The following is a 57671-nucleotide window of genomic DNA, read 5'->3' as shown; positions in this document are numbered from 1 at the left end:
TCTCAGGTTGGACACTATTCATCAGCCAATCAGTTAGTTTTGCTGAACAGATGGTCGCCGTACAGGATAGAAGCAGGATCAATCCTAGAATAGCCCAAACATTGAAAAATTGCATGCTGATAAATAAGCTGATTGCAATGAGAGAGAAGGCAGAAACAAGGGTATCTAAAGAGATGTTTTTACTAAGTCATACATCAAAGAGTCCACCGGAGAAAACACCAGCCGCAAGGAAAGTACCAACTAATGTGATTGTGAAAGGATAAGAGTAGATTAGTTGCGTTGGATGTTGGACAAGAATGATTTCTAGCGTAGGTGCTAAACAAGCAAGGATTCCTTTGATCAAGGCAATTTGAAAAATCATCGTGAATAAATGGGGTTGTTGTTTGATTTGTGAAGTGGCTTCTTTGATTGTTTGGTGAAAGTTTAGTTCAAGCTGTTCTGGTACCTCATCTGGTTCGACATTGATTTGTGGATGATTTTTCATTGAAAGGAAAATCAATCCGGCTAAACCAAAACTTATCGCATTTAATAAAGTTAAACCGCTGCTTGCGCCCAATGCTTCGTCTAATTGTTCAGGATCAACAATTCGCTGCAGGATAAGAGAGACTAATCCGCTGCTATAATCACTAATCAAATCTGATATGAAATTGATCAAAAACAGAGACCAGCCTTCATTCCCTTGTGTGAAGAGAAAACCAACTAATCCGTATAAGAACATCCTTAGAAAAGCAGAAAGAATGATCTTAGGGAATTTATGTTTGGTAAGGCTTGCAAGATAACCGAAAACAACACCTAGTAGAACAGGAATCGTTTCTGAAATAGCAATCAATGAAATTGCAAGGGCATAATTGTTTACTTGACTAGCGTACGTAATCAAGGCGAGATAAAAGAGATTGTCCCTCATTATCGATAGCAGATTTGCACAACTCAGTTTTCTAAATAAGGGATTTTTTAGCATGATATTCATAACAGGACTTCCTTTCCATTTGGTTACAAGTTTACTCTAAGAAAGAAAGAACCGTTGGATAGAAAAAATGTCGTAAACGAAATTTTTTCATGCTATTCTTAACAGACGCCTGATTTAAATAAAACGGATCTATGTCTAAATGTGGTGTATAATGAAAGAATCAATTTTATAGGTAACGACAGAGAGGAGGACGTTCATGAAGATAGGCGAGACATTAAAAGAATATCGATTAGGCATGGGGCTGACATAAAAAGAAATGTGCGGCGATACTGTGACACCATCCTTTTATTCAAAAGTAGAAAAAAATGAGCATCGGATTTCTGCCGAAGACCTATTTACGATTTTAGAGAATCACTCGATTAACTTCGCTTCTTTCATAAGTCAGGCAATGGACCGATCAGAAGCAAATCGAATGGATTTGATCAATGAAAGTATCGTTCGTGCTGTTTACGACAACGATTTCTTAGCCTTGGATAAAATCAAATTTGATATCCAGTCAGACAAAACGGTGATAGCAGCGAATAAGGAGGTATCCTCAGCGTTGATTGAAGTGTCAAGACTATAGTCTCGTCTCGAGTGAAAGTAGAGATCTTTTAAAAGATAACATCTTTGCTATTCCTAACTGGACTGATTTTAAGTTGACATTATATGCGAATGTGACCGACTTTTATTCGATTGAAGTGAATAATACGATTATCAGTTCATTAGTTTCGAAAGGGTTGCATTCCTTTTCTTCGGAGCAGCATGTCGAAATCATGACGATTTTAACTAATTTCATCGGATCATGTATTGAAGAAAACCAAGATGAATTAGCTAAGTATTATTGGCGAATCATCAAAGCAGAACCAACGACTACAGAACACTTCATCCATAAGTATTTTGCAAAATATTATGAACTACTGTTGAATTATCGAGAAAACGCCAGTGAATCAATGGAACGAAAAATTTACGATTTAATAGAATTCTTGTCCTTTGTACACGCTTCTTTCTTCGAGAATATGTAGATAGAAGATTTTAATGCTAACAAAGTGCGTGTTTGACTAATTATGTAGAATACGCACTTTGTTCTTTGTTTACGAAGAATTTGTCTAAGATAAAAGCGTAATCAATAGGAACAAGGGGGGATAATAATCACTTTTGTCGAGTTGGAATTAAAAGTACAATAAAAGCTCAAAAAAGTGCAAAAGACTAAATTAAAAATTTTTAGTCGGAAAAATGTAGTTGAGTAGAAACGAAAGTAGCTAGTAAAATGAGTATGAAGAATGGTTGGTATGTCACAATTATTATTGAAGACTAAGCAAATCCATTTAAATAAAAAATCCGTATCTCCTAGATTAGTTTTCTAGGTGATATGGATTTTTTTGCATGTAATCAACTACAGCTTAAGAACGATATTCCTTAGGATTTCGTATTTGAAGATTTTAGGCAAATGCTTCATTACGTTCATTTTCTGTCTAAACAATTTGTAAGATAGGTTCATAAATAAGATAACGAAGGGGGAACTGGACATGAATCAAGCAATGGGGATTAGTATCAAGATTATTATCAAGATTGGTTAATGTTAAATGGTTACGTGCAAAAAAAGTATCTCAAGCTAAATTTACTTAGCTGAGATACTTTTTGCACCACTTTTTTAGTATCTGTAAATGCTATTTGTTTTCTCTAATACATCCCTAAAATTTTCAACCTTGCTATGAACTATATGATTATATAGACAAAGGATCCGTTCAAAATCTCTTGCTGTTGGATTTGTTTGGATAGAGACGATCGGTGGATCACAAATCTCTAAGGTCGATAGATTTGTAATGATCATATCATAATCTTGGCAAAAACCAGTAAAATCGGTGATCGTCTTCGAGTTTGGTATATCGATTATCAATCGGTTTTTCAAATGATATTGTAAGTCATCACGTAAGAATATGGTATGTTCATAGCTTGTATTCACAAACAAAGCAGCTTTCACTATAGGTACATTGTTTTCCAACTGTAAAGATAAACCGTCCCAAGCCGTAACCAACATAAATAATAATTGATCAAGAACTGTTTCATCATAATAGATTGGTAATTCATTATCTATTATGGCTGAATGCAGCTTTTTTTTTATTCTCTGGGTAAAAGCATCGTAGTAGTTGTTTAGATTCACAAAGTGATCTTACTTCTGACTTCTTAGAAGAATTGACGTTCATGCTGAAGGATTGTGGCGTTGATGGTCAATTGATTGGCTATGCTAAAAATACTTTGCAATCCTTTAGGCAAACACTCAATATAATTTTTAATTATTGTGTTCGAAGGAATATCCTGAATCGAAATCCATTGAAGGATATCAAGCTTCCAAAGTATCAAAAAAGTGTCGGTGATCTTAAGCAATCACTGAATTCTTTAGATCAAAAATATTTGACTAAAGATGAGCTGCATAAATTATTGAACTATGCTAGTGTCAATGAAGAGCTTCCGTTAGCGACTTTATTTTATGTACTATTCTATGCTAGTTGTCGAATTAGTGGAGCATTAGCGCGCCAACCTGAGGATATCGATTTTGAATGTAATGAGATCCTTTTTTATAAGCAAACTTCTGTGCGAGGAAAGCAAGTCAATTTTTCAATTGAAACGACAAAAACGGTCAGTTCTGCAAGACGTGTGGTTATGACTCCATTAGTCATGGATAAGTTGCAACAATTGATCAACGTCCTAGATGAGATGCGCTCAACCGTCAGTTTTAAAGTGGAAGAATACTATCTATTCATTTACTTAGAGCCGCGTAAAAGAGGTATTCCATTCAGACGTGAATTCGTGAATGATCATGTAAAACGTTGTATGCATCGTTGCAGAATCACTAAAGCATTTCATACCCATTTAGCGAGACATACGATGGCAAGTCTAGTTGCTCAACACTGTAGCTGGGATGTTTTAAAAGCTCGCTTAGGACACGCTGACAAATCGACTTCTGAGTTTTATCGTCACCTGACTTCCGAAGAAAAAATGACACCTTTAGATGCTTTTGATGATTTAGAGAATTAGTTTTGTCGTCAACTCTATCATAGATGTCTCTATATCAATATATCCAGAGCTTTTCACACTTATCAAAGAAATCCGTCGTTAATCTATCGTTACCAGATAGTAGGAGAACCCTTGATTTTCAAGGGTTCTTTTTTGTGTGTTTTGAAAGCTTTCTGCTATGCAGGTGGTTTTCGAAACACACAAAAAAATCGATAGCTGGAATACTGGCAAGCTGCCGATATGATTTCAATACTATAAAAGAATTTTTGAATGAAGAGACTAGTTTTAGATTTATCCCAATAATAGCTGATAAAAGTATCTTAAGGTTATGAAAGTAATAGTACAAATGAAACATTGCTCTTTTATACCTGATTTAATCAAAAGATTAATGCACAACGATAGAGCAAGTAAGGCACAATTTATCAAACTTAATTTAAAATAGAACATTCCTAAAAACACGTAATTAATAATGAGATTAATGATGACATAAAAAAGAAAAGCTTTTAGTAATTGCTTAATGAGTAAAAATAGATAGTGCGACTGATCCAATCGTATGGCAATAAAATTTTTCATTAACGACAGTTCATAGAAAAAATAAAAAATAAAATACATTTGTGAAAACGAGATTAGAATAGTAAATAAAAAACCGATTGGCAAATTTAAGTACATAGTATACTGGGTGAATCCAGGGAATAGACCGATAGCAATTATTAGATAAAAAATGATATCAATAAACAGTTGGTTAGAATAGAAATATAAAAAATGTAGAGGCGACGTAGTGTGTAGTGAAGAAAAGCTCAGATTGACTGGTAGAAGTGTCTTGAGATCTACGATAGCTTACTAATGAGAGGCTGTTCAGTAGCAATCGGTGCATCCTGTTTCCGACGTAAATGAAAACGACGGAACGTCAATTTTTCCTTTAGATGCCCAAACATTACCCATTCTATTTTTTCACGAATTGCTAAAGCAAGGCTTGAATAATGAAGAGTGGAGAGTTTCATTTAGCTATATGAACAACTGCAGATTATTTTGTAAAGAGAAGATTCAACGAGTAAACTAACGAGCTAGTACATCATAGTACAACCAGTAATCAAAAGTCTAGAATAAAAATATTAGGCATCCGTGAGTCAGAAGTTTTTTTGATCTAACGGATCGGGAGGGAAATTCCGAAAGCTTTTTATATGGTGAGTCATTTTTTTTTTAACAAAACAGCTTACGCTAGTTTTAGTGAGGTAATTTAGTGATGGAATAAGATAATTATTTTTTTGATGTTATTTTAAATAACGTTTTTAATAGAATGGTGTATCTTGCTTGTTTTGTGAATTTTTATTCTTTTTATTGCTATTGCAGTTTTTTTGTTGTAGTATTTTTTTGTAATAACAGCCTATTTGTTTTTATTATAACTAATTTATCTTATTATAAACATTTATTATTTTTATTTTATAAATGAATTTACTGAATATATTATGAGGTGAGCGTTCATGTTATATATGAAAGGGCAGGGAAGGAAAAGGGGTCATAGGATGACATAAAACGGCTTTATACTCAGTTCAAGAGGGAGGGAGTGTCCAATAAGATTGTAGATTAAATAGTAACATATTGTTTTATTCGGGTAATAAAAGAGGAATTATACATATCATGTAAAAAATCTGTATGGCATCATGAACTATTCTCTCATTCATTTATAGGAGGAATCATTATGGCTATTGATCATAAACAAGTGACTCGACTGGGAAAATTAGCATTAAACATTCAATTAGATATGTTGATAAGTATCAAACAAAGAGGAGAAGAATCAATGGCTTGTTCTTTTTCTATGATCAAATTGTTCGCTGTTTTATACGGTAAACAGATGAAGATTGATCCAAAAAACCCAGAATGGGAAAACCGTGATCAATTAGTTTTAGCTAAAAGTCATGCGGTATTGGAATTATATTGTACTTTATCTAATGTAGGCTACTTTGACAAGGAATGGTTATGGTCGATTAGCCATCAAGGAGATAGACTGCCTAAAAAATTAGATCGCTCAAAGACCCCTGGAATTGATGTGACAATCGGGGCTTTAAATAACGGCGTAGCAATAGCTGCCGGACTTGCGATGGGGTTAAAAATAGCAAATAAAGAAAATGACATCTATTTAGTGATAGATGAAGATGAATTAAAGGATGAACATTTTTGGCAAGTGATTCAGTATATTGCCCGGTTTAATTTGCATCATTGTTTAGTAATTGTTGATAGAGGGAATAAAAGAGATCGGGAGAGCCAGCTGTATGAGGATCTTTGCAGCTTGAAACAAAGAGTAGAAGTAGCTGGCTTTTATACGTTGGTCATTGATGGAATGAATATCAAAGCGATCAATGAAGCAATCGAGAAATGTAAAACCAGAACTTCACAAGTTAGCTGTATCGTTCTAGACAGTCAACAAGAGCAAGTCAATACGTTATCAAGTGAATTTTATAGTAAAAAAACGTCTGAAATGTTCCATCAAAAAGTAGAAAAAACCATTTTAAAATTACAAGAAAAAATTGAGAGGATGAGCTAGATGGTTCAGTTAAGTAACTCGTTATCTGTAAGAAAAGAACTTCACACCTGTATAGTTGATACACTCAATGAGTTAATGAAAAAAAATCATCACATCATCGCTTTAGAAAATACGTTGGATTCATTATGTCGTTGGAGTGTTTTGAAAAAAGACAATCCAAAGCAATATTTTAATCTAACAGTAGATGAAGAAGACATTATGGGGATTGCGGCTGGTTTTAGTTTAGCTGGCTATAAGCCGTTCATCCATCTTTTTGATTCTCATGCTATGCGAAAAATTTTTGATCAACTATTTATTTCTGAAGGATACAGGGGAGATACGATCAATATTTTTGGTGGATATTTAACATCGAGAAGTGAATCTGACAAAATCAGTCAAGCAGGAGAAGATTTGGCACTAATGGCCATGATTCCTCATTCGATTATCTGTGAGGCAACAGACGAGGTACAAATGACGTGGCTCATTAAAGAATTTAGCCGAATGGACGGTATTCATTATGTGCGTGGCGAAAATAAAAAGTTACCCAATATCTATAAAAAAGAGACAGCTTTTCAGTTAGGTAGAGGAAACATTATTTTGCAGGGAACAGATATTTTGATCATTGTTGCGGGGAGACCTGTCTATGAAGCACTTAACGTTGCTAAATATTTAAAAGCTCGTCAAATTAGTTGTGAAGTCATTGATATGTTTACGATCAAGCCAATTGATAAACAGCTGATTCTTAAAGAAATAAAAGGAAAAAAGCAAGTAATTACCATAGAAAATTATGCAGTGATTGGCGGCTTGAGCAGTGCTGTTGCCAGCTCTCTCTCAGAAAGTAACACAGCTATTCCATTAAAAAAAATAGAGCTCCTGAAGCTGAAACAACAAGCAGGCGTTCCAATTAAAACTGATCCTATTGATTTAATGATCCAGTTAATTGTCAAAACGATTTTAACAAATTATTTGGAAGAATAAGTTAACGAATTAGTCAAAATACATAACGGTCATTGATCGATTAAGTTAAGCGAATGAAAAGAAAGAGTCCGAATTGTCCCTATGATCGGGGTATTTTGGCTCTTTCTTTATTGATCTGTGGTTTCTTTTCGCTAGCAACTGCTTGACAGTTTAGACTTTAATTCATCAACAATTGAACATGTTTGCCAAAAGTTTCTTTTTGACTATCGGATATAGCAGAATCGGTAATCAAATAGTCGACTTCTTGGAGTGGATAAAAGCCATAGAAATCTTTTTTATCAAGTTTATGATGATCTGCTACGATATATCGCGTTTCAGCACTGTTCAATGCGTAACGTTGAGTCAATCCTTCATCTTCATTTGAAGTGAAAACGGATGTTTTATCTAATCCATTTACCCCGATGAAACTTTTTTTTACATGGATATTTGCAATAAAATCATTGGCGATCGTCCCAACGAAAGCGCCGGTCTTATTTCGATAGGAGCCGCCGATCAGGATGATCTCAAATCGAGGATCACTTTTGAATTTGTTAAACACATGGATCGAATTGGTAATGATTTTAGCGTGGTTAATCGTCAAGAAATCATAAGCTAATTCAATCGTTGTTCCAGGTCCTAAAAAGACAGTATCGCCTTCGTGGATATGATTCGCAATGATTGTGGCAATTTCTATTTTTTCTGACAAATGAAGATCCTTTTTTTCCCGATGACTTAGTTCGATCACGGAAGTTTTAGGATTTAATAGTTTGGCACCGCCATGAATGCGAATGATTAACCCCTTATCCTCCAATTCCTGCAAATCTCTACGAACAGTCATATCAGCTACTTTCAATTCTTGAACAATATCGGCCACTTTCACGATGCCGTTCTTCTCTAGTTGTGCTAATAAGTATTTTTGTCGTTCTTCTTTTAACATGATATAAACTCCCTGATATTTCGTGGTTCTTATTTTTTTGTTTGAAATAAACATAAAACATTCAGAGGAGGTTGTCAAATATTAAAGGTTTGTATAAGAAAATAGATTGACATGTTAAAAACATTCGGTTACTATTTGTTTGTAAAGGACAAAAACGAACACAAACAAACATAAACTGGAACAAATATAATGTTCTTGTAAGAGAATGGAGGAAGAAAAATGGATAAAGAAACAGTAGCAATGATTGGATTTGAAGTGGTAGCTTTTGCTGGTGAAGCAAGATCGAAATTGATCGAAGCGTTAGCTAAAGCAGAGAAGGGGGAATTTGAAGAAGCCAATGGATTAGTTGAAGAAGCAAATCAGAGTTTGGTTGAAGCACACAATTCTCAAACTAAAATGTTAGCTGCTGAAGCGAGTGGTGAAACAATTGAAGTAGGGTTTATTATGGTTCACGCCCAAGATCATCTAATGACCACGTTGCTATTGAAAGATGTCATTCAACATCTCTTTAATATTTATAAAAAATCATAGAGGAGCCTGGGTATGAATGCAATGATCAAACGTATCGAAAAAATGAAACCGTTTTTTGAGAAAATTTCTAATAATTCTTATTTAAGAGCAATTAGGGATGGTTTTATCAGTCTTATCCCTGTCATTCTTTTTTCAAGCTTTTTTTTATTGGTAGCATATGTTCCCAACGCATTCAATTTTCATTGGGGAGAAGAAATAGAGTCCATTCTAATGAAAGCGTATAACGGGTCCATGGGGATATTAGGGATCTTAATGGCTGCTACAGTGACCAAGAGTTTGACAGAAAACTTTAATACTAAATTGCCAAAAACGAATCAAATCAATAGTACTTCAACCATGATCGCTGCTTTTATTGGTTTCTTGATTGTTGGGGTTGATTCGTTAGAAGGTGGATTTGCTTCTGATTACATGGGGACCAAAGGATTGATGACAGCGTTCATTGTTGGTTTTATTGTTCCCAATATCTATCGATTCTGTGTTAGCAAGAATTTGACAGTGAAAATGCCAGAGGAAGTTCCTGGTAATATCTCACAGACATTTAAGGATTTGATCCCGATTACACTGTCGACCGTCTTTTTTTGGGGATTTGATTTGGGTTTTCGTAACCTTGTCGGTAGTGGGTTTTCAGAAAAATTGATTGAGCTGTTCCAACCAATTTTCTCAGCGGCCGATGGCTATTTTGGGTTAGCACTCATTTTTGGGGCAATGGCGTTTTTCTGGTTTGTCGGTATCCACGGTCCCTCTATTGTTGAGCCAGCTGTTGCTGCCATCTACATAACAAATGTAGAGATGAATTTTCAACTGTATCAAAGTGGTGAACATGCACCGAAAATTTTATCTCAAGGCTTACAATACTTTGTTGCCACACTAGGTGGGACGGGTGCGACATTGGTCATTACGTTGATGTTTGCTTTTCTAGCAAAGTCAAAGCAGTTAAAAACAATGGGACGTGCCTCAGCGATTCCCGTTTTGTTTGGTGTGAATGAACCCATGCTGTTTGGTGCACCAATCGTATTGAATCCTATCTTTTTTATTCCTTTTATTCTTGCACCGATCCTCAATGTCTGGATCTTTAAATTTTTTGTTGAGGTGTTAGATATGAATGGATTCATCTACAATCTGCCATGGACAACTCCTGGACCAGTAGGGTTGATCTTAGGGACAGGCTTTGCTGGACTATCGATCGTTTTGATGATTGTTTTATTAACCGTTGATTTTGCGATTTACTATCCATTTTTCAAAGCCTATGACAATGAATTATTAGTGAAAGAAAAAGAAATAGGGCACGGGGATCAGTTGGAAAGTACAACTGTCAAACCAGCAGTCGTTTCACCGGCATTTGCTAAACAAAAGAATGATCAGACTAATGTTCTTGTACTTTGTGCCAATGGAGCAACTAGTTCGATGTTAGCCAATGCAATTAAAAAGGGTGCGAAGGAATTGAGTATCGGTGTGGATGCGACGGCAATGGCTTATGGGCAACATAAAGATCAGATTGGCGAGTTTGACTTGATTATCTTAGCTCCGCAAATGGCTTCGATGCTTGAGGAACTGAGAGAAAGTGCGAAGGACCATAAAACACAAACTGTTTCTACTACGGGAATCGAGTACGTCAAACTTGCAAAAGCACCTACTGATGCGGTCAACTTTGTTTTTGAAAATCTAACATGATGTGGAGGATGCGATGAATAAATTTCCAGAACATTTTATTTTTGGAGCGGCAACGGCCGCTTATCAAGCTGAGGGTGCCCTTTCAGTAGGAAACCGTGGGAAAAATTATTGGGATGATTACCTTAAAAAGACAGGGACATTTGACCCTAGTCAAGCAAGTGATTTCTATAATCGTTATGCAGAAGACTTACAAGCATGTCATCAGTTTGGCATCAATGGCATTCGGATTTCGATTGCCTGGTCTAGGATCTTTCCTAGTGGGAGAGAGAAGGTCGATCCGATCGGTGTCCAATTTTATCATCGTTTGATCGATTCTTGTATCAAAAATGGAGTCACGCCGTTTGTGACTTTGCACCATTTTGATACACCAGAGAAGCAATTTAAAGATGGTGATTGGTTGTCTGCAAATATGGTGGATGAATATGTTGACTTTGCGCAATTTTGTTTCGAAGAATACGGGGACAAAGTGAAACATTGGATCACGATCAATGAACCTTGGTCAGTGGTTGCCGGTCAATACATCATCGGTCATTTTCCGCCGAACAATCAATATGAGCTGGGTAAAGCGATCCAATCGATGCACAACATGATGGTTGCCCACGCTCGCGTAGTCAAAAAATACAAGGAAGCTAATTACCAAGGTGAGATCGGGATCGTTCATATTTTAGAATCAAAGTACGGTATAACTGATCAGAGAGAAGATAGCCTGTCAGCGAAGAAAGAACATATCTTGGCGAATCAATTTCTATTGGATGCGACGTTTAAAGGGGAATACTCAGCAGAAACGATGCGTGTGATCAATGAGATCTTATCTGCAAATGGGGCGCAGCTTGAACTCAAAATAGAAGATTTTGATCATCTAAAAGAAGCAGCAAAAATGATTGATTTTTTAGGAGTTAATTATTATGCGAGTCATTTTTTAAAAGGCTATACAGGAACATCAAAAATCCAACATAACGGAACTGGTGAAAAAGGAAGTAGTATCTTTGCCTTGCAAGGTGTAGGAGAAAGGGTAACAAATCCTGTAATCCCAACGACTGACTGGGATTGGCCGATCTATCCACAAGGGTTGGAAGATATGCTTCTCTTGATCAAACAGAATTATCCGAACTATGGAAAAATCTATGTAACAGAAAATGGTTTAGGGAGTAAGGATCATTTTGAAGCGGGACAAATCAATGATGAGGAGCGGATCGATTATGTTCGTCTTCATCTAGCCGCTATTTTACGGGCGATCGACCAAGGTGTGAGAATTGAGGGATACTTTATTTGGTCGTTGATGGATATGTTTTCTTGGACGAATGGTTACAATAAACGTTATGGATTATTTTACGTAGATTTTGATACGCAGCAACGATTTCCTAAAAAGAGTGCTTATTGGTACCAAAAAATCAGCAAAGAAAAAGTATTGGATCAACCGATTAAAAATGAAACTAGCGAGAAATGAGAAAACTAAACAGGAGGAAAAATGAGTATGCGAGTAGTCATTGGTGCGGATAGCGACGGAATGGAATTAAAAGAATGGTTAAAAGATAAGCTCGTGCAAGAGGGATTTGAAGTAGAAGATAAAAGTATTCAACCAGCAGAAGATTTTATTGCATCTACATTAGCTATCACAACAGATTTAAAAGAACACCCGGAAAGTCTAGGGATCGCTATTGATGGTTATGGTGCAGGGAGCTTTATGGTCGCAACAAAAATAAAAGGAATCGTGGCAGCTGAAGTGTCGGATGAAAGAAGTGCTTATATGACTAGAGATCATAATGATGCCCGAATGATTACCTTAGGCGCAGCGATTGTTGGTAAAGAGCTTGCGTTAAATATCGTTAAGGGATTTTTGACCGCATCTTATAGTGGTGGTCGTCATCAGATTCGTGTAGATATGTTAAATGAAATGGGTTAAGAAAGGAGCAGATAATGAGAATAGCAATTGGATGTGACCACATCGTAACAGATACAAAAATAGCAGTTGCGGATTTTTTGAAATCAAAAGGGCATGAAGTAGTGGATGTAGGGACCTATGATTTTACCCGCACACATTACCCGATATATGGGAAAAAAATTGGAGAAGCAGTAGTTAAAAAAGAAGTTGATTTAGGCGTATGTTTATGTGGAACAGGTGTCGGGATTACCAATGCAGTCAATAAAGTACCTGGAGTAAGAGGTGCGTTGGTTCGTGATATGACCAGTGCCATCTATGCAAAAGAGCAACTAAATGCGAACGTCATTGGTTTTGGTGCCAGAATCACAGGAGAATTTTTGATTTGTGATGTCATCGAAGCCTTTATTCAGGCAGAATATCAAGAAACAGATAAAAACAAACAGTTGATCGAAAAAATCAACCAGTGTGAAAGCACAAATGCTTCGCAAGAGAAGCCGGAATTTTTTGCAAAATTTCTTAAAAAATGGGAAATGGGCGAATACGAAGACTAAAAGGAGCGTGACATAGAAGCAATGGATGGAAAAATGAAACATTTAAAAAAACTCTGGAATAAAGAACAAATCTTTGCTGCTTTAGCAATTGATCAACGAGGTGCATTACGTAAAATGCTTACCAAAGCAAAAGGAGAAGAAGCAAGTGCTAAAGAGCTGGAAGAATTTAAGATGATCGTGTCTTCGCAACTAACAAAAGATGCGTCAGCGATTTTGTTAGACCCGGAGTATGGCTTGCCTGCAGCGAAAGCGAAAGCGCAAGAAGCTGGCTTACTTCTTGCCTATGAAAAAACGGGATATGATAGTACCGTGCCTGGAAGACTTCCTGATCTTTTACCTACTTGTTCAGTTAAGAATCTAAAAGAGGCAGGTGCAGATGCTTGTAAATTCTTACTTTATTATGATGTTGATGAAAGTGACGAAATCAATGAGCGAAAACAGGTATTTATTGAACGGATCGGCTCAGAATGTCAGGCAGAAAATTTACCATTCTTTTTAGAATTAGTTTCATATGATCAAAACATTTCTGATAGTCAATCAAAAGAATATGCGATGAAAAAACCTGGCAAAGTCATAAAAATGATGGAGAAGTTTTCTGAAGAGCGATTCAATGTCGATGTCTTGAAAGTGGAAGTTCCTGTCAACATGCACTATGTAGAAGGATATGGTCAAACGGATTTCGTACATACGAAAGAAGAAGCAGCGAAATTTTTCCAAGAACAAGCTGCTGCTACCCATTTGCCTTATATCTTTTTAAGTGCCGGTGTCGAAGCAGAATTATTTTATGAAACACTACGCTTTGCCAAGGCAGCAGGATCGACCTTCAATGGGGTTCTTTGTGGTCGGGCAACGTGGAGTGCTGGGGTAGAAACTTTTGTCAAACACGGAAAAGAAGCGGCAATGACGTGGATGAACGAAGAAGGAAGTAAAAAAATCCAACAACTCAACCAAGTGCTGCAAGAAACTGCAACACCAGTAGCGTTATAAAAAAGGCTATGAATGCCATTTGTTCAGAGGGTAACAACGGGTATAAACGTAGCGGTAAGCTTTATAATAGGATGAACATTTTTTGAAACGCTTCTTCTATTTTTATAATGGAGAAAAATAGACAAGAATAAATAATCAAGAGATATAAAGATAGTGTAAAGAAACGATTTAAAGTTTCACACTATCTTTATATCTTTTTTTGTATGATCAAATCATAAAGGAGAGAGGAAAAATGATGATTATATTTGGTTTGATTAGTGCTTTATTAATGATTTATCTTTTCTGGTTTTTATTTAAGGGGGAAGAGTTATGAGTAGTATCATTTATCAAGGATTGTTTTTTTTATTTGTGTTACTCATTCTAGCGTTACCTCTTGGGTGGTATATTAAACAAATCATGCAAAATAACATACCTAAAGGCGTACGATTTTTGCAACCCGTTGAAAAACTATTTTATAAAATAATCGGACCAGTAAGTCAGAAAGAAATGACGGCGAAACGCTACATTTTTAGTGTATTGTCATTAAGCCTTTTTTCGCTCATTTTACTGATTGGTCTGTTAATGACACAAGAATGGTTGCCGGGAGGGAATACAGTTAAAAATCTTTCTTTCCCATTAGCCCTCAATACGGCAGTTAGCTTTGTAACGAATACTAATTGGCAAGCCTATGCTGGGGAAACTACCTTATCGAATTTTTCGCAAATGTTTGGCTTAACAGTTCAAAATTTTGTATCTGCAGGTGTAGGCTTAGCAGTTTTGATTGCCTTATTAAGAGGTTTGACTCAAGTGAAAAATAAACGACTAGGGAATTTTTGGCAAGATTTAACCAGAGGTCTAGTCTATATCTTATTGCCGCTTTCCATCGTTTTAGCCATCTTATTGATCTCTCAAGGAACGATCCAAACGTTGCAATCAGGGCTAGCTTATCAAGGATTAGAAGGAAAAGATTTGTGGTTGTATCTAGGACCAGTAGCAAGCCAAGTAGCTATCAAGCAGTTAGGAACGAACGGTGGTGGTTTTTTTGGAGCAAATTCAGCTTATCCTTTTGAGAATCCAACGATTTTAGCGAATTTTTTGGAAAATATTGCCATTTTGCTCATTCCTGCTGCATTGATTTTTACACTAGGTTTTTGGGTAAAAGAATGGAAACAAGGGCGGACGATCTTGATCGTTGCAACCACCTTTGTTCTATTAGCGTTTATCGGAGTAGCAGTTAGTGAATATTATGGACCAAACTTTACTCAAGTGTTAGGTTCGGCCAACATGGAAGGAAAAGAAGTTCGTTTCGGTGTGGGATGGTCAAGTTTATGGGCTGTCAGCACGACTGCTGCTTCTAATGGTTCGGTCAATGCGATGTTAGATAGTTTTACGCCCTTAGGTGGAGCGATCCCACTCTTTTTGATGCAATTAGGAGAGATTATTTTTGGTGGGATTGGTAGTGGACTATACGGCATGCTTGCTTTTCTTTTGTTAGCCGTTTTTATTGCTGGTTTATTAGTTGGTCGTACGCCCGAATATTTAGGGAAAAAAATTGAAGCGTTTGACATCAAGATGGCTAGTTTAGTTATTTTGACTCCTTTAATGTTGACCCTCTTTGGAGCTATGGCCTTGATCAGCCACAGTGAAGTCTTCACTTGGTTAACTAATGAAGGTCCTCATGGATTTAGTGAATTATTATATGGTGCAACTTCCTTAGCGAATAATAATGGGAGTTCATTTGGCGGTCTATTAGCAGATACGCCGTTTATTAACTATTTAGGCAGTTTCTTGATGCTGCTTTCCAGATATCTACCGATCGTTGCGATTTTATTCCTAGCAGAAAACATGGGGAATAAGAAAAAAGCAGCGTTGAGTCCAGGGACATTATCAACCGTCAGTCCAACGTTTGTTACGATGTTGATTATTGTCATTTTAGTGATCGGCGCCTTGAGTTTCTTACCAGCATTAGCCTTAGGACCAATTGCTGATTATTTTACAGTAAAGTGAGTGAGAAAAATGAAAAAAATCTATTTATGGGCTGTGGGTCAATCGTTCAAGAAGTTGGACCCACGACAGCAATTAAGAAATCCAGTCATGTTTGTTGTCTATTTAGGCGCGATTTTGACAACCATTTTGTGTTTTTACCCGATGGATGTACCGTTATGGTTTAGTCTTGCGATTACGGTTTTCTTATGGTTGACTCTATTATTTGCCAATTTTGCTGAAGCTGTTGCTGAAGGTCGTGGGAAGGCACAAGCGGATAGTTTGAAGCAAGCGAAAAAAGAAGTAATGACCTATAAGATCACCTGTTTAGAAGATGTGCAAGAAAAAAACTTTATTGAGATCCGTTCTTCTGATTTGAAAAAAGGCGATCTGGTTTATGTCCAGGCAGGTGAACAAATCCCAGCAGACGGGGACGTTATTGAGGGGGCTGCCTCCGTCGATGAAAGTGCCATTACTGGAGAATCAGCACCAGTCATTCGGGAATCCGGAGGGGATCGAAGCGCTGTGACAGGAGGAACGACAGTCGTCTCTGATTATTTAGTGATACGGGTCACTTCCGAAAACGGGCAATCATTTTTAGATAAAATGATTGCGATGGTGGAAGGCACCCAACGAAAAAAAACACCCAATGAAATCGGACTGCAAATCTTTTTGATCACTTTGACGATCATTTTCTTAACAGTTTCGATTACGCTGATCCCGTTTACTCACTTTAGTAGTCTGCTGGCAGGAAAAGGTGGCCCGCTTTCTTTAATCATTGTGATTGCGTTATTGATTTGTTTAGCACCCACGACAATTGGTGCGTTGATCTCTTCGATCGGTATTGCTGGTATGAGTCGATTGACAAAAGAAAATGTCATTGCCATGAGTGGTCGAGCAATCGAAGCGGCAGGAGACGTCGATGTCTTATTATTGGATAAAACTGGAACGATTACGCTGGGCAATCGACGTGCAAGTGAATTTTTACCAGTTCATCAAGTGAGTGAACGAGAACTGGCGGATGCTGCCCAACTTTCCTCTTTGGCAGATGAAACAGCGGAAGGCAGAAGCATTGTGATTTTAGCCAAAGAACGATTCAATCTACGGGAACGTGAATTTCAGCAATCTGAGGTGAAATTTATTGATTTTAGTGCCAAAACAAGAATGAGCGGGATCAATTATCGCGGGGACGAAATTCGTAAAGGTGCGGCTGACACTATGAAAAAATACGTGGAAGCAAATGGACATACCTATCCTGAAGAATGCGATCAATTAGTGGCTCAAATCGCACGTGCAGGGGGAACTCCATTAGTAGTTGTCAAAAATTACCAAGTTTTAGGTGTCGTTTATCTCAAAGACATTGTAAAAAATGGTGTGAAAGAAAAATTTGCAGATATGCGGAAAATGGGGATCAAAACGATCATGATCACAGGGGATAATCCTTTGACGGCGGCAGCGATTGCAGCAGAAGCGGGCGTTGATGACTTTTTGGCAGAAGCAACACCAGAAAACAAAATGGAATTAATCCGTGAGTACCAAGAAAAAGGTCACCTTGTAGCAATGACGGGTGATGGAACGAATGATGCTCCGGCATTAGCACAAGCTGATGTAGCGATGGCAATGAATACAGGAACCCAGGCTGCCAAAGAAGCAGGGAACATGATCGACTTAGATTCAAGTCCTACGAAACTCCTGCAAGTAGTTCAAATCGGCAAACAACTATTGATGACTCGGGGAGCGTTAACGACCTTTAGTATTGCCAATGATGTTGCTAAATATTTTGCGGTGATCCCAGTCTTGTTCTATAGCATCTATCCACAATTAGATCAATTGAACATCATGGGACTTAGTACGCCTTTAACAGCTATTTTATCTGCGGTCATTTATAACGCGGTGGTGATTGTGGCATTGATCCCGTTAGCGTTGAAAGGTGTTGCTTACCAGGAAAAACCAGCTAGTCAAATCCTGCGACATAATCTACTTGTCTATGGATTAGGAGGAGTCATTGCACCATTTATTTTTATCAAACTGATTGATGTCATTTTATCATTCGTGATTTTGTAAAGGAGAAAAGTGATGCGAAAAACAGTTATGGGAAGTATTCGTTTTTTATTGTTAAGTTTACTTGTTTTCGGAGGGGGTTATACATTACTAGTTACCGGGGTCGGTCAACTATTTTTCAATGAACAAGCTAATGGTAGCCAAGTTACCAATGATGGGAAAGTCATAGGTTCGAAGTTGATTGGGCAACCTTTTGAATCAACTCGCTATTTTTCTGGACGGAATGAAAAAGTTAGCCAACTGTCGCCGGTATCCAAAGAACAAGCTTCACGTGTGGAACAGAGAACGAAAAAACAACTTCAAGAAAACCCAGCGCAAAAAGAAGTTCCGGTGGATCTAGTGACTGCTTCGGCAAGTGGTGTAGACCCGGATATCAGTGTGGAAGCAGCCAATTTTCAAGTGTCAAAAATCGCTCAAGAGCGAGGTCTTAAAGAAGCGGATATCTATGCTATAATAGAAAAAAACAGCCATAAGGATTGGTTTTCAGATCGCAAATACGTTAATGTATTACAATTGAATCTTTCGTTAGATCAGATGTCTGATTCATAATCGGTTCTAGCCATTTTCTTGATTGGTTTTAGCCAATCGGAAAATGGCTCAGACTTACATAAAGGATAAGTTGGAGGGGGAAAGGATGTCGTTATCGAGTGTATCAGAAGATTTTATGCAAAGACAGCAAGGGAAGAAGGGCAAACTAAGAGTATTCTTTGGTTTTGCGGCTGGTGTCGGTAAAACGTATGCGATGCTCTTAGAAGCTAGAGAATTATTTGCCTTAGGTAAAGATGTCGTGATTGGCTATATTGAGCCTCATGATCGACCAGAAACGAATCAACTACTCGAAGGTATGCCTCAGATCCCACCCAAAGAAATCAATTACAAATCAATCACTTTATTTGAACCTGATATTGATCGCTTGATCAAGCGAAAGCCCGAAGTAGTTTTGATCGATGAATTAGCACACACCAACGCGCATGGTTCAAGAAATAAGAAACGTTACCAAGACGTGGCAGAGTTACTGAATGCTGGAATCAACGTTTTTACAACGATTAATGTGCAACATATCGAAAGTTTGAATGATGTTGTTGTTAATGTAACAGGTGTGGAAGTAAAAGAAACCGTGCCAGACACTTTCTTTCAACAAGCATCTTTGAAAGTGATCGATGTTGAGCCGGAAGAATTGATCTTACGGTTAGAAGAAGGAAAGATCTATACCAACGAAAATGCAAAACGAGCCTTAAAAAATTTTTTTACCCCACAAAAGTTGAACCATCTGAGAGGTTTAGCGATCCAAAGAGCTTCCGATCATATCAATCAAGTCAGTAGTCAAACCAATCGAATCCAAAGCAAGTTGTTGACTATTGTTAATGACGATTTTCCTAAAATGGCAGAAAAGTGTATTCGTTGGACTGCAAGATTAGCGCAGGGCTTAGGTGCGCAATGGGTCGTTATTCAGATTCGTTCACATGAAGACACGCCAACAAATTTACCTCTTGCCGACAAACTTGGTGGAGAAGTGATCAGTATGGAAGAAGAAGGAAGCTTTGAAACGATCGTTGAATACGCTAAAATGACTGGTATTACAGATATTATCATGGGAAAGAATCTACGACAACCATGGTATGAACGATTATTTTTAGAATCGTTTGAAAACCGATTGCTGAAGCGATTGAATGATACAGAGATCCATTTGATTCCATTTCAAGAAACTAGACCATCTTTTTTATTTCATACAAGAAAAATCATTGAAGGCGGCGGGAAAGATCTAGGGTATGCATTAGGTGCTGTTTTTTGTGCCACTTTAATTACTGAGTTGATGCAGTATTTGAACGTCGGTGATCAAAATCTGATGTTGATCTATCTCTTTTTTGTCTTATTAGTCGCTCGGATGACTTCCGGTTATTTTTGGAGCGCTTTAGCATCAATCCTTAGTGTACTATCGTTCAATTGGTTTTTTGTTGAACCGCTTTATTCATTGACAGTCTATAAACAAGGCTATCCGTTCACTCTTTTGATCATGTTTTTAGTTGCTCTGATGATTAGTAACTTAATGGTGCGGTTAAAAAAACAAGCAGTTTATTCTATGGAAAAAGAGCATCAAATGGAAATTCTTTATGAATTGAATAAACAATATGTGTTGGCACAAGATCAACAACAAATTTTTGATATTACTGCGACGTATCTTTCACGTTTGTTAGATCGGGAAGTGGTTCTCTTTGATTCTGAAGGACAAGTGAAAAGTGTGCATCGTGTCGATCGGAAAAAATCAAGACTTAATATCAGTGAAGAAATTGCAGTAGCTGTTTGGACAGCAAAAAATCAACAGGAAGCAGGAAATGGAACCGATACCCTCGGAGGAGCAAAAGGATTCTATTTGCCGATCCTTACTAATGGAAAAGTCGTAGCTGTTTTAGGAATGGAACGAAGTCATTCCCACGACCTACAAAACGATCAACTAAACTATTTAAAGTTGCTCATTACACAACTGGCAACGATTCTGGAACAAAATCAATTGAAAAATGAGAAAGAGCAAATCGAACTTGAGAATGAACGAGAAAGAGTCCGCAGCAATTTGCTCCGAGCGGTCTCGCATGATTTGCGGACACCATTAACGGCAATTTCAGGGATTGCGGAGACGTTAAACAATGAAAAAAGTGTGTCGAAAGAAACCCAACAAAAATTATTGCAAGATATTCAAGATGAGTCCCAATGGTTGATTCGGATGGTGGAAAATTTATTATCGATTACACGGATCAATATGAATACAATGAAAGTGAATAAATCAGCGGAACCGATTGAAGAAATTATCGAAGCTGTGTATAGTCATTTGAAAAAAGTGTATCCAGATAGCCAATTAGATGTCGTATTACCAGAAAACATGCTATTTATCCAAGCAGATCCTATTTTAATTGAACAAGCTTTGTTCAATTTGATTGAGAATGCTTTGAGACACGGTGAAAAACAGCAACCTGTACGATTGACTGTGAGCCAAAATGGAGAAGAAACGAGGATTGAGATTAGAAATAAGGGTGAGATTCCTGTCGAACAATTTCAAAAAATCCAAAATAATCTGACTCAACCAAATGAGGTGCCTGTTGATTCTAAAAACGGATTGGGAATTGGGTTAAGTATTGTCAACACGATCATTCGTGCTCATAACGGACAAATGGAGATGATTGCCGATAATGGGGAAACGATTGTCCGAATCTATTTAAAGTAAGGAGTTTTTTATGAATAAGATGATCTTATTGATTGAAGATGATCCCAATATTACCGACTTCATGGAAGTGGTTTTTGAGCGAGAACAATATAGATTAACGGTAGCAGCAAATGGGATGGAAGCTTTAACTGCTTTACAGGCAGAAACATTTGATGTCATTTTACTTGATCTAGGTTTACCTGATATTGATGGAATGGATCTCTTGAAAATATTGAGGAAACGGATGGATCTTCCGATCGTGGTGATCTCTGCACGAAAGGACGAAAATGAAAAAGTAGCCGCCCTTGATTTAGGAGCAGATGATTACGTCACCAAACCTTTCGGGACTAACGAACTTCTAGCTCGTATAAGAACAGCTTTACGCCATAAGAAAACCAAAGAAGAACAGACGCTGATCGTAGTAAATAATGCATTGAAAATCGATTTTGATAAGCAGTTGGTTTATAAAAATGACCAAGAAATCCATTTAACAAAAAATGAATATCGATTACTTAAATGTTTATTTGAGCAGATTGGCAAAGTAGTCACTTATCAAACCTTAATGACTCAAGTATGGGGACCATACAGCGAAGATTCCCAAATTTTGCGAGTCAATATGTCGAATATCCGCAAAAAAATTGAAACAAATACGTTGAAGCCTGAATATATCATTACTGAAATTGGTGTTGGTTATCGCTTACGTGATTACCGCTCGTAAACATAAAGATGAAACAGTGAAGTCTGTTTAATAAGTATTAGATCCGAGAAAGATAATTAAAAAAGGTCATGAAAGAAGCAAATAGCTCCGAGCAAAGCAGAGCTAGCTGTATCTTTCATGACCTTTTTATGGTGTTCATCGTATTTCTTCTAGGGAATTAAACCTAGGTTATTCACTTACTCTTTTATAATTAGTCCTAACAATGTTGAGAATTTTAAGGCCTGGTAGGTTGAGACCTGGCAACCTTTTAATTCATTGATCGTAATGCCTAATGTTTCAAAATTAGAGGAGCTTAAATCAACGCCTTTTAAAGAGGTTTGCTGAAAATTCGCTTCGTTCAATTCACAATTGTCAAAAATGATTCCTTTGAAGTGACAATGATAAAGATCGGCGTTTTCCAATGAACAATGGCAAAATTGATTATTCTCCATTTTAGCATAGCCAAAAGCAGCTAGATTGATTAGACAATCTTTAAAAGTAACGTTTTTAATCGTTGATTCTTGAAAGGTTGTCCCAAGTAGTTTGCAATTGATAAATTCTACTCGGTGGATAGAGGCTTTTGTCATATTGACGTTGGAAAGATCACAATTTGTAAAGCGAACATCTACGAACTCGACCTGACTAAAATCGCTATTTGTAAATTGACAGTGATCAAATTCCATATTGTAAAAACGTGGACGATCGAAAAATGCTTCGATTGCTTCGTCATTGACTACTTTGCACATTTCAAGCATTGGTTCCTCTTCGGAATAGATTGTAGAAAAGGGCTTAAGTGGTAATGTGGGAGAAATTTTTGGAGGAACGATTTTCATAGATTCATCTACTTTCCTATATAAGATTTTTTCATATCAGTAACGGAATCATCGTTGTCTGCTTATTATAGCACAAATCATTTGATTGCATTTGGCGATTTTTTTGCAACAAAATGCGATAAATTGCAAAATATTGCAAAGTGTTGCAAACTGTAGTAAAGTGACTTAAGGGAGGCGGTTTCATGCTGAGGGAAATTCGTTTGAAAAAAATAATCAAAATCATGAAAGAAAAACAAAATGCTGCGATTGATGACTTAGCAGAACAGCTGGAAGTATCTAAAGACACGATCAGACGTGATTTAATGAAGTTAGAAGAAAAAAATATAGTTCGCAGAACACACGGCGGAGCGATTTTATTAGAAAGAGAAGCAACTATTTTTGATTACCAGCAACGTTCAACTAAATTAAATGGAGTGAAACTTCAGTTAGGAAAAACCGCTGCAGCTATCATTAAAGACAATTCATCGGTTATTTTCGATTCCTCCACTACTGTAGAAAGTGTGATCAATCAAATAGGGATGAAACCTTTGACAGCTATCACTAATTCTTTGACTCATGCGATGCTGTTGGCAAAAAGGCCAGCAACTACGATTACGCTATTGCCGGGAAAATTGCACAAAACACAACTTTTTTTACATGGCGCAGATACTATTGAGAAATTAAAACAATACAGTGTAGACTATACATTTTTAGGTGTTTTTGCTTTATCGTCTGAGGGGATATTCATCCATACGGAAGAAGAAGGACTTGTCAAACGCCAAATGGTCAAACAGGCAAAAACGGTGGTTGCTTTAGCAGATCATACAAAAATGGATAAAACCGGTTTTTTTAAGGTTTGTGATTTAAAAGAGATTGATTTTCTAGTAACAGATCAACCTCCCAGCAAGCAGTTGCAACAAGCTTTGATAAATAATCAGGTGGAATGTCTTATATTAGATCAATAAAGGAGTAAGTATGGAAAAGAAAAATATAATTTTAGATGTGTTGACTGAGCCGAAAACATTTGCAGATGTCTCACCGGTTTTCTTAACAGATGAAACGATTGAGATGAGAAAAAAACGAATGATACAAAGGATGAGAGAAGAAGCGATTGACACACTAATCATTTATGCAGATCGTGAGCATGGTAGCAATTTTGAATATTTTACGGGATTTATTCCACGGTTTGAAGAAGGATTATTTGTTATGGAAAATAGTGGAAAAAGTACCTTGATTTTGGGGAATGAAAATCTGAAACTATGTAAACATGCACGAATCCAATCAGAATTGGTTCATTATCCACCTTTTTCATTGCCGAATCAACCAATGGATCACGAACAACCTTTAGAACAATTATTTACCTCGTTAGGGTTCGTTGAAAAGAAAAAAATCGGGGTAGTTGGTTGGAAAATGTTTACTACACGGAAGAAAGAAGCGACCAAGCTATTCGATGTTCCTCACTTTATTATTGAAGCAATCGAAAAAGCAAAAGGTGAAACGACTGAACTACTAAATGCTAGTTCGCTGTTGATCGGGGAAAAAGGAATACGGAGAACAAATAATGCCAATGAGATCGCTCATTATGAATTTGGTGCCAATCTAGCTTCTAGTTGCATGTTACAAGCACTAAACAAGATTGAAGTAGGTGTAAAAGAGTCTGAAATTGGAGCATTGTTAAATGGAAAAGGACAACCGAACACGGTAGTGACAATTGCTGCGACAGGGCAACGTTTCGAATATGCTAATCTTTACCCAACCGATAAAACAATTAAACTTGGGGATGCGTTGTCTTTAACTACTGGGTTTAAAGGTGGTCTATCTAGCAGAACCGGGTTTGTCATCGAACATGAAAAACAACTTCCATCAGAGCAAGCGGATTATTTAGAAAAAGTGGCTAAACCTTATTTTCAAGCAATTGTTCATTGGTTAGAAACAATCAAAGTGGGGATGAGAGGCGAAGAAGTTTATCAACTAGTTGAGACTATTTTACCAAAAAAACAGTTCCATTGGCATTTAAATCCTGGTCACTTGACAGCAGATGAAGAGTGGTTAGCTTCACCTATTTATCAAGAGTCGCAAGAAATACTTGAAAGTGGGATGATTTTTCAACTAGATATCATTCCTTCAGTTCCGGGTTATACAGGTGTTAGTGCGGAAGAATGTGTGGTATTAGCTGATGAGGCACTGCAAGGAAAAATCAAAGAAAAGTATCCAGAATTATGGCAACGCATTATGATTCGTCAAACGTATTTGAAAGAAGTGCTAAACATTGATTTAAGTAAAGACATTTTACCGCTTTCCAATACGGTTGCATACTTACGCCCTTTTTATTTAGCAAAGAATCAAGCATTTCGTGTACAAAGAATAAAATCCACATCTTGATGTACGAGTGAATGATAAGAGAAAGTTCGTAGGAGTAACAGGAGCTGTATGGTTCGTTACTTCTCGAATTTTTTAGGTCTGCTAGCTTTTTTGAGAAAAATCCCTTATAGTGAGAGCCGAAAGACTAGATCATTTTTTGTACGTTGTTTCAAATGCGACGATGATCATGCATAAATCTCCATTCGTTTATTGGTTTTGGCCAAGCAGATAAATGTTAGGCTAGTCAATTATGAACGAGATGGAGCAGAAAAAAGGAGATATCAACTATGAACATCAAACAAGTGAGCGAAGCGAAAGGGATCTCGCCCGATACATTGCGTTATTATGAGAAAATTGGTCTCATTCCGCCTGTACATCGCACGAAAGGTGGAATCCGTGATTATACAGAAGAAGACCTCAACTGGGTAGATTTTACAATTTGTATGAGAAATGCTGGTTTATCCATTGAGTCGTTGATCGAATACAATAAATTGTGTAAGCAAGGAGACCAGACAATTGCTGCTAGGAAGCAATTATTGATGACAGAAAGACAGCATTTGATTCAAAAGATCGATGAGATGCAAGAGTGTTTAACACGATTACATAAGAAAATCGAGAATTACGATCGGTATTTATTAGAACAATAAGATATTAGTCCATGTTAGCCAACAGTTGGTTAAGAGAACTTTTATAGCCCAAATACAACAGTTCTGAAATTTTTACCAATGATGAAATAAAAAATTTTGATGAAAAAGAAGGCGTGTCGGAAGTGTCTAACTCTAAGAAATAAGCCGGATAATCCCAAATAGGAGGAACTATTTTGGGACTATCCGGCTTATTTTCGATGATAGAACTCACCATGAATATCAGATAGTGAGTGAAACTACATAGCATTTAACGCATCATCAAGATCAGCGATCAAATCTTCTACATCTTCGATCCCGCATGAAAGCCGAACTAAAGTTTCAGTGACACCCATCGCTAATCGATCCTTTTCAGGCATACTGGCATGAGACATCGCCCAAGGATAAGAAAGGATGGATTCCACACCTCCGAGACTGACAGCTACGATTGGTACACGACAGTGTGTGAATAAGGTTTCAATTTGCTTAACTGAATCTACTTCAAATGACAAAATAGCACCACAGTCTTCGCATTGTTTTTGATGGATCGAATGTCCAGCATGCTGTTCAAGACCAGGATAATAAACGTTTGTTACTTTCGGATGATTGACGAGAAAGTTAGCTAATTCACTAGCGTTTCGAACTGATTTTTCCATTCTTAACCCCAGCGTTTTAACGCCGCGCAATAGTAGCCAAGCATCTTCAGGACCTAAAATCCCGCCCAGTGCTTTTTGATGTTCCTTTAATTGCTGATACAGCTCCTCGTTATTTATAGCGACCAAACCTGCAACAACGTCACTATGTCCATTGATAAACTTTGTTGCACTATGTATCACGATATCAACACCTAAATCTAAAGGATGTTGTGAAATGGGTGTCATAAATGTATTATCTGCAACTGTTAAGATCTGATACTCGTTAGCCAATTCAGTCACTTTCTTTATATCAGTGATCGTTAATAATGGATTGGAAGGAGTTTCAATGTAAAACATTTTTGTTTCTTTTTTAATCGCTTTTTGCCAAGAATCAATATCCGTTTCATCAACAAAAGTGCAATCGATCCCGAAACGAGCTAAGAAAAGATGGATGCTTTGGAAGGTTCCACCATAAATATTTTTACCTAGTACTAAATGATCTCCTTTGGATAAAAGGAACAGGACAGCGTTAATAGCAGCCATTCCTGATGAAAAGGCTAAACCGAACTGCGCGTTTTCTAATGAAGCAATACATTTTTCCGCCGCTTCGACAGTAGGGTTACCAAAACGAGTGTAACTAAAACCTGTGTGAGTGAAGACATTTTTTTGATGAAAAGTGGAAGTTTGATATTTAGGTATCGACGATGCGCCTGTAACTGGGTCGATGACTGGGTAATCGTGTAGAATTTTTGTATTGATATTCATATGGGTTTCCTCCAAACCTACTTCATGTATCTCAAAAATAACACATTCATTTCCGTTATGTCAACGCTTTCTTGATAAAAAATTATCAATGAAATTAATTGCTTGCGTTAGATTTTAAATAACATTAGTTTTTATAATTTTATTTTAAATAAAAGAATTTTTGCGGTTTTTAAAAACTTTGTAAGTGGTTGACTGCCTTAAAAATATATGATAATTTTTTAGTGTAATTGTATTCTATGATAAAAAATTATTAAAGGAGGAAAAGAATGAGTAGCAACAAATTACCGTATGAAAAATATCGCGTGGCGGGAGACTTGATCTTTGTTTCTGGACAGTTACCAATCGATCCAACCACTGGTGAAATCGTTTCTGAAGAGATTAAAGCACAAGCGAACCAAATCATGATCAATATATCACAAGTGTTGGAGGAGCTAGACTTGACCATGAATCAAGTGGTTAAAACGACTTGTTTTCTAACTGATATGAATCATTTTGAAGCATTTAATCAAGTGTACGCAGAACACTTTGGTGAACGTTTCCCAGCACGATCAGCTTTTCAAGTCGTTGCCTTACCAAAAGATGCTTTAATAGAAATCGAATGGGTTTTATCTAAAGCATAAGAAAAGAGGAAGAAAGAATGAAAATAATAATCATTGGTGGAATTGCTGCAGGAATGAGCGCAGCGGCCAAAGCAAAGAGAGTCAATCCAGATGCAGAAATCATCGTGATTGAACAAGAGGATTATATCTCTTTCGGCGCTTGTGGGCTTCCTTATTATTTAGGCGAAGAATTTAATGATGAACAAGAGATGTTTGCTCGAACGCCTGAACAAATCGAACGTTTAGGAATTAAATTATTGTTGCGCCATCGAGTAGAATCAATCGAATTTGCCACTAAAACGTTAGCTGTAAAAAATTTAAGTACAAATGAAGTGAGTCATGAAACTTATGATCGTCTGATGCTGGCTGTCGGTGCAAAGCCGTTTGTTCCTAACATTGCTGGTATTGATTCCAGTGATGTATATACGATTACGAAACTTAATGAAGTCAAACGACTACAGCAAGAATTATCAAATTATCAAAATATTGTCATCCTGGGTGGTGGATTTATTGGCATTGAAGTAGCTGATCAGTTAACGAAAGCAGGAAAAAATATTCATTTGATCGAGATGGCTCCTCACTTGATGAATCGTTCATTTGATCTGGAATTTTCTACTAAAATTAAAGAAGCTATTGAAGAAAAAAATGTAAGGGTTTCCTTGGAAGAGTCTGTTCTAGAGATCGAAAAAAATCATGAAGAAGTGGTAGCTGTCAAAACGAATAGAGGAAGTTATCAGGCGGATGCGGTGATCGTTGCTGCTGGATTTGTTCCTAATACCAGCTTTTTGAATGATCAATTGGAATTGTTGGGAAATGGTGCAATTAAAATCGATACATACGGGAGAACGTCTCAAAAAGATGTATTTGCGGCAGGTGACTGTGCTTCGATTCCCCATCGAATCTTAGGGGATATTTACCTTCCTTTAGCGACTACAGCGAATAAAATGGGACGGATCGTTGGGGTCAATCTTAGCGGTGTACAGATGCAGGAATATTCAGGGACATTAGGCAGTAGTGCGATCAAAGTAGGAGAGTACGAGGCAGCAGCGACTGGTATCACTGAAAAAATGGCAAGAGAAAAAGGATTAGATATCAAAACGACTTGTATTGAGACAATGAATCACTCGAATTATTATGGAACTCAAGAAAAAATCATGATCAAACTGGTTTATGACCGACAAACAAAAGTGTTGTATGGCGCCCAACTATTCGGGAAAAATGAAACAGTTCTTCGTGCGACTGGCTTAGCTGTTGCGATACACGCTCAAATGACGACTGAAGAATTAGGATTTGTTGATTTTGCTTATGCACCACCTTTTTCTTCTACTTGGGAAGCACTAAATGTTGTAGCAAATACTGCAAAATAAAGGGGATGAATAAATTGATCGATGCACCTTTTTTTACTCAATTTCTGAAAGTAAGTAATTATTATACTGCGGGAGGAATCGCTTTGCTGATTCTATCCCTCGGGGTAATGAAGTACCTCAAAGACAAACGGATTAATTTCTCAAAACGAATGATTTATGCTCTTATTCTTGGTTTGCTTTTAGGGGTTGTCATTGATTTGATTGGTTCCGATAGCGAAATTTATACCGAATTTGCTCGAACGGAAATCAATGCCTGGTATGCCTTAGTTGGTTCAGGATTCTTGAAGATGATCCAGTTGCTAGCTATTCCTGTCGTGTTCTTATCGATTATCAAAGTAGTGATTGATGTCAAAGGAGAACGGTTAAAATATTTGACGGGAAAAACTTTTGCAACATTACTAGGGACTACAGCTATCTCTGCGGCATTGGGGATTGCGGTTGTCAAACTCTATCGGCTTAACGGTGCAGAGTTTGCTGGAGACTTGGCAGCAGACAAAGCAGAAAGTATTAGTAATATTGCTTCGCAAAGTTTCCCGGAATTTTTCTTGAAACTGATACCTAACAATATAGTTAGTGTGATGGGGGATAATGGGAGTATTGTATCGGTTGTGATCATAGCGGCTATGTTTGCTGGAGCTATTCGCTTCTTACAAGTCAAAAAACCGGATCAAGTGGCACCTTTTGTTACGTTGTTGGACTCATTAAAAGTAACCGTCATTTCCGTTTTAACAAACGTAATCAAGTTGATGCCGTATGGGGTTGTTGCTTTAGTAAGTAATACAATTATTTCTAGAGGGATTCAAGCAATTATGGGAATGATCGGATTTATTGCAGCTCTATATACTGGTGTTCTTTTGATGTTGATCGTTTATGTCATTTTATTACTATTCATGGGTGTGAATCCAATTGTTTTTTACAAAAAAGCATTTACGACACTATTGTTTGCTTTTTCTTCCCGTTCAAGTGTAGGAACTTTACCTTATACTTTGAAAAATCTGGAAGAAGATCTAGGTGTGTCTCAAGAAACGGCAAATTTTGTTGCTACTTTAGGAACTTCGATTGGTATGAATGGATGTGCTGGTGTATTCCCTGCTATGCTTGGTGTTTTAATGGGATCAGCTGTTGGCGCAGAAATGGATCTATCCTTTTATTTCTTGGTGGTCGTTGTCGTTACGGTAGGATCCATCGGAATTGCTGGTGTACCTGGTACGGCGACCGTTGCTGCGACAGTTACTCTTAATGGCTTAGGGTTTGGACACACGATCACAAGTATTGGAGCGATATTTGGTATCGATCCGATTGTTGATATGGGACGTACCATGTTGAACGTCGCAGGCTCAATGGTTTCTGCGATTATGGTAGATAAGTGGGAAGGAACATTTGATAAACAAGCGTTTTTGGCACCATTGAATAAAAAAAATGAAGAAGAGTAATAGACAATGGGAAAAGTTATGTGTTCAATTAGTGATCAAATGATACCTAGGTAATGAGTTGATACCAACTCGCTGATTAGATCGTTTTTACTATAGCTTTCGCCTGTTTCAAAAGTGAAACAACCAAGAAATAAGACGGCACTCCTTAGTGAAGAGGAGTGCCGTCTTTAGTTTCAAGCCCATCATGTCTGAGAAGCTGTTAAAAAAATGCTTGCTTATTGTCATTGGAGGTAACCGATGCTTTCGCAATCTCTTTACTTTTCTCCTTCAGCAATCTTCAGGTAACGATAAACGCTGGGATCTGATATGTTGAGAATCTTAGCCACTTGTGAAACAGCGCCTTTGATTTGGAAGATTCCTTTTTCATTTAATTGGCGAATGATTTTAATTTTCAACTCTTTATTTAAAGGAGTCTGTTTGTCCAAGAGATCGGAGGGGACGATAGAGTAGATAATCCCTTCAATGGTTTCTTCCAAGATCTCAACGGATTCGGGGAGGTGATTCGTATCAAACACTGCAAGTGGTTGTTTTTCTGTTGATAAGCCAGCTAATGCGAGTATTTCCTTTGAGAGTGACTGATATTTGCTGATATCTTGATTAATGCAAAGTAACCCGACTATCTTCTGCTGATCATTGCGTATAAAAAAAGTGGCACCTCTTAATTTTTTCCCGTTGATTGTTTGTGCATCATAGTTGACTAAATAATCTTGTTTAAGATATTTCTTTGAGCGCACCATTTCTAAAGCGAAACCAGTAACAGGAGAATGGATATCTCGTCCACTGATATGATTATTTTCAATGGCAGCGATATGAAAATGACCTTCTTCCAGATGATGAAGAACCACTTCATAGTTTTCCCCTAAAGCTTGTCCGAGGAATTTGACCAGGGATATATATAGCGTTAATTGAGTGTTATTCATTTTCTCACCTTGATAATTTTTTGTTACTTTATAATACCATCTTTGTTTGCTGTTTACATTATAAAATAATCGTTATTTCATTTTATTTTTTATTGACAAATTTTTTGGGTGAAGTTATATTGTTTGTATAAATCGTAATCATTACTATTTGAGTTCGTGAACGGTTTATTTGATAAAAATAGACTTGAAAAAGGGAGAAAGCAATGGAAAAACAAGACTTAGCGAGTGCCTATCGTCGGTTAAAGAGTCCGAACATCAAAACGAAAAAAAGAGCACTGAAAATCATCCATCAATACAAGCGTAATAAAAATAATTAAAAACTATCATTTGCTAAAAAACGTGTTTGTTTTGATTAGTGATCCTATCAGTAGATTCTTGTCTTAAAAATTTGAACTGGTATAATAGTTTTTAAACAAAAAAAGGTGTGTACTATATGATCCGTTATTCTATAGCAGCTAAAGAAGATTTACCTCGCATCGTGGAGATTTACAATCAATCGATTTTAACGAAACAATCAACTGCCGATGTAACGCCCGTAACTATCGAGGATAAATTGGCATGGTTTGAAGCCCATGATCCTAAGAAACGCCCACTATGGATCATGCAAGAAGCAGGAGTAATCATTGGTTGGATCAGTTTGAGCGATTTTTATGGACGACCTGCCTATGATCGAACGGTAGAAATCAGTATTTATATTGATGAGGTCTATCAACATAGAGGTATTGGGCAATATGCTGTGAACTTTGTAGAAAAACAGCTCCCTCACTTAAACATTGAAACAGTGCTAGCTTTTATTTTTGATAGTAATCAAGCGAGTCAACGTTTATTTGAAAAAAATGGTTATTGTTTATGGGGGCTACTGCCTGAAGTTGCGCAAATAGATGAGAGATTGCTTGGGTTAGCTATTTGGGGAAAATCGTATCGCTAATCAAATGAGCTGTAGTTTCATGAATTTTTCTGAAACTACAGCTCATTTTTCATATTACTACACAAATGAAAAAATTTGTGTTACACTCTTTTTGTGAAACAGTTTGTAAAACTGTACTAATAAAAAAGCGTTTTTCGAGAGAATGTTTAATGAAAAGGGAGTAATATTGTAATGGATGATGAAATGAAACAAGGTTCTAGAGCTGTAGTAGAAAGTTTAGCAAATCACCAAGTCGAATATGTTTTTGGGATTCCAGGAGCAAAAATCGATGGGGTGTTTAATGAGTTAGAAGATCAAGGACCAGAATTAATCGTTACGAGACATGAACAAAATGCCGCTTTTATGGCTCAAGCAATTGGACGGATCACAGGCGAGCCAGGCGTCGTCATTGCTACTAGTGGTCCTGGAGCTAGTAATTTAGCAACTGGGCTAGTGACCGCTACGGCTGAAGGTGATCCGGTTCTTGCAATTGCAGGACAAGTCAAACGAAGCGATCTACTTAAATTAACTCATCAAAGCATGGACAATGCTGCTTTATTTCAGCCAATCACTAAATATAGTGCAGAAATTCAAGATCCAGAAACAATTTCAGAAGTGATTGCCAATGCTTATCGAATGGCTAAAAGTTCGAAAAAAGGAGCAAGCTTTATTAGTATCCCACAAGATGTGGTAGATGCGACTGTAAAAAATGAAGTCATCAAACCTCTAAAAGATCCACAATTAGGTTCTGCTTCTGCTGGCGATATCGATTATTTAGCGGAACGTATTCAAGAAGCGAAATTACCTGTTTTATTAATCGGGATGCGAGGTTCAAGTAAAAAAGAAACAGCAGCGATCCGTAGATTAGTAGAAAAAACAGGCTTGCCGGTGGTAGAAACTTTCCAAGCCGCTGGTGTGATCTCTAGAAAATTAGAAAACTATTTCTTTGGCAGAGTCGGTTTGTTTAGAAATCAACCAGGAGATATGTTATTGAAACGAAGTGATCTAGTGATTGCGATTGGGTATGATCCAATCGAATATGAAGCAAGAAACTGGAATGCTGAAAAAGATGCTCGAGTAATCGTTATTGATGAAACACCAGCTGAGATTGATTCTTACATGCAACCAGAAAGAGAATTAATCGGGGATATCTCTGAAACATTGGATCTGTTGACGGATTCTTTAACACCGCATCAAGTGTCACGTGATGCGAAAGAATACTTAGCCTTTTTGCAAAATAAATTAACTGAGCGTGATATTGTGCCAACAAAAGACTGCGAAGGAATTTTACATCCTCTAGAAGTCATTAATACACTCCAAAATAAAGTGACAGATGAGATGACTGTTACTGTAGATGTAGGTAGTCACTACATTTGGATGGCACGTCATTTTAGAAGTTATGAAGCAAGACATCTATTATTTAGCAATGGGATGCAGACACTAGGCGTTGCTTTGCCATGGGCAATCTCCGCTGCATTAGTACGTCCTAAGACACAAATCATTTCGGTATCTGGTGATGGTGGTTTCTTATTTTCTGCTCAAGATCTAGAAACAGCTGTTCGTAAAAATTTGAAGATCATTCATTTGATTTGGAACGATGGCCGTTACAATATGGTGGAATTTCAAGAGATCATGAAATACCAACGAGCTTCCGGTGTGGATTTTGGCCCGGTTGATTTTGTAAAATATGCAGAAGCTTTTGGTGCTAAGGGGCTTCGTGTGACATCTGTCGCTGAGTTGGAACAAGCAATAGAAGAAGGATTTAAAACGCAAGGTCCAGTTATCATCGATATTCCAATCGACTACCGTGACAATGAAAAACTTGGTGAAACGATTTTACCAGATCAATTCTATTAAGGAGATGCTAAGATGAGTGAAAGAATACTTTTTCAACATGGAACACTAGGAGCATTGATGGCAGGACTAATGGATGGTACTGAGACGATTGAACAGATACTCAAACACGGGACTTTAGGTTTGGGAACGCTACATGGATTAGATGGGGAAGTCATCTTCCTAGATGGTGAAGCTTATCAAGGACGTTCCGATGGAGTAGTTGTTAAGCTGACAGGAAAAGAAACCACTCCTTATGCAGCAATCACCCCATTCATTACAGATGAACGTTTTGAAGTCAAAAATCAAACAAAAGGCGAAGAATTAAAACAATCAATTTTAGCCAGTCAAGCAGGAAACAACTTATTCTTAGCGATAAAAATTACTGGGCTGTTTAAAACAGTCCACACACGTATTATGCCAAAACAAGAAAAGCCTTACCGAAGATTAGCAAAAATATCAGAGTCTCAACCTGAATTTCATGAAACAAATAGTCAAGGAACGTTAGTTGGATTTTATACGCCAGAACTGTTTCAAGGAGTAGCAGCTGCTGGATTTCATTTGCACTATATCGATGAAGCTAAACAATTCGGAGGGCATGTCATTGATTTTGAGCTGACAAAAGGCACTGTCGAAATCAGTAAAATCGAAACACTTGTTCAACATTTTCCCAGCGATGACCCAACGTTTATTGGAACGACGATTGATTATGCAAACTTGGAACAAGAGATCCAGCAAGCGGAATAATTTTCTAATTAGTCCGTGCTAAAAATTAATAATGAAAGTATTTTATATTTGAAGGACGTTCTTTTCCCGTCTTTCTGTCTAGTAAGGTCAGTTTTTTCTCAATGACTAGTCAGCAAATCATTTCTAAGCTATAATTTTTTCATAGAAGGAGTGGTTGAGATGTTGTGGACAGAAAAGCAAAAAGAAGATGCCTATCAAATTTTATTATTACAGCAAAAAGGATTATTAGAGGCGGAAGATCATTGGCTAGCAAATTTAGCGAATTCTTCTGCTCTGTTGAACGAGACATTACCAGAAACAGTTTTTGCAGGTTATTACCTATATAATGGCGAAGAATTGATTTTAGGACCATTTCAAGGTCGTGTTTCTTGTACTAGGATCACAATGGGAAAAGGGGTTTGTGGTGAGTCAGCACAAACAAAAACTACATTGATCGTTGATGACGTCAAGAAACATGAAAACTATATTTCTTGTGATTCTGCAGCTCAATCTGAAATCGTTGTGCCCATGATCAAAGAAGGACATCTGATTGGCGTTCTAGATATTGATTGTGGTGTAACAGGCGGGTATGATCATATTGATCAAGAATATCTTGAGAAATACGTAGAAATGCTTATTGATATCGTGCCTTTAGATGTTATTTCTTAAAAAATTCAATAACTTTAACAAGTGAAATCAAAAGAACGCTCGAAAAAGTCGTTCTTTTGATTTTTTTCTAAAATTATGATGGTTTTTGGTTTTCATAATCTAATTTTAATGCTATTATCATTTTATAAAATGTTAGAACGATTAAAGGTGGATGAGATATGAATAACGAAGAAATCATTTTGGGACAAAAATATGCGTGTAAGCCAATCGGTTTAAAGCATGTAGTAGTAGGTGAAGTCATTAATAAATTAGAAAATTGTATCGTGTTATGTGTGGAAAAATACCAAGAAAGTGATCATGAAGAAATATTAGAAAAATGTGGGAAAGTGGTTGCGAAATATGCGGATGTATATGATTTAACTACTATAGAAGCCATTTTTGAAACTTCTTCAAAAATTTATGAACCAGCGCTTGTCTCATAAATAAAAAATAGTTTAAAAGAGAAAGAGGAATAGCTTTCTCTTTTTTTTGTTATTCAAACTTTTATGCTTTACAAGTCTCACTAAAACATTTATATTATTGATAAGTCAATAATTGACAAGTCAACGGAAGGGGGATGGAGATGGATTTAAGAAAACTCAGTCAGTTACTCTATAAAATCAAAATTATCAGTCAAGAAGGATCAGCTTTGTTCGAGAAAGAAACTGGATTCAGTTTGACGAGATATGAAATGCTGATGTTTTTATGGGAAAAAGGCAAATGCTTACAAAATCAAATTCAAACAGATCTGAAAATAGACAATGCAGCTATCTCTAGACATTTGAAGATATTGGAAGAAAAAGGCTATGTTTCACGAAAACGCAATCCAGAGAATAATCGTGAAGTATTTGTTCTACTGACGGATACAGCCAAACGAGAACTGGCTAAGTGTGAAAATAATCATCAACAGTCCGCTGACTCTTTGTGCATTTCGTTGACCGATGAAGAAATCACCGAACTAACAAAATTATTGAATAAACTTTATTAACTACATTAGGAGAAAGAAGAGAGAGAAATGAGCAAAGAATTAGTAAACAATGATTTTTCAAGTGTTGTATTTGGAAGAAAATCCGTTCGTGTATATGATGAAACGGTTAAGATTTCTCATGAAGAAATGTTAGAAATGATACAAGAAACAACAACAGCACCATCTTCAGTTAATATGCAACCATGGCGTTTTGTGGTGGCAGAAAGTGAAGAAGCAAAAGCAAAATTGAAACCATTGATCCGTTTTAATACGAGACAAAATGATACTTCATCAGCTATGGTCATGATCTTTGGAGATATGAACTGCTACGAATATGGGGAAGAAATCTATGATCAAGCAGTAGCAGAAGGTAAGATGCCGGCAGAAGTCCGAGACCAACAACTTGCTGCGATCCTTCCTTATTACCAAAACTTTACACGTGAACAAATGAATGACGTTGTGAAAATTGATGCTAGTTTAGCTGCAATGCAATTCATGCTAGTTGCTCGTAGTCACGGCTATGAAACAAATCCAATCGGGGGATTCGAAGCAGACCAATTGGCTGAAGCTTTTGATCTCGACAAAGAACGTTATGTTCCAGTGATGATCTTATCTGTTGGGAAAGCAGTAGAAGAAGGATATGAATCTGTTCGATTGGCTCCAGAAAAAATTACAACTTTTAAATAAAGCGAGTGTGGAAAAATGATCGTTATCAATGCAAAATTTTCAATCAAACCAGAAAAAAGAAATGAATTTCTTGCGGAAGTCAATGAACTTGTTGCAAGTACAAGAAAAGAAGACGGGTGCTTAAGCTATCAATTGTACGAATCAATCGATATTGAAAATGAATTTGTCATGGTTGAAAATTGGCGTGATCAAGCAGCGATTGAAGGACACAATCAAAGTCCGTTACTTCAACAATTATTTAAAAATATGAGTCAGTATAGTAGTAAGAAGACAGAAATAAATGTTTCTCAAACAGTAAACTAATTTTTTTATTAAAGAAGTTATGTATTAAATCTATTTTATAAAATGTATCTAAATAATTTCCAGTTCGTCATGGTAAAATGATTGATCATTTACCGTGACGGGCTTTTTTTGTTAATCAATCATTTTTACTAAATAAACAGAATCGGAATTTAAATAACGTTTGTGAATTTTTTTAAGAATGTAAAAATCATAATTTTAATTCCTTAACTAGATATTTTTTTATTTTAACACACAGAAAACCTTGGTTTAATAATAAAATAATCTTGCGAATCTTATATGTTACAGGTAACATTAATATGTAGGTTAAACTACTACTGTTTATTTTAAATAACGTTTTTTAAGGAGGCGGATAATCGGATTCAAGTACATAAATAAAAGTAACCAACCTTAGAATAAAGTAAGAAAAAGCTAGGTTAGCGAAATTTCAAATATAACTGGGGGAGCAGATAAATTAAATGACGAAAAGAAAGCAAAATAAAAAAATAAAAAAAATGAAAACAATTATGAACTCAGCATTGCTGATGACCACTGTAGTGGGGTTGCTAGCACCTAACGTATTGGCAGCATCCAACGCAGTAAGTGAAATCGAAATAATTGATGAGGTGCAACCACCACATGATTCAGGAACATTGGACCTATCCATGCCTGAACCGGAAATAGGACGGGTATCTGTCATTGGGGTAGATGTAGATACACAAAAAGCACTTTGGTTTTCAGAGGAATTCGGTTTTGTCGGAAACAATGTAACCTTATTCGCTGAAACTGTAGAAGGGTATGAATTGATTTCTCCAGATAGAGTGATTATTTATATGGAAACGCCAGAGATGTATCACAATTTTTATTATAAAAAAATTGAAGATAGTCCTGAAGAAAGCTTCTCATCAGTCACTGTGCAGTATTTACATAATGAAACTGGTCAACCGATTGCCGAACCTACGGTAATTAATGATTTAGAGATTGGAACAGAATACATAGGAAATGCACTGGTGATTGATGGCTACACGATCGTAGGGCCTGAAACTTATACAATCAATGTTTCCGAGGATCCAAATAGCAATATCATTACTTTCCGTTATGATGAAAATCCAGTGACTAAAGAAAAAGCAGCTGTAACTGTTAAGTATATTAATGAGAAGGGGGAATCGATTGCTGAAGATAAAATAATAAGTGACCTGGAAGTCGGCTCTACACATACAGAAGAAGCGTTACTTATCGAAGGATACGAATTGCTGAGTACCAAAGTCCAAACGATAGAAATACAAAGCGAAGGCAATATCATTACATTTATATATGAAACTAAGGAAACAACGCCGCCAGAAAATGAAAAAGCCGATTTGACTGTGAAATATATTGATGAGCAAGGTCAAACGATTGCTAATGATAAAATAATCCAAGACTTAGAAGTCGGCTCTACATATACGGAAGAAGCGTTACTTATCGAAGGATACGAATTGCTGAGTGCCAAAGTCCAAACGATAGAAGTACAAAGTGAAGGCAACACCATTACATTTATATATAAAACCAAAGAAACATCACCGTCAGAAAATGAAAAAGCCGATCTGACTGTCCGATATATCGATGAGCAAGGTCAATCAATTGCGGAGAAAAAAGTAATAACTGATTTAGAGATTGGGAAGCTTCACAAAGAAGAAGCGTTGCTAATCAAAGGATATGAACTAGTTAATCCGAAGTTAGCGATACAAGAAATCATGATTGAAAAGGGAACAAACACGATCACGTTTATCTATAAGAAAATCAAAACAACAGTAGCGTTAGCAGAAAACGTTGCTTTCATTTATGGTACAGAAGGAAAACAAATGACGGCGGTTATTCCAGGAGGAACAACGATGTACGTTGTTTTGAACGGGGAAATCATCGGAAAAGCCAAACAAGAAAAGGTCAATTCTTCTCGTTTAGTAGATGTAAAAGTAGAAGAACCGACGACGATTTATTTATCTAAAGCTGTAGCAAATGGGGAAACAGTTCAATACTATACAGAAAATGAAGCCGGAGAAAAATCAGTCATCTCAGAAATTACACGCCAAGAAAAGACGGATCAAACAAATAAACCAACTGAGAATGACGACAACAAACAAGATCAAAGTAAAGTGGATACCACAACTGAAACGAATAAAAATAAAGAAAGTACCGAAAAGAAAGAATCAAATCAAACGTCAACTTCAAAAAATGGTAGCACCACAAAAAATAATTCTACAGGTACGACCAAAACCACCGTATCTGGAAAAGCTACTTTACCAAAAACAGGAGAGCAACAAAATCGCTTATTGCGCAGTTTAGGAATGGCACTTTTAGTAACGGTAATGGGGATCAGTTACATATTAAAGAGAAAAAATAGAATAAAACAAGATTAAAAATCATTCAATGAAAAATAACTAAAAAAACACAGACCTCCAGAAGTATCTAGATACTTCCGGGGGCCTGTGTTTTTGTTCTCACTTCCTATTTACTGGCAGTGATAGCGGACAGGATACTCATTTTTTCGGGATCGGATAAAACCGTCAATTATTTATTGATCTATGTGAGTAAACTTTGTCATAATGACTGAGAAATAACCAAAATCTAACTAGTTCAAGGTTGCTTATTGTTCAAATTATGCGCTTTATATGTATCAGTCAGCAGGGAATGCTTAGATTCAATCGTTAGTATAGGAAAATGTTCAGAATCATTCAATTTTATAATGAGACTAGATAATAAAATTTTATCTTTCATTACTTGGTATTTTTTTTGTAAGGGATAAGCACGAGATTTTTTGTCTCCGTAGTTTCTTCCTCGCTTAAAGGAGTGAGAATAATCGTTTCATTCTTCTTACTGACTTTGTAAGACATGATGTCACTTTTAGACCAAAGTTCCTTCCAAGTCATTATATCTCCTTTAATCGTATAACGAAACTCTTCTTTTATATGCTTACTGAATTGTTTGATAAATTTCTTCATATGTACACTATTGGATTCATCGTCTACAGAGTAATCGATACTTGAAAAATCTAAGTTAAAACTAGCTTTACGGTTAGAAAAGGTAAGGGTCATTTTGGGATCATCAGTAGAGTCCGTCCCTTCGATTACCCATGCATTTGCTTTTAGATCCTTAACTAAACGATTTGCTTGCTCGTCTTTTTTCCTTTGACATCCACATGCGCTAAGTAACAACAATGTGAATAAAACCAATAAACGAACGCTCTTTTTTTTCACTTGCTTTCCTCCTTTCTATTTTCTTTAGTGTTCAAGAGAAGAAGACTTGCCCTCTAAGCAAATAAAGAGTTGCGAGTGCTTAAATTAGATAAATAATCTCCCGCTTTTTAGATAATTTATAAAAATTGAAAACGTGGGCTCCTTTCGTTCAGGATCAAATTATTCTTCTCTTATCAGAAATAACGCAACTATTCAAAGATGAAACATGTTTCTCGTTGTGAATATCTCTAAGTTAAGTTTAAAGCTTATCTGATTTCATGACAATCAGAAATTGAAGAAAGAGAATTGATCTTGCTCAGTGACCAATCCAAACCAAACTTGAGAAGATAATGTACAGCGTATTTCAATTTCTGAAAACAAAAAAATGATTCATTCAAAGAAATAATTATAAAAAAAGGAAAAAAATTTGTATATTTTTGGTTAAACTATTGGAAAATAAAAAGGTATTAAATGATGTAGTGAGCGCTGAAATGACGTAAACAAGTTTTAAAATATCTTTTAGTTAGAAAGTCGTAGGTTAGCATTGAGGAGTTGATTTTTAATATCGCTGATTTTCTTTGGTAGTAGGCCAGTTCCTATCTTTTATAATCAATTATCAAATGAGGAGGGGTATGTATGTTTCTAATATTTATGTTTATCTTTTTTATTTCCGCATTCTTACTCTTGATGTATGGCGTAATTAAAAGTCGCAAAGTCACTGTTCCATTTTTTCTGCTACTTTTTTTGGGAACTTATTGTTTCTTCAATGTGGCTAAAGATGTACTAGACGAACTGGATTTGGGAAGCAAAACGTCTTTCAATCAATTAGATGATGATATTTTTGAAATTGACGATTGATGAGATAATCATAAAATGCAGTGAAATTTTTAGCATTACCAACGATATACTATTAGTAGCTATTCCTCAAAAGTGTAGGTGAATCACCAGAGCAATCTTTATACGACTAGCAGTAACGTAATCTTTTTCTGTGCTATGGAAAAAATAGGACTAGTTTTTTCAAGTAATTGAATAAAAAATTGTTGTGTATATGTTTTGATAGCGGTGAATCTTACTAACATCAAAAGTATAGAGTCAACTTTTATCACCAGTTCAAATTCTGGTCAACTTTCTAGAACAATAAAAAAACTTGCTAAATCATTAATCGATGAAGTAAGTTTTTTTATTGAGAGGGTACAAGAGATAGTGCATTGACATTCGCAGCATGTCGTTTATTACTTTATCAAACGACTAGTAAAATTTTTGTAGCAGATATAGTTTTTACTATATCCATTTAAGGAATTGTGTTATTTAAAACGATGAAGGATTGTATGCAATGAAAATATATTGGATGTTGTATTTGCAAATTCTAAACAAAGCATTTTGTAGTTCTGTTCATCGGACTGATGATTTGTAATGAGTCAGAACAATGTACAGGAGAAGCATCAAGGTATTATCGACAAATCAATAAATGTTATGAGCGACGTAGAGACAATCAAATGCACTGTAGTAAAAATGAGAAGAGAGTCGGGGAAACAGAACATTTAGCTGTTGAAAGTCATTTGAAGGATAGCGCTACTTGATTTGAGCAGTAGGATAAATGATTGGTTAGGATATTAATTCTGTATCTCTTAATTTGGCACAACCACTATTAAATCTGTGTTATACTAAGTTATATTTCGAGATAAAGAGGAGTTAATTGGGTGGTATGATTAAAAAAATTAAGAGCAACAGACATTTATTTATTGTTTTATTTTGTATTTTTGGTTTTATGCTTCTTTTAAATAGTATGTCTCCTTTGGTACACGACGATTATTACTATTTTGTAAAGACTTCAAGCATAAAAACAATTTTGTTTGATGAGTATCAACAATATATGACTTGGACTGGGAGATCGGTAGTCCATATTATTTTTCGTTTTTTTACTAAACTTCCAAAAATATATTTTAATGTGTATAATTCTTGCATGTTTTCCCTATTGGTTTATCAAATTATTATGTTTTCTTCCATAGTAAAAGAGCGAACTACTAAGAATGTTTATCTAAAAGCGTTTATCATCTTTGCATTAATGTGGACATTTACCCCAGCTTTCAATAATGTTTACTTATGGTTGGCTGGTTCTGTAAATTATCTCACTGCAATGGTGATTATGTTATCTTTTATTCTGGTTTATCATCGATATATAGCAGAATCTGAAGAACAAAATAATAGTCTTCTTAAAACAATAGGCATGCTTCTTTTAGGTATAGTAGCTGGTTGGTGTAACGAAAATACCTCCGGAGGAACGTTGTTCATTGTTATAGCATATACTGTTCTTTCCTATTTTTATAAGAAGAAAAAAATTGAAAAATGGATGATCGCAGGTATTGTTGGAAATATTGTAGGTTTTCTTTTTATGGTTATGGCACCTGGGAACGATATCAGAGCGACTTATTTTCATAGAAGTACGCTTTCAACTGCTTGGAAAATTCTTGATGCAATCCCTGCAATCAGTCATGCGTTACAGGATAATGCCATGTTCCCTCTAACGATAGGATTAGCTTTGCTTGTTTTATCATACTTAAATAGTAGTTTTACACTTAGTAATATTCTAAGTTCGTTATTTTTCGTGGGAGGTATATTAACAATAGGAGTGCTTGCAATTTCTCCAACTGCATTATCTTGGTCTAGATCTTATTTTGGAGGAGTTATTTTTCTTTTCATATCTATAGTAATTAGTCTTTTTGAATTATTAACAAATTTTGATAGAAGCAATAAAGTTGTTTTTTCTATGATTTTCAGTTATTTACTAGTTAGTTTTTTATTATTGTTTTTCAATGGAACTGCAGACATCTATAAAAATTATGTAAGTTATAGTCGCCAAACTGAATCCATTAAAAAGCAAATGAAGAGTGGCGAAATGGATATAGTTGTTCCACCATTAAATTATAAGACACAAACAATTTATCCAGTTCACAATGATGGTGATATTACTATGGATAAGAATAACGAGAGAAATAGAAGCGTTGCTGCATATTGGGGAGTAAACAGTATTCGACTAGAAGAAAAAACAGAATAGTGGATTCAAATATTTTTCATTTCATATATGAATGTTCGGACACGATTTAGGTCGTGTCTTTTTGTTTCTATATAATTTTAGTATGAATCAAAAAATAGTTGAGTGGGGCCCAATGAAAAATCAGCGTGAGAGATGAATCTTTCGGGCTTGAAAATGAGCTTGAATAAATTTCATTTAACGAAAACTACCGAAAATAAAAAATGCCTAAATCCTTTTAAAATAAGGATTTAGGCATTTAGTGAAATCTACCGAAATCTCACAATGGAGACGGCGGGAGTCGAACCCGCGTCCAAACACATCGCCACTTAAAAATCTACGTTCATAGTCAACTCATTTGTGGTTTCGCTTTACAGCTTGCCGAGTGACAGGCATTCTGTATCGCTAGTCTGATGATCTCTTTAACAACTTACAGACGGAAAGTTGTCACGTATCCCACTAAATTTGAGACCCTTACTCGAGCACATGGGCGATGCCGAGAGGATCTACGCTAACTGTTTTTAGGCAGCTAAAGCGTAAGAGTTGTTTTCGTTTTTAGCAGTTATATTTAACTGTAACGTTTTAACGTAGACGTAACCTACGAAACGCAATTCAAGCTCAAACTGTGCCTGTCGAATCCGTAACGTCCCCGTTATAAACAAAGGTTACGTGTATTTTTCATACAATTAATATTATAGCACAAAATTGAATTTTTTCAATGAGAAACGATCACGGAAAAAGCAAATCGTCCGAAGTATCAAGAGATGATTCTCAATAGCTAATACTGTAAAAAATCATCTCTCAGTTACTCGGAAATATACATTGTATCTAGTTAAAAAGCTTTCAACATTCACCTGATATTGGCTAGATGAATCACCTTTCTACTAGCTAGCATCCTTATCAGCAGAATTTCATCGTTTTTCGATTAAAAATCAAATCAAGTCAAAATGTTTGAGCGCATGAACGATTCCGCCCTCAGTGTTTTTCTTTGTAATAAAAGTGGATAGTTCTTTGAGATCATTATAAGCATTGCCCATCGCGATCTTGTTGTCGCATGCTTCTAACAGTGCAAAGTCATTTGGTCCATCACCAAATCCAAATGTAGGCACATCAACAAGGTTTAATTCTTGTTTTAAACGTTTCACTCCTGCACCTTTCGAGATTCCTTTTTTGACCGTGTCAATCGAGTAAGGACCATTTCGATAAAAAGTCAGATCAGGAAATTGTTCATGATAATATTCATCCCCAGATTGAGAGAGGATAAGTAACATATTGATTGGATGATCCAAATAAGCTTGCGGATTGATTTCTGGTACATTTGAATGGATAAAGTTATAGGCATCAATCATCGTTTGTGTGTGTGCAGTACACCAAATATGTTGATGGTTATAAAATGAGAGCTGGTGCCCTTGTATTTGGACATGTTCGAGCATCTTTTGACAGTCTTCAGTTGCGATTATTTCAGAATGAACTTCTTGACCATCCACGCTGATGTAAGAACCATTCATCGTAACTGCAGAGGAAATACCAGCATCTGACATGATATGTTTGATTTCAGCTTCAGTTCGTCCAGTTGCTATGACTGGCAGGACGTTATTTGCCTGTAGTGCTTGCATTGCTTCGGCCACTTCTGGTGTGATTTTTGATTGAGCATCTAACAGTGTTCCATCAAGATCAAAAAAAGTAATTGCACGATAATTTGACACAAAAAAAACCCCTTTTTTATTCGATTACCCCTATCTTAACAAAGAATGAACAAAAGACAAACCTTTCGTGAAGAATTACCGAATATATTGGTTCAAGTTAATTTTTAGAGTATACTAGAAAGAGAGATTTAGGAGGGATCATATGATTTTTTTAGTTGTCGGAGTATTTTTGACTATCCTAGGTTGCTTGTTTCTTTTTATCCCTTCTAAAGGGAATCTGCCTTTTTATGGTTACCACTCACCGCGAGCCACAAAATCCGATGTTCACTGGCGGTTAGCACAAAAAACAAGTGGAAAATATTTTTTTATTTTCGGTTTATTGATGGCCTTGATCGGCTATTTACTAAAATTAACTGGACAGACAAACTATTTTATAATCGAGATGTTGGTTTTAGTTTTTCCAATTATGCCGATTTTTATCTTAACTGAAAAAAAATTACAAGAACTCGATGATAGTATTGGAGGAAATAAAAAATGAATATTTTAATGATAGAAGATAATCAATCCGTATCTGAAATGATGCAGATGTTTTTTTTGAATGAAGGATGGGAAGCAACTTTTAAATATGACGGAAAAGAAGGTCTAGATGCTTTTTTAGAAAGACCGAATTACTGGGACATGATCACTTTAGACCTGAACTTGCCAACGATGGATGGTATGCTTGTTGGAAGAGAAATTCGGAAAGTCTCTAGTACAGTTCCAATCATTATGTTAACAGCTCGTGATTCTGAAAGTGACCAGGTTATTGGATTAGAGATGGGCGCAGATGACTATGTGACCAAACCTTTTAGCCCACTAACTTTGATTGCCCGAATGAAAGCTTTACACCGTCGTAGTGAATTGGTAGAGGTAAAAGAAGAAACAAACAACTCGGACGATCACTTCGATATCGAAACAGATCACTTTAAGATGAATACAAAAACACGTGAAGCTTATTTAAATAAAGCACCAATCGAAGGTTTGACACCGAAAGAGTTTGATCTATTATTTACACTAGCTAAAAAACCACGCCAAGTATTTTCTCGGGAACAATTACTGGAATTAGTGTGGGATTATCAATACTTTGGTGATGAACGAACGGTTGATGCGCATATCAAAAAGCTTCGACAAAAAATCGAAAAGGTTGGACCACAAGTCATTCAAACGGTTTGGGGCGTAGGTTATAAATTTGATGATTCTGGTGTGGCCTAATGCGCTATCTTTACCAGCAGTTATTAGCCTTTTGCGGAATGATCGCGATGATCATTTTGATCGTAGGTGTTTCTTTTACGCAACTGACTAAGCAAACCATTGAAGAAAATAATTATCAACAACTTTTTGGCTATGCAGAATCTGTCGAGAAGACAACACAGACATATACAGACACGTTTCCTCAATTAAGCCAAGATCAAGCGTTTCAAAATGCATTATTATTAACGGAACAAGTCTTATCAGAACAAAATGTCAATTTTATTTTTATCGATAAGAACGAACGGGTCATTTATCCTACTGATAATGTGGTATTGAACTTTACGATTAAAGCGGAACAATGGGATAATCTGCGTCATGGAAGACAAGTAAAATTTACCTCCAACAAAAATATACTAGGACAAAATCAAGCGACGTCTTATGCCTTAGTACCTTTTAATTTAAATCATGAATTTTATGGTGGCTTGGTTGTTAGTCAACCGGCTAAAAATATCGATAATAGTGTTCGGTCGGTCACATTGAATCTGTTTAAAGGTTTTATTTTTTCAAGTATTGTTGCTATATTAGCGAGTTATGCGTTTGCTGCTTTTCAGGTTAAAAGGATCAATCGTTTACGTAATGCAACGAAAGAAGTCACGAATGGAAATTTTGATGTCCAATTGCCAGTTCATGATAAAGATGAATTTGATGAATTAGCGGATGACTTCAACAAAATGACGAATTCTTTAAAAGAATCTCAGGCTGAAATCGAAGAGCAAGAAAATCGCCGAAGACAATTTATGGCAGATGCTTCTCACGAAATGCGTACGCCGCTAACCACAATCAACGGATTACTTGAAGGTCTAAAATATAATGCAATTCCTGAAGACCAAAGAGAAAATGCGATCAACTTGATGAAAAATGAAACAGAACGACTGATACGCTTAGTTAACGAAAACCTAGACTATGAAAAAATCAGAACCAATCAAATCAGTATGGTTATTAAAAGATTCAATGGTACAGAAACATTGAAAAATATTGTGGCACAGCTTGAAACAAAAGCAGAAGCTGCAGGGAATGTTTTAGTTTTACAAGCAGAAGACGATGTGGAAGTGTATGCAGACTATGACCGATTTGTGCAAATCATGGTGAATATCATCCAAAATGCGATTCAATTTACAGAAAATGGAACGATCACGATCTCTTTAGAAAAAGGTTATCTAGAAACGATTATCCGAATTAAGGATACAGGTATCGGAATGACTGAACAACAAATGAAGAGTATTTGGGACCGTTATTATAAAGTTGATCCCTCAAGAAAGAATACAAAATACGGGGAATCAGGTCTAGGACTTCCAATCGTTCAACAGTTAGTTCGGCTTCATAAAGGAAAGCTGGAAGTAGAAAGCGAATTGGGGACAGGAACAACATTTACAGTTAAATTACCAGATGTAGAAATAAAATAAACAAAGAGACTGATCCAAAAATTGGTTCAGTCTCTTTTAGTATCTCTGAAAACGAATAAACGGCGTTCAAGAAGCAATTCCTCAACAATAAGCGCTTCTTTCACAGCCTCTTGCTAAACGGCGTTCAAGAAACAACTCCTCAACAATTAAGAGAGGAGCTAAATAGTGTTCAAAGAGCTGATCTTCGGCAATAAGGATGAAACTCTCAAAACATAGGAAGCTGTGAGTTTCATCCTTATTACATAGGTCGAGTTGCTCTTTCCACGACCTCTTTTTATCGTTCATCATAGATTTGGTCGACATACTGACTATGAGCAATGGTTTCATCATGAGTCAGTAATAGAATGGCAATTTTTTTGTTTTTGACTAGATAATCAAATAGATCAAGAATTTCTTGTGCTTCAATTACTTTAAGTTCATCCAGCACTTCTTCAATGATGAGTTTGTCTTTTTTAGCAAGTAACGCATGCAACAATTGAAGTTTAATTTTATCAAAAAGAGATAGTTGATCAGGTTCTCTGTTAAGAAGTGCTGGATCAATCTTGAGCATCTCTTGAAAAGATAAACGTTCTTTTTTATTTTCAGATAAATTCAGTAGTACTTGATCTTTGGTTTTTAAATAAGGGAAGAGAGGCCAATCTTTTTGGACGATAAGTAATTGTTTGGGACTCGATACAATCGCTTGCTCTTTTAGCGCTGTTAATAGTTCTTCTTGTTTTGCTTTTGGGCAAAGAATAACAGCTAATTCTCCTAAAGACATTATTGGCTTACATGTATTCATGAAAGATCACCTTACCTTTTTTTAAACGTTGATAGAAAATCGTAAATTGTAAGAGACTAATGCATAGACTGATGGAGATAAGAAGGCCAACCGTTTGTAGGAAACTCTTAAACGTATCGAAGAAAAAAGCATCGTTTACAAAATCAATTTTAAAAAAAGTTTGTTGATCCATCGGTATGGCTAATGGTCGAGTAGTCGATATAAGTGAATGGGTGTCAGGTAATTCAAATAATCTCAGACTCCAAAAATTAAGATGTTGTAACAGTGCTTGATAAATGTTTTGAAAAAGCACAATTCCAATAAATAAGAGTGTGCAACAGATCAGTAATGGTAAGATCATTTGCCAGATGATCAAAAGAAAAATTCTAGTTTTCGATAAACCAGCTAAACGCCAGTTGATCAATTCACGTTGGTCTTGTTTTAATGTTCGCTGAAAGAAAAAGATAAATGCGCCAACAAACAAGAACAGTAACAACAAGATCAGCTCGACATAAAATTGTTTCACTGATAGAAAAGACGGAAGGTGTACTTTTAAGGACGTCGTGTCCAAGAAACTAAGACGATCTTCAATTTGTGCATAAAGTGTTGATTGTAAATGATATAAGTTACACACAAGCATCAATAAAAAAGCAGTGACACTTGTAAATAAGCAACTAAAGAGTGTCTGTTTTTTATAATAACGCATTCTTGCAACTGAATAGCGGAGTATTCTCATCACTTTCACCTCATTTTAAATTATAGAAAATGAATATGAATAAAGTATGAAATTCATATAGTAAAATCAGGAAATCCCTATTTTTTAATAAACGAAAATGACGATAAAGCAACTGTTCCTCTATATTTTGTGAATAAAATCCAATGTTCATGGATGGTTCTAATACGTGAATTTAAGCTCTATTTTCTAGAAAAACGCCAGAGTAACTCAAATTAAAGTGCATGAAAAAAGCTAAGAATTAACGAAAAACAAGAATTGGTTTTCGTCAATCTTAGCTTTTATAATCATTACTTCTATAGGCACGTAATCCTTTTGAAAGAAAGGCTAGCTATTTATCAGATTCAGAAGAAGGAACTGAATCACTCGTCTGTGTCCCATTTATTTGTTGGTAAGTTTTGGTTTCATATAGATCTTTTGTTGATTGGTTATTGTTTTGACTAAAGACACTTGTTGATTTGTCACCTAGTTCTTTTTCTTTTTCAAGCAACTGTTTCATGCCGTTTTTGTAATCAAATTGACTTGCTTCAATTGGGTCTAACCCAGTATCTGTAGAAAAGCGGAGTAAGTCACCATTGTTGATTTGATCTGAAACAGCTAACTGTTTATTCGCTTTTTCTTTCAATGCATCAATCTCATTTTGAACTTCTTGAGTCGGTTCTGTAATGGCTTGTCCGGTTTTGTTATCGTAAATCGTTCCGCCATAATAAGTGTATTTAGGAGTAATAAAATCACCATCACGGAAAGTAACAAGTTGATCATGTTGCTTAGAAAAGAGATCTTGTCCTAGCTGATTGTAATTTTTGGTATCTACTCCTAACAGATGGAGTAGAGTAGGTAATGCATCCACTTGTCCGCCATAGGTATGATTGATTCCACCGTTTGTTTGTCCAGGTAGATGGATCATGTAGGGAACTCGTTGCATTTGTGCATTGTCAAAGTTGGTCCATGTATCACTTGTTTTACCTACTAGTTCCGCTAACGATTTATTTCTAGAGTTAGAAATTCCGTAGTGATCACCATAAAGGACGATGACAGAATTATCATAAAGACCACTAGCTTTCAAATAGTTGAAAAATTCTTCAACTGCTGTATCGAGATAATTCGCTGTTGCAAAGTATCCGTTGATCGTTTCATCATTTGTCGTAGCTAGCGGGAAGCCTGCTTCTTCGTTTGTAAACTTAGAATAAGGATAATGATTAGATACCGCAATAAATTTAGAATAAAAAGGTTGTTGTAAATGTTCTAAATATTGTACTGATTGTTGGAAGAACGGTTTATCATGCAATCCATATTGGAATGAATTGTCGTCATTGACACCATAATAAGAAGCATCAAAGAAATAGTTGTAACCTAATTTTTTATAGGTCTCATTACGATTCCAGAATGTACCAGCGTTACCATGGAAGGCAGCACTCGTATAACCTTGTGTCTGACTCAAAATATCAGGAGCAGCTTGGAAGGTATTCTTTCCACCTAATTGAGTGAATAACGATCCTTGATTTAAACCAAATAGTGAATTTTCAAATAAGGTTTCAGCATCACTGGTTTTACCTGCTTTAACTTGATGGAAGAAATTGTCAAAGCTAAATGTACTGTTACTATGATATAAACTATTCAGAAATGGCGTTACTTCATGTTCTACACCATTGGCATCTTTTAGTTTATAGTCGATCAAGAATTGTTGGAAACTTTCTAAATGGATATAAATCACATTTTTTCCTTTAGCAATACCAAATGTTTCATCATTTGGTTCAGCATAGTGATCTTTGATATAACTTTCTACTTCTTTCAGATCATTAGGACTTGCTTCTGCTCGTACTTGGTTCGTTTGGTAAGTCTGGATACCATCATAGACGGTAAACGCATTGATACCTAAATATTTGACTAAATAATCTCTAGAAAAAGTACGAGTCAATAATTCTGGGCGATCGGCTTCTGCTAAAAATAAATTTCCAGAAAAAATCATGACTGACAAAGTCGAGATCGCAAAAGCCATTCGTGCACGAATCGGTTGTGGATCCATTTTGATTTTTTTGGTTATCAATAATGCAGCGACAATGATAAAGTCGATCCAATAAAGGACGTCATATGGTCTAAATAAGCGAATAGCACTTTCGCCAAGTCCGCTAGCTACTTTTCCTGCTCCCAAGATGGTATTGATCGTAATAAAATCCGTAAACTCACGATAATAAGTTACGTTGGAGAACACCAGTAAAGTCAATAGGAAATAAATGACCATCATTGTAATATAAGACGCTTTCGTCCTTCTCACATATAACGCAATCCCCATTAACAACAACGTGGTAGCGATCGGATTGATAAACAGTATAAAGTATTGTATGCCACTTTCGATGCCTAAATTGAAATCAAACAAATAGGCAAAAATTGTTTTTAGCCAAAGTAAAACAGCTAATAAAGAAAAAAATCCGAGCCTTTTATTCAAAAAGGCGGGTGTTTTTATTCGTCTCAATGTAATCTCCCTTTCCCCACTCTTCTCATTTACAGAGTGTTATGAAGTTATGATTGCTCAAACTACATATTCCATCCTATTTTACTAGTACGCAAATCCAGTGTCAATCGAAACCAAACGCTTACACTGGTGATTAAGGATTTCTTATTCTTTTGTGAACGCTAGCACTAAGACAGCCTGCTTAATATTTGGTATACTGATTAATGATAAAGGTAAAGTAGGTGAGTCAATGAAAGTACAAATTAAGAAAAAAGCAGGAAATCGTATCAAGAACGGTTATCCATTGATTCAAAAGGAAGATTTGGTCCAGTCGTACAATGAAACCACGCAGTGGATCGAATTGGTTGATCAACAAGATAATTTCTTAGCTAAGGGCTATTTAGGTAAACAAAACAAAGGAATCGGTTGGGTTTTGAGTCAACAAAATGAAACGTTTGACCAGGCATTTTTTGAGAAAAAGTTCTCTGAAGCTAAAGCTAAAAGACAAGCTTTTTTCATAGATGAACAAACAACAGCATTTCGTTTATTTAACGGAGAAGGGGATGGCATCGGTGGTCTGATCATTGATTATTATGAACACTATGCAGTATTTTCTTGGTATAATGAAACTCTTTATACTTACCGCCATTTGCTCTTCTCAGCGTTTCAACAAGTTTATCCTGAGATAAAGGGTGCTTACGAAAAAATCCGTTTTGAAACAAACGAATTTCCTGAAAGTCAGTATGTTTATGGAGAAACAGCTCCTGAACCTTTAATCATCAAAGAAAATGGCGTCTCTTACGCCACTTATTTGAATGAAGGGCTGATGACAGGCATCTTTTTAGATCAAAAAGAAGTCCGAGGAGCTTTGATCGATGGACTTGGTCTAGGAAAGTCTGTTTTGAATATGTTTAGCTATACTGGGGCTTTTTCAGTTGCGGCAGCAATGGGTGGTGCTTTGGAGACCACGAGTGTTGACTTAGCAAAGCGAAGTTTGAAAAAAACACAGGAACAATTTGAAATCAACGGTTTGGATCTTCAGACACAAAAAATCATTGTGATGGATGTTTTTGCCTATTTTAAATATGCTAAAAGAAAGCAGCTGACTTATGATCTCATTGTGCTTGACCCTCCAAGTTTTGCGAGAAACAAAAAGAAAGTGTTCCGAGTAGCCAAAGATTATGGCGAATTGGTTAAAGATAGCTTGGCTATTTTATCGGACGAGGGAACGCTTATCGCTTCAACGAACGCAGCTAACGTGAGTACCGATCAGTTCAAAAAAATGATCGAAAATGAACTAATGCTAGCCAATGTTGAATATGAAGAAATCACTCGTTTTCGATTACCACAAGATTTCCAAACCATTGAAGCCTTTCCAGAAGGGGATTATTTAAAAGTATTTATCTATCAAATTAGGAAATAAGGGGGGAGGACAGATGGTGCAAGTGAAAGGACTAAACTTAGGAAAAGGACATCCTAAAATTTGTGCGCCAATGATCGGAGACACTCGTGAAGAACTTTTGCGAGAAGCAATTTTAGCCAAAGAAGCTGGTGCTGATTTAGTGGAGTGGCGAATTGATTATTATGAAGATGTCTTTCAATATGAAAAAGTCACAGAAACGTTGGTACTGATCCATGAGATGCTCGACGGGTTACCGGTGCTTTTCACTTTTAGAACAATAGCAGAAGGTGGCAAACGAGATATAACGATCCGAGCATATCACGAGTTGTACCTACAGATGATCCGCTCTGGCTTAGTCGATATGGTTGATTTAGAATTAGACAAAATTGAAAGCCTTGAAAAAGAGTTGTTAGCAGAAATCAAACAGCGCAATATCCCGATGATTATCAGCAGTCATAATTTTAAAGAGACCCCAGCTGATCCAGTCTTATTGTATCAATTGAATATGATGGAACATCTTGGTGCAGATATCGGTAAAATAGCGGTAATGCCCCATAACGAACGAGATGTGTTACGTTTGATGGAGCTAACGAGACGGGCAGGAGCGTTTGTGTCCATGCCTCTGATTACAATGTCAATGGGACAGCTCGGAATGATTTCGCGCTTATCGGGAAATTTGACTGGTTCGGTCATGACCTTTGGTGCGTTAACCTCTGAAAAAGCATCAGCACCTGGACAGATCACTGTAAAGGAACTAAAATCAATAATCAAATTATTAAATTGAAACAATCTAATTTGAAGGTGAAAATGTTGGCAAAGAAAAAACAAGTGAAAACAAATGCGATCCGCTTAGTAGAACAAAAGAAAATCAAGTATACTGAACATGAGTATGCTTGGGATGAAGCGCATTTAAGTGCATCTTCTGTCGCTGAGCAACTTTCTGAAAGTGAACACCGTATTTATAAAACACTCGTAGCGGTTGGAAACAAAACAGGAACGATCGTAGCGGTCATTCCTGGTAATCGAGAGTTAGATCTAAAAAAATTAGCAAGAGTATCTGGAAACAAAAAAGTAGAAATGTTACATCTGAAAGACTTAGAAGCTACCACTGGTTATATTCGTGGTGGTTGCTCGCCAATTGGGATGAAGAAATTATTTCCTACTTATTTAGAACAAACAGCACAATCACAAGAAACGATCATTGTATCAGCAGGAAAAAGAGGTCACCAAATGGAGCTAGCACCTCAAGCCATTTGTGATTTAACTAAAGGGACTTTTGCTGATCTTGTACTGTGATGCAGTCGGCAATTCATCAGTTTATCAACTAAAAAAAGAAAAAACAGTAACGAAAAGAGTCAGACATCTTCTACTCCCTTCGTTACTGTTTTCGTTTAATCAGCTAAGAAAAGCGGCATTCATTCCTGCTACATGTCCAGTTGCAAAAGCCGCAGTAATATTGAACCCACCAGTATATCCATTAACATCTAGCAATTCACCAGCAAAAAATAATCCATTGACCAATTTGCTTTCTAATGTTTTTGGATTGATCTCTTTTAGTGAAACGCCACCACCAGTCACAAAAGACTTTTCGATGGCAAAAGTTTTGGTTATTTTGAAAGAAAAACTTTTGCAAAGCTCCGCAAATTGTTGGATCTCTTTTTCTGTCGTTTGACTACCAGTTTGTTCCGTTAATCCACTTTTTTCAAGGAAAAAGAGAAGCAAGCGTTCAGGTAAAAAGCCATGCCAAGCATTACTCAATGTTTTCTTCGATTGTTGGCTTTTAGCAGTCAATTCGTTGATCAATTCTTGAAGCGAACGATTCGGAAAACAGTCTAAGACGACCGTGACAGGTTCTCCAGTCGTTTGCAACTCTTGATTGATGAAACTTGAACATCTCAATGCCGCAGGTCCAGAAATCCCAAAATGCGTGAAAAGCAAGTCCATAACATGTTCGGTGATGACTTTACCTTTCTTGTTTAGTACGCTTAAAGAAATATCTTGTAAAGATAATCCTTGCAAGGTTTTATCCTTGATAAAAGTTTCTTCAGAAACCAGTGGAGATTCTGTTGCATACAAGGGAGTGACAGTGTGACCGACTTTTTTAACGATTTTATAGCCATCACCTGTAGAACCAGTCGACGGATAGGTTCGCCCCCCAGTAGTTAATACGACACAAGAGGATTGAAATTCTTCAAATTCCGTTCGTACGCCATAGATTTTTCCGTCGCTATGCACTAATTTTTCGACTCGGGTGCCAAAGAGCATCGTAACATTTAATTCATTTAAACGATGGATCAAGGCTTCGATAATCGTTTTTGACTTATTCGTCACAGGGAACATCCGACCATGATCTTCTTCTTTTAGATGAACACCTTGAGATTCGAAAAATTCCATGATATCAAAATTATTCCATTGGGAAAATGTACTGTATAAAAATTTGCCATTTCCAGGAATATGAGCAATCAAATCATCAACTGGACGGTTATTCGTGACATTACATCTTCCGCCACCTGTCATTAATAATTTTTTTCCAGCTTTTTTATTTTTTTCAATTAAGAGAACCCTTGCGCCATATTCAGCCGCACTAATTGCAGCCATCATACCACTAGTTCCAGCACCGACTACAATCACATCATAGGTTGTTTCCATTTCCTCACCTCAGAGAAAGTGTAGCATATTTATGAAAAGAAAGCAGGAAATGTTTTGAGCATCTAATAAAAATAGGCTAAAATAAAAGAAGATTATAAAAGGAGTGTGAAACAATGACAAACGCAACAGAATACGTCCAACGAATTCAAAATAATATTCATCAAAAAGACACAGGACAAGTCGAATTTTTACAAGCCATTGATGAATTTATGCCTTCAGCTACTCAATTTTTAGAAAAACATCCTGAATACATCAAACGGAATATTTTAGGATTGTTGTCAGAACCAGAAAGAATCATTCAATTTCGCGTGCCGTGGCAAGATGACGAAGGAAACTGGCAAGTCAATCGTGGATACCGCATTCAGTACAATTCAGCAATCGGCCCTTATAAAGGCGGGTTGAGATTCCACCCGAGTGTGAATTTAAGTATTCTTAAATTCCTAGCTTTTGAACAAATTTTCAAAAATAGTCTAACTGGTCTACCAATCGGTGGAGGAAAAGGCGGAAGTGACTTTGATCCAAAAGGAAAATCAGACGATGAAATCATGCGTTTTTGTCAAAGTTTCATGCTGGAGCTATCCAAGCATATCGGTCCATCCATCGATGTACCTGCTGGAGATATTGGAGTCGGTGCCAGAGAAATCGGTTATTTGTTTGGAGAATATAAACGATTAAAACAATATGATGCCGGTGTCCTTACTGGAAAACCATTAGATTTTTGGGGAAGTAAGATTCGTACGGAAGCAACTGGATACGGATTGGTTTATTATGTCAAACATCTTTTACAAGCAGAAAAAGACTCTTTTGAAGGAAAAACAGTTCTGGTATCTGGTAGCGGAAACGTTGCAATCTATGCCATTGAAAAAGTTCAAGAATTAGGTGGGAAAGTCATCACATGTTCTGATTCCAGTGGGTTTATCTATGATCCAGAAGGAATCGACCTGGCACTATTAAAAGAAGTCAAAGAAGAAAAAAGGGAACGGTTGACCGCTTATGCAGAAAAACGTGATTCTGTTGTCTATCATGCTGGTCAATCTGTCTGGACTTTGAAAGAAACTGCAGATATCGCGCTTCCTTGCGCTACTCAAAACGAGATAGACGAAACGCTTGCTAACAACTTGGTTGAATGTGGCGTGAAAATCATCGCAGAAGGCGCAAACATGCCATGTACTCTTGAAGCTGTCAATGTTTTTGAAAAAGCCAATGTGTGGTATTGTCCTGGGAAAGCAGCTAATGCCGGCGGTGTCGCTGTCTCAGCATTAGAAATGAGTCAAAATGCTCAACGATTGTCTTGGGAAAGTGAACAAGTGGATCGCCAATTAGATGAAATCATGAAAAATATTTATCAAACGTGTCGCCAAACGGCAGCAGCTTATGGCAATGAAAAAAATCTATTGCTAGGAGCAAATGTTGCAGGTTTTGAAAAAGTAGCGAAAGTGATGTATGCGCAAGGATTAGTTTAGTGTTTGAAATTTTCTTGTAAATATTAGCTTCAATTCATTTATTTGCTTGAAAAATTGTAAAAAAAAACGTAAAGTATAAGCTGTATATTGATCTTTTAAAGGAGGAATAAAAAATGGCACATATTCATTTTGATTATTCAAAAGTAGCACC

53 protein-coding genes, 1 other RNA gene and 2 pseudogenes (2 of these 56 running past the window's edge) are annotated in these 57671 nt (G+C 36.4%); 42 read left to right on the top strand and 14 right to left on the bottom strand.

The features are described from left to right. On the bottom strand, positions 1–115 hold the start of the coding sequence (locus IGJ27_RS08590) for a hypothetical protein (protein WP_161645441.1). The gene continues 215 nt to the left of window position 1, outside the view; the window shows 115 of its 330 coding nt (coding positions 1–115); its start codon is at positions 113–115; its stop codon lies beyond the left edge, outside the window. Positions 116–187: 72 nt separating this feature from the next. After that, complete coding sequence (locus tag IGJ27_RS08585) at positions 188–967, bottom strand: hypothetical protein (RefSeq protein ID WP_096708900.1); 780 nt, start codon at positions 965–967, stop codon at positions 188–190. 271 nt (positions 968–1238) lie between these two features. On the opposite strand from IGJ27_RS08585, the gene IGJ27_RS08580 reads away from it, so the two are divergent. Together IGJ27_RS08580 and IGJ27_RS08575 are read left to right on the top strand one after the other, a co-directional pair. After that, the gene (locus IGJ27_RS08580; RefSeq protein ID WP_178305817.1) at positions 1239–1532 is read left to right on the top strand and encodes a hypothetical protein; all 294 of its coding nucleotides are present in this window, start codon (positions 1239–1241) and stop codon (positions 1530–1532) included. After that, positions 1513–1971: a hypothetical protein gene (locus IGJ27_RS08575; RefSeq protein WP_370566768.1), complete on the top strand. Its 459-nt coding sequence runs from the start codon at positions 1513–1515 to the stop codon at positions 1969–1971. The genes IGJ27_RS08580 and IGJ27_RS08575 overlap by 20 nt, the downstream gene beginning before the upstream one ends. 629 nt (positions 1972–2600) lie before the next feature. On the opposite strand, the gene IGJ27_RS08570 is transcribed toward IGJ27_RS08575, so the two are convergent. Continuing rightward, positions 2601–3110, bottom strand: a complete 510-nt coding sequence (locus IGJ27_RS08570; RefSeq protein WP_161645443.1) for a hypothetical protein — start codon at positions 3108–3110, stop codon at positions 2601–2603. 2 nt (positions 3111–3112) lie between these two features. Here IGJ27_RS08570 and IGJ27_RS08565 point away from each other — a divergent pair. From IGJ27_RS08565 to IGJ27_RS08555, 3 genes and pseudogenes are all read left to right on the top strand, one after another. After that, positions 3113–3985: pseudogene (locus IGJ27_RS08565) on the top strand (tyrosine-type recombinase/integrase); the annotation flags it as partial. A 1678-nt stretch (positions 3986–5663) separates the two neighbouring features. After that, the gene (locus IGJ27_RS08560) at positions 5664–6506 is read left to right on the top strand and encodes a transketolase (protein ID WP_178305819.1); all 843 of its coding nucleotides are present in this window, start codon (positions 5664–5666) and stop codon (positions 6504–6506) included. Next, positions 6507–7463: a transketolase C-terminal domain-containing protein gene (locus IGJ27_RS08555; RefSeq protein WP_096708906.1), complete on the top strand. Its 957-nt coding sequence runs from the start codon at positions 6507–6509 to the stop codon at positions 7461–7463. It abuts the gene before it with no gap. A gap of 157 nt (positions 7464–7620) precedes the next feature. On the opposite strand, the gene IGJ27_RS08550 is transcribed toward IGJ27_RS08555, so the two are convergent. Further along, entirely contained in the window at positions 7621–8379 is a 759-nt protein-coding gene (locus IGJ27_RS08550; protein WP_096708907.1) for a DeoR/GlpR family DNA-binding transcription regulator, read from the bottom strand. A gap of 219 nt (positions 8380–8598) precedes the next feature. On the opposite strand from IGJ27_RS08550, the gene IGJ27_RS08545 reads away from it, so the two are divergent. The 11 genes from IGJ27_RS08545 to IGJ27_RS08495 all read left to right on the top strand — a co-directional run bounded on the left by IGJ27_RS08545 (position 8599) and on the right by IGJ27_RS08495 (position 21938). Then, complete coding sequence (locus tag IGJ27_RS08545; RefSeq protein ID WP_034700819.1) at positions 8599–8910, top strand: PTS lactose/cellobiose transporter subunit IIA; 312 nt, start codon at positions 8599–8601, stop codon at positions 8908–8910. 12 nt (positions 8911–8922) lie between these two features. Continuing rightward, positions 8923–10581, top strand: coding sequence for a PTS transporter subunit EIIC (locus IGJ27_RS08540; RefSeq protein WP_034700817.1), 1659 nt, complete (start codon positions 8923–8925; stop codon positions 10579–10581). A gap of 13 nt (positions 10582–10594) precedes the next feature. Beyond that, positions 10595–12028: a 6-phospho-beta-galactosidase gene (gene lacG, locus IGJ27_RS08535; protein ID WP_178305820.1), complete on the top strand. Its 1434-nt coding sequence runs from the start codon at positions 10595–10597 to the stop codon at positions 12026–12028. 27 nt (positions 12029–12055) lie between these two features. Next, positions 12056–12484 carry a galactose-6-phosphate isomerase subunit LacA gene (gene lacA, locus IGJ27_RS08530; protein WP_010718450.1) on the top strand — a complete coding sequence of 143 codons (429 nt, stop codon included), beginning with the start codon at positions 12056–12058 and terminating at the stop codon, positions 12482–12484. 14 nt (positions 12485–12498) lie between these two features. Further along, positions 12499–13014, top strand: a complete 516-nt coding sequence (lacB, locus tag IGJ27_RS08525) for a galactose-6-phosphate isomerase subunit LacB (protein ID WP_063627351.1) — start codon at positions 12499–12501, stop codon at positions 13012–13014. Between the two features lie 33 nt (positions 13015–13047). After that, positions 13048–14001, top strand: coding sequence for a tagatose-bisphosphate aldolase (lacD, locus tag IGJ27_RS08520; protein WP_242694012.1), 954 nt, complete (start codon positions 13048–13050; stop codon positions 13999–14001). Positions 14002–14310: 309 nt separating this feature from the next. After that, the gene (gene kdpA, locus IGJ27_RS08515) at positions 14311–15987 is read left to right on the top strand and encodes a potassium-transporting ATPase subunit KdpA (RefSeq protein ID WP_178305821.1); all 1677 of its coding nucleotides are present in this window, start codon (positions 14311–14313) and stop codon (positions 15985–15987) included. A gap of 9 nt (positions 15988–15996) precedes the next feature. Then, positions 15997–18027, top strand: coding sequence for a potassium-transporting ATPase subunit KdpB (gene kdpB / locus IGJ27_RS08510; RefSeq protein ID WP_178305822.1), 2031 nt, complete (start codon positions 15997–15999; stop codon positions 18025–18027). Positions 18028–18039: 12 nt separating this feature from the next. Next, on the top strand, positions 18040–18573 hold the full coding sequence (locus tag IGJ27_RS08505) for a potassium-transporting ATPase subunit C (RefSeq protein WP_034700806.1): 534 nt from the start codon (positions 18040–18042) through the stop codon (positions 18571–18573). A gap of 85 nt (positions 18574–18658) precedes the next feature. Then, positions 18659–21241: a sensor histidine kinase gene (locus tag IGJ27_RS08500; protein WP_275887755.1), complete on the top strand. Its 2583-nt coding sequence runs from the start codon at positions 18659–18661 to the stop codon at positions 21239–21241. 10 nt (positions 21242–21251) lie between these two features. After that, positions 21252–21938: a response regulator transcription factor gene (locus IGJ27_RS08495; protein ID WP_010718443.1), complete on the top strand. Its 687-nt coding sequence runs from the start codon at positions 21252–21254 to the stop codon at positions 21936–21938. A gap of 176 nt (positions 21939–22114) precedes the next feature. Here the strand turns inward: IGJ27_RS08495 and IGJ27_RS08490 are convergent, their stop codons facing one another. Next, positions 22115–22672: a pentapeptide repeat-containing protein gene (locus tag IGJ27_RS08490; protein ID WP_228012171.1), complete on the bottom strand. Its 558-nt coding sequence runs from the start codon at positions 22670–22672 to the stop codon at positions 22115–22117. 260 nt (positions 22673–22932) lie between these two features. Here IGJ27_RS08490 and IGJ27_RS08485 point away from each other — a divergent pair, with 260 nt between their 5' ends. The 3 genes from IGJ27_RS08485 to IGJ27_RS08475 all read left to right on the top strand — a co-directional run bounded on the left by IGJ27_RS08485 (position 22933) and on the right by IGJ27_RS08475 (position 25737). After that, entirely contained in the window at positions 22933–23694 is a 762-nt protein-coding gene (locus IGJ27_RS08485; protein ID WP_178305823.1) for a DeoR/GlpR family DNA-binding transcription regulator, read from the top strand. A 10-nt stretch (positions 23695–23704) separates the two neighbouring features. Beyond that, entirely contained in the window at positions 23705–25111 is a 1407-nt protein-coding gene (locus IGJ27_RS08480) for a M24 family metallopeptidase (protein ID WP_178285894.1), read from the top strand. 266 nt (positions 25112–25377) lie between these two features. Then, on the top strand, positions 25378–25737 hold the full coding sequence (locus IGJ27_RS08475) for a MerR family transcriptional regulator (protein WP_010718439.1): 360 nt from the start codon (positions 25378–25380) through the stop codon (positions 25735–25737). 236 nt (positions 25738–25973) lie between these two features. On the opposite strand, the gene IGJ27_RS08470 is transcribed toward IGJ27_RS08475, so the two are convergent. Next, positions 25974–27113 carry a trans-sulfuration enzyme family protein gene (locus IGJ27_RS08470; RefSeq protein ID WP_178305824.1) on the bottom strand — a complete coding sequence of 380 codons (1140 nt, stop codon included), beginning with the start codon at positions 27111–27113 and terminating at the stop codon, positions 25974–25976. Positions 27114–27379: 266 nt separating this feature from the next. Here IGJ27_RS08470 and IGJ27_RS08465 point away from each other — a divergent pair, with 266 nt between their 5' ends. The 3 genes from IGJ27_RS08465 to IGJ27_RS08455 are packed head-to-tail and all read left to right on the top strand — an operon-like array spanning position 27380 to position 30512. After that, positions 27380–27733 (top strand): Rid family detoxifying hydrolase, encoded by a 354-nt coding sequence (locus tag IGJ27_RS08465; RefSeq protein WP_010737901.1) that lies wholly within the window; start codon positions 27380–27382, stop codon positions 27731–27733. A 17-nt stretch (positions 27734–27750) separates the two neighbouring features. Further along, on the top strand, positions 27751–29079 hold the full coding sequence (locus IGJ27_RS08460; protein ID WP_178305825.1) for a CoA-disulfide reductase: 1329 nt from the start codon (positions 27751–27753) through the stop codon (positions 29077–29079). A gap of 14 nt (positions 29080–29093) precedes the next feature. Beyond that, complete coding sequence (locus tag IGJ27_RS08455; RefSeq protein WP_034700793.1) at positions 29094–30512, top strand: cation:dicarboxylate symporter family transporter; 1419 nt, start codon at positions 29094–29096, stop codon at positions 30510–30512. A gap of 254 nt (positions 30513–30766) precedes the next feature. Here the strand turns inward: IGJ27_RS08455 and IGJ27_RS08450 are convergent, their stop codons facing one another. After that, the gene (locus tag IGJ27_RS08450; protein WP_010737898.1) at positions 30767–31432 is read right to left on the bottom strand and encodes a helix-turn-helix transcriptional regulator; all 666 of its coding nucleotides are present in this window, start codon (positions 31430–31432) and stop codon (positions 30767–30769) included. A 203-nt stretch (positions 31433–31635) separates the two neighbouring features. Between IGJ27_RS08450 and IGJ27_RS08445 the strand changes: the two genes are divergently transcribed. The 10 genes from IGJ27_RS08445 to IGJ27_RS08400 all read left to right on the top strand — a co-directional run bounded on the left by IGJ27_RS08445 (position 31636) and on the right by IGJ27_RS08400 (position 39875). After that, positions 31636–31749: a putative metal homeostasis protein gene (locus IGJ27_RS08445; RefSeq protein WP_178305826.1), complete on the top strand. Its 114-nt coding sequence runs from the start codon at positions 31636–31638 to the stop codon at positions 31747–31749. Between the two features lie 116 nt (positions 31750–31865). Then, complete coding sequence (locus tag IGJ27_RS08440) at positions 31866–32360, top strand: GNAT family N-acetyltransferase (protein WP_010718432.1); 495 nt, start codon at positions 31866–31868, stop codon at positions 32358–32360. A 171-nt stretch (positions 32361–32531) separates the two neighbouring features. Continuing rightward, a complete protein-coding gene (gene alsS / locus IGJ27_RS08435) occupies positions 32532–34196 on the top strand; it encodes an acetolactate synthase AlsS (RefSeq protein ID WP_081127939.1) in 1665 nt (554 codons plus the stop codon). Positions 34197–34208: 12 nt separating this feature from the next. Beyond that, a complete protein-coding gene (gene budA / locus IGJ27_RS08430) occupies positions 34209–34919 on the top strand; it encodes an acetolactate decarboxylase (protein WP_178305827.1) in 711 nt (236 codons plus the stop codon). Between the two features lie 162 nt (positions 34920–35081). After that, entirely contained in the window at positions 35082–35567 is a 486-nt protein-coding gene (locus IGJ27_RS08425; protein ID WP_025480112.1) for a GAF domain-containing protein, read from the top strand. A gap of 158 nt (positions 35568–35725) precedes the next feature. Beyond that, positions 35726–35989 (top strand): hypothetical protein, encoded by a 264-nt coding sequence (locus IGJ27_RS08420; RefSeq protein WP_010737894.1) that lies wholly within the window; start codon positions 35726–35728, stop codon positions 35987–35989. A gap of 140 nt (positions 35990–36129) precedes the next feature. After that, positions 36130–36534: a MarR family winged helix-turn-helix transcriptional regulator gene (locus IGJ27_RS08415; protein ID WP_096708919.1), complete on the top strand. Its 405-nt coding sequence runs from the start codon at positions 36130–36132 to the stop codon at positions 36532–36534. Between the two features lie 27 nt (positions 36535–36561). Next, complete coding sequence (locus tag IGJ27_RS08410) at positions 36562–37200, top strand: nitroreductase family protein (protein ID WP_010718426.1); 639 nt, start codon at positions 36562–36564, stop codon at positions 37198–37200. Positions 37201–37215: 15 nt separating this feature from the next. After that, positions 37216–37503, top strand: a complete 288-nt coding sequence (locus IGJ27_RS08405; RefSeq protein WP_010718425.1) for a putative quinol monooxygenase — start codon at positions 37216–37218, stop codon at positions 37501–37503. A 455-nt stretch (positions 37504–37958) separates the two neighbouring features. Further along, positions 37959–39875, top strand: coding sequence for a MucBP domain-containing protein (locus tag IGJ27_RS08400; RefSeq protein WP_178305828.1), 1917 nt, complete (start codon positions 37959–37961; stop codon positions 39873–39875). A gap of 357 nt (positions 39876–40232) precedes the next feature. Here IGJ27_RS08400 and IGJ27_RS08395 read toward each other — a convergent pair whose 3' ends face one another. Further along, positions 40233–40712, bottom strand: a complete 480-nt coding sequence (locus IGJ27_RS08395; RefSeq protein ID WP_010718422.1) for a hypothetical protein — start codon at positions 40710–40712, stop codon at positions 40233–40235. Positions 40713–41327: 615 nt separating this feature from the next. Between IGJ27_RS08395 and IGJ27_RS08390 the strand changes: the two genes are divergently transcribed. Both IGJ27_RS08390 and IGJ27_RS08385 read left to right on the top strand, forming a co-directional pair. Further along, positions 41328–41549: a hypothetical protein gene (locus IGJ27_RS08390; protein ID WP_053766632.1), complete on the top strand. Its 222-nt coding sequence runs from the start codon at positions 41328–41330 to the stop codon at positions 41547–41549. Between the two features lie 847 nt (positions 41550–42396). Continuing rightward, the gene (locus IGJ27_RS08385; RefSeq protein ID WP_178306407.1) at positions 42397–43746 is read left to right on the top strand and encodes a DUF3329 domain-containing protein; all 1350 of its coding nucleotides are present in this window, start codon (positions 42397–42399) and stop codon (positions 43744–43746) included. Between the two features lie 259 nt (positions 43747–44005). Here IGJ27_RS08385 and ssrA read toward each other — a convergent pair. Both ssrA and IGJ27_RS08375 read right to left on the bottom strand, forming a co-directional pair. After that, positions 44006–44373: a transfer-messenger RNA gene (gene ssrA, locus IGJ27_RS08380) on the bottom strand. Between the two features lie 281 nt (positions 44374–44654). Continuing rightward, complete coding sequence (locus tag IGJ27_RS08375) at positions 44655–45428, bottom strand: Cof-type HAD-IIB family hydrolase (RefSeq protein WP_010737850.1); 774 nt, start codon at positions 45426–45428, stop codon at positions 44655–44657. Between the two features lie 142 nt (positions 45429–45570). Here IGJ27_RS08375 and IGJ27_RS08370 point away from each other — a divergent pair. From IGJ27_RS08370 to IGJ27_RS08360, 3 genes and pseudogenes are all read left to right on the top strand, one after another. Beyond that, a pseudogene (locus tag IGJ27_RS08370) lies at positions 45571–45928 on the top strand (SdpI family protein). Further along, on the top strand, positions 45903–46619 hold the full coding sequence (locus tag IGJ27_RS08365) for a response regulator transcription factor (RefSeq protein WP_010718417.1): 717 nt from the start codon (positions 45903–45905) through the stop codon (positions 46617–46619). Before IGJ27_RS08370 ends, IGJ27_RS08365 begins: the two are co-directional and overlap by 26 nt. Continuing rightward, a complete protein-coding gene (locus IGJ27_RS08360; protein WP_010718416.1) occupies positions 46619–48061 on the top strand; it encodes a sensor histidine kinase in 1443 nt (480 codons plus the stop codon). The genes IGJ27_RS08365 and IGJ27_RS08360 overlap by 1 nt, the downstream gene beginning before the upstream one ends. Positions 48062–48335: 274 nt before the next feature. Here the strand turns inward: IGJ27_RS08360 and IGJ27_RS08355 are convergent, their stop codons facing one another. From IGJ27_RS08355 to IGJ27_RS08345, 3 genes are all read right to left on the bottom strand, one after another. Beyond that, positions 48336–48842 (bottom strand): hypothetical protein, encoded by a 507-nt coding sequence (locus tag IGJ27_RS08355; RefSeq protein ID WP_010718415.1) that lies wholly within the window; start codon positions 48840–48842, stop codon positions 48336–48338. Beyond that, positions 48829–49557: a hypothetical protein gene (locus tag IGJ27_RS08350; protein WP_178305829.1), complete on the bottom strand. Its 729-nt coding sequence runs from the start codon at positions 49555–49557 to the stop codon at positions 48829–48831. The genes IGJ27_RS08355 and IGJ27_RS08350 overlap by 14 nt, the downstream gene beginning before the upstream one ends. A gap of 328 nt (positions 49558–49885) precedes the next feature. Next, a complete protein-coding gene (locus IGJ27_RS08345; protein WP_178305830.1) occupies positions 49886–52027 on the bottom strand; it encodes an LTA synthase family protein in 2142 nt (713 codons plus the stop codon). Positions 52028–52256: 229 nt separating this feature from the next. On the opposite strand from IGJ27_RS08345, the gene IGJ27_RS08340 reads away from it, so the two are divergent. Genes IGJ27_RS08340 through ybaK form a run of 3 tightly spaced genes read left to right on the top strand, consistent with a single transcriptional unit; the run spans position 52257 to position 54704 of the window. After that, complete coding sequence (locus IGJ27_RS08340; protein ID WP_010737846.1) at positions 52257–53429, top strand: class I SAM-dependent rRNA methyltransferase; 1173 nt, start codon at positions 52257–52259, stop codon at positions 53427–53429. 13 nt (positions 53430–53442) lie between these two features. Then, on the top strand, positions 53443–54192 hold the full coding sequence (gene aroD, locus IGJ27_RS08335) for a type I 3-dehydroquinate dehydratase (RefSeq protein ID WP_010737845.1): 750 nt from the start codon (positions 53443–53445) through the stop codon (positions 54190–54192). Between the two features lie 26 nt (positions 54193–54218). Beyond that, entirely contained in the window at positions 54219–54704 is a 486-nt protein-coding gene (ybaK, locus tag IGJ27_RS08330) for a Cys-tRNA(Pro) deacylase (RefSeq protein ID WP_025480513.1), read from the top strand. Between the two features lie 99 nt (positions 54705–54803). On the opposite strand, the gene IGJ27_RS08325 is transcribed toward ybaK, so the two are convergent. Further along, positions 54804–56057 carry an NAD(P)/FAD-dependent oxidoreductase gene (locus IGJ27_RS08325; RefSeq protein WP_178305831.1) on the bottom strand — a complete coding sequence of 418 codons (1254 nt, stop codon included), beginning with the start codon at positions 56055–56057 and terminating at the stop codon, positions 54804–54806. Between the two features lie 113 nt (positions 56058–56170). On the opposite strand from IGJ27_RS08325, the gene gdhA reads away from it, so the two are divergent. Together gdhA and IGJ27_RS08315 are read left to right on the top strand one after the other, a co-directional pair. Next, entirely contained in the window at positions 56171–57520 is a 1350-nt protein-coding gene (gene gdhA, locus IGJ27_RS08320; protein ID WP_178305832.1) for an NADP-specific glutamate dehydrogenase, read from the top strand. A gap of 113 nt (positions 57521–57633) precedes the next feature. After that, on the top strand, positions 57634–57671 hold the 5' end (the start) of the coding sequence (locus IGJ27_RS08315) for a glucose-6-phosphate isomerase (protein ID WP_010718407.1). The gene runs 1309 nt beyond the window's last position; the window shows 38 of its 1347 coding nt (coding positions 1–38); its start codon is at positions 57634–57636; the stop codon falls past the right edge of the window.

This window comes from Enterococcus sp. DIV1726a, assembly GCF_051710985.1.
Taxonomy (GTDB): Bacteria; Bacillota; Bacilli; order Lactobacillales; family Enterococcaceae; genus Enterococcus_B; species Enterococcus_B hirae.
This window is presented reverse-complemented; position numbering and strand designations above follow the sequence as displayed.

Bases quoted from the DNA above. Each gene is read 5' to 3' on its own strand.
- IGJ27_RS08390 (WP_053766632.1), top strand. From the start codon at position 41,328: ATGTTTCTAATATTTATGTTTATCTTTTTTATTTCCGCATTCTTACTC.
- IGJ27_RS08480 (WP_178285894.1), top strand. From the start codon at position 23,705: ATGGAAAAGAAAAATATAATTTTAGATGTGTTGACTGAGCCGAAAACA.
- kdpA (WP_178305821.1), top strand. From the start codon at position 14,311: ATGAGTAGTATCATTTATCAAGGATTGTTTTTTTTATTTGTGTTACTC.
- IGJ27_RS08355 (WP_010718415.1), bottom strand. From the start codon at position 48,842: ATGAATACATGTAAGCCAATAATGTCTTTAGGAGAATTAGCTGTTATT.
- lacG (WP_178305820.1), top strand. From the start codon at position 10,595: ATGAATAAATTTCCAGAACATTTTATTTTTGGAGCGGCAACGGCCGCT.
- IGJ27_RS08495 (WP_010718443.1), top strand. From the start codon at position 21,252: ATGAATAAGATGATCTTATTGATTGAAGATGATCCCAATATTACCGAC.
- IGJ27_RS08410 (WP_010718426.1), top strand. From the start codon at position 36,562: ATGAGCAAAGAATTAGTAAACAATGATTTTTCAAGTGTTGTATTTGGA.
- IGJ27_RS08365 (WP_010718417.1), top strand. From the start codon at position 45,903: ATGAATATTTTAATGATAGAAGATAATCAATCCGTATCTGAAATGATG.
- lacD (WP_242694012.1), top strand. From the start codon at position 13,048: ATGAAACATTTAAAAAAACTCTGGAATAAAGAACAAATCTTTGCTGCT.
- IGJ27_RS08420 (WP_010737894.1), top strand. From the start codon at position 35,726: ATGAATAACGAAGAAATCATTTTGGGACAAAAATATGCGTGTAAGCCA.
- IGJ27_RS08490 (WP_228012171.1), bottom strand. From the start codon at position 22,672: ATGCTTGAAATGTGCAAAGTAGTCAATGACGAAGCAATCGAAGCATTT.
- kdpB (WP_178305822.1), top strand. From the start codon at position 15,997: ATGAAAAAAATCTATTTATGGGCTGTGGGTCAATCGTTCAAGAAGTTG.
- IGJ27_RS08385 (WP_178306407.1), top strand. From the start codon at position 42,397: ATGATTAAAAAAATTAAGAGCAACAGACATTTATTTATTGTTTTATTT.
- IGJ27_RS08470 (WP_178305824.1), bottom strand. From the start codon at position 27,113: ATGAATATCAATACAAAAATTCTACACGATTACCCAGTCATCGACCCA.
- IGJ27_RS08405 (WP_010718425.1), top strand. From the start codon at position 37,216: ATGATCGTTATCAATGCAAAATTTTCAATCAAACCAGAAAAAAGAAAT.
- IGJ27_RS08350 (WP_178305829.1), bottom strand. From the start codon at position 49,557: ATGAGAATACTCCGCTATTCAGTTGCAAGAATGCGTTATTATAAAAAA.
- lacB (WP_063627351.1), top strand. From the start codon at position 12,499: ATGAGAATAGCAATTGGATGTGACCACATCGTAACAGATACAAAAATA.
- IGJ27_RS08400 (WP_178305828.1), top strand. From the start codon at position 37,959: ATGACGAAAAGAAAGCAAAATAAAAAAATAAAAAAAATGAAAACAATT.
- IGJ27_RS08500 (WP_275887755.1), top strand. From the start codon at position 18,659: ATGTCGTTATCGAGTGTATCAGAAGATTTTATGCAAAGACAGCAAGGG.
- IGJ27_RS08325 (WP_178305831.1), bottom strand. From the start codon at position 56,057: ATGGAAACAACCTATGATGTGATTGTAGTCGGTGCTGGAACTAGTGGT.
- IGJ27_RS08460 (WP_178305825.1), top strand. From the start codon at position 27,751: ATGAAAATAATAATCATTGGTGGAATTGCTGCAGGAATGAGCGCAGCG.
- budA (WP_178305827.1), top strand. From the start codon at position 34,209: ATGAGTGAAAGAATACTTTTTCAACATGGAACACTAGGAGCATTGATG.
- IGJ27_RS08505 (WP_034700806.1), top strand. From the start codon at position 18,040: ATGCGAAAAACAGTTATGGGAAGTATTCGTTTTTTATTGTTAAGTTTA.
- IGJ27_RS08445 (WP_178305826.1), top strand. From the start codon at position 31,636: ATGGAAAAACAAGACTTAGCGAGTGCCTATCGTCGGTTAAAGAGTCCG.
- IGJ27_RS08340 (WP_010737846.1), top strand. From the start codon at position 52,257: ATGAAAGTACAAATTAAGAAAAAAGCAGGAAATCGTATCAAGAACGGT.
- gdhA (WP_178305832.1), top strand. From the start codon at position 56,171: ATGACAAACGCAACAGAATACGTCCAACGAATTCAAAATAATATTCAT.
- IGJ27_RS08585 (WP_096708900.1), bottom strand. From the start codon at position 967: ATGAATATCATGCTAAAAAATCCCTTATTTAGAAAACTGAGTTGTGCA.
- lacA (WP_010718450.1), top strand. From the start codon at position 12,056: ATGCGAGTAGTCATTGGTGCGGATAGCGACGGAATGGAATTAAAAGAA.
- IGJ27_RS08440 (WP_010718432.1), top strand. From the start codon at position 31,866: ATGATCCGTTATTCTATAGCAGCTAAAGAAGATTTACCTCGCATCGTG.
- IGJ27_RS08415 (WP_096708919.1), top strand. From the start codon at position 36,130: ATGGATTTAAGAAAACTCAGTCAGTTACTCTATAAAATCAAAATTATC.
- IGJ27_RS08555 (WP_096708906.1), top strand. From the start codon at position 6,507: ATGGTTCAGTTAAGTAACTCGTTATCTGTAAGAAAAGAACTTCACACC.
- IGJ27_RS08475 (WP_010718439.1), top strand. From the start codon at position 25,378: ATGAACATCAAACAAGTGAGCGAAGCGAAAGGGATCTCGCCCGATACA.
- IGJ27_RS08465 (WP_010737901.1), top strand. From the start codon at position 27,380: ATGAGTAGCAACAAATTACCGTATGAAAAATATCGCGTGGCGGGAGAC.
- IGJ27_RS08540 (WP_034700817.1), top strand. From the start codon at position 8,923: ATGAATGCAATGATCAAACGTATCGAAAAAATGAAACCGTTTTTTGAG.
- IGJ27_RS08560 (WP_178305819.1), top strand. From the start codon at position 5,664: ATGGCTATTGATCATAAACAAGTGACTCGACTGGGAAAATTAGCATTA.
- IGJ27_RS08485 (WP_178305823.1), top strand. From the start codon at position 22,933: ATGCTGAGGGAAATTCGTTTGAAAAAAATAATCAAAATCATGAAAGAA.
- aroD (WP_010737845.1), top strand. From the start codon at position 53,443: ATGGTGCAAGTGAAAGGACTAAACTTAGGAAAAGGACATCCTAAAATT.
- IGJ27_RS08450 (WP_010737898.1), bottom strand. From the start codon at position 31,432: ATGAATAACACTCAATTAACGCTATATATATCCCTGGTCAAATTCCTC.
- alsS (WP_081127939.1), top strand. From the start codon at position 32,532: ATGGATGATGAAATGAAACAAGGTTCTAGAGCTGTAGTAGAAAGTTTA.
- IGJ27_RS08360 (WP_010718416.1), top strand. From the start codon at position 46,619: ATGCGCTATCTTTACCAGCAGTTATTAGCCTTTTGCGGAATGATCGCG.
- IGJ27_RS08550 (WP_096708907.1), bottom strand. From the start codon at position 8,379: ATGTTAAAAGAAGAACGACAAAAATACTTATTAGCACAACTAGAGAAG.
- IGJ27_RS08545 (WP_034700819.1), top strand. From the start codon at position 8,599: ATGGATAAAGAAACAGTAGCAATGATTGGATTTGAAGTGGTAGCTTTT.